The sequence below is a fragment of the Acinetobacter sp. OYA S30 genome (assembly GCF_033599315.1).
Lineage (GTDB): Bacteria > Pseudomonadota > Gammaproteobacteria > Pseudomonadales > Moraxellaceae > Acinetobacter > Acinetobacter baumannii.
In genome coordinates this window covers 1-57,671 of record NZ_JAWVAV010000004.1, presented here as the reverse complement: position 1 = coordinate 57,671, position 57,671 = coordinate 1, and the positions used below count along the sequence as shown (strand labels likewise).

At 39.6% G+C, this 57,671-nt stretch carries 57 protein-coding genes, 1 tRNA gene and 3 pseudogenes (1 of these 61 running past the window's edge); 38 read left to right on the top strand and 23 right to left on the bottom strand.

Features of this window, described 5'->3' with window-relative positions; all coding sequences use genetic code 11:
- Positions 1 to 88, top strand: the final stretch of a protein-coding gene (gene ssb, locus R5R67_RS03320; RefSeq protein ID WP_001215080.1) for a single-stranded DNA-binding protein. Its footprint begins 494 nt before the window's first position; only the last 88 of its 582 coding nucleotides appear in the window; the start codon falls outside the window, past its left edge; its stop codon occupies positions 86 to 88.
- A gap of 40 nt (positions 89 to 128) precedes the next feature.
- Here ssb and R5R67_RS03315 read toward each other — a convergent pair whose 3' ends face one another.
- The gene (locus tag R5R67_RS03315; RefSeq protein ID WP_000082714.1) at positions 129 to 452 is read right to left on the bottom strand and encodes an AzlD domain-containing protein; all 324 of its coding nucleotides are present in this window, start codon (positions 450 to 452) and stop codon (positions 129 to 131) included.
- Positions 449 to 1,144 carry an AzlC family ABC transporter permease gene (locus R5R67_RS03310; RefSeq protein WP_025465277.1) on the bottom strand — a complete coding sequence of 232 codons (696 nt, stop codon included), beginning with the start codon at positions 1,142 to 1,144 and terminating at the stop codon, positions 449 to 451. Before R5R67_RS03310 ends, R5R67_RS03315 begins: the two co-directional genes overlap by 4 nt.
- Positions 1,145 to 1,212: 68 nt before the next feature.
- On the opposite strand from R5R67_RS03310, the gene R5R67_RS03305 reads away from it, so the two are divergent.
- Both R5R67_RS03305 and R5R67_RS03300 read left to right on the top strand, forming a co-directional pair.
- The gene (locus R5R67_RS03305; protein ID WP_000081856.1) at positions 1,213 to 1,761 is read left to right on the top strand and encodes a helix-turn-helix domain-containing protein; all 549 of its coding nucleotides are present in this window, start codon (positions 1,213 to 1,215) and stop codon (positions 1,759 to 1,761) included.
- 305 nt (positions 1,762 to 2,066) lie between these two features.
- Positions 2,067 to 3,509 carry an amino acid permease gene (locus R5R67_RS03300; protein ID WP_000718865.1) on the top strand — a complete coding sequence of 481 codons (1,443 nt, stop codon included), beginning with the start codon at positions 2,067 to 2,069 and terminating at the stop codon, positions 3,507 to 3,509.
- Between the two features lie 64 nt (positions 3,510 to 3,573).
- Here the strand turns inward: R5R67_RS03300 and R5R67_RS03295 are convergent, their stop codons facing one another.
- Complete coding sequence (locus tag R5R67_RS03295) at positions 3,574 to 5,073, bottom strand: PLP-dependent aminotransferase family protein (protein ID WP_001257165.1); 1,500 nt, start codon at positions 5,071 to 5,073, stop codon at positions 3,574 to 3,576.
- Between the two features lie 156 nt (positions 5,074 to 5,229).
- On the opposite strand from R5R67_RS03295, the gene gabT reads away from it, so the two are divergent.
- Together gabT and R5R67_RS03285 are read left to right on the top strand one after the other, a co-directional pair.
- Positions 5,230 to 6,522 (top strand): 4-aminobutyrate--2-oxoglutarate transaminase, encoded by a 1,293-nt coding sequence (gene gabT / locus R5R67_RS03290; RefSeq protein WP_000380896.1) that lies wholly within the window; start codon positions 5,230 to 5,232, stop codon positions 6,520 to 6,522.
- On the top strand, positions 6,519 to 7,967 hold the full coding sequence (locus R5R67_RS03285; RefSeq protein WP_000615681.1) for an NAD-dependent succinate-semialdehyde dehydrogenase: 1,449 nt from the start codon (positions 6,519 to 6,521) through the stop codon (positions 7,965 to 7,967). Before gabT ends, R5R67_RS03285 begins: the two co-directional genes overlap by 4 nt.
- A gap of 103 nt (positions 7,968 to 8,070) precedes the next feature.
- On the opposite strand, the gene R5R67_RS03280 is transcribed toward R5R67_RS03285, so the two are convergent.
- Positions 8,071 to 9,045 carry a LysR substrate-binding domain-containing protein gene (locus R5R67_RS03280; RefSeq protein ID WP_000912183.1) on the bottom strand — a complete coding sequence of 325 codons (975 nt, stop codon included), beginning with the start codon at positions 9,043 to 9,045 and terminating at the stop codon, positions 8,071 to 8,073.
- A gap of 20 nt (positions 9,046 to 9,065) precedes the next feature.
- Complete coding sequence (gene ycaC, locus R5R67_RS03275; protein WP_000046156.1) at positions 9,066 to 9,692, bottom strand: isochorismate family cysteine hydrolase YcaC; 627 nt, start codon at positions 9,690 to 9,692, stop codon at positions 9,066 to 9,068.
- Between the two features lie 277 nt (positions 9,693 to 9,969).
- Between ycaC and R5R67_RS03270 the strand changes: the two genes are divergently transcribed.
- The 4 genes from R5R67_RS03270 (at position 9,970) to R5R67_RS03255 (ending at position 13,843) form a co-directional block, all read left to right on the top strand.
- Positions 9,970 to 10,842 carry a pirin family protein gene (locus R5R67_RS03270; RefSeq protein ID WP_000713962.1) on the top strand — a complete coding sequence of 291 codons (873 nt, stop codon included), beginning with the start codon at positions 9,970 to 9,972 and terminating at the stop codon, positions 10,840 to 10,842.
- 439 nt (positions 10,843 to 11,281) lie between these two features.
- Complete coding sequence (locus R5R67_RS03265; protein WP_000350211.1) at positions 11,282 to 12,580, top strand: FAD-dependent oxidoreductase; 1,299 nt, start codon at positions 11,282 to 11,284, stop codon at positions 12,578 to 12,580.
- Positions 12,581 to 12,584: 4 nt separating this feature from the next.
- On the top strand, positions 12,585 to 13,412 hold the full coding sequence (locus tag R5R67_RS03260) for an SAM-dependent methyltransferase (protein WP_000645074.1): 828 nt from the start codon (positions 12,585 to 12,587) through the stop codon (positions 13,410 to 13,412).
- An 8-nt stretch (positions 13,413 to 13,420) separates the two neighbouring features.
- Positions 13,421 to 13,843, top strand: coding sequence for a GFA family protein (locus tag R5R67_RS03255; RefSeq protein ID WP_000114350.1), 423 nt, complete (start codon positions 13,421 to 13,423; stop codon positions 13,841 to 13,843).
- 640 nt (positions 13,844 to 14,483) lie between these two features.
- Here R5R67_RS03255 and R5R67_RS03250 read toward each other — a convergent pair.
- Together R5R67_RS03250 and sxtP are read right to left on the bottom strand one after the other, a co-directional pair.
- Positions 14,484 to 14,559 (bottom strand) — tRNA-Thr (locus tag R5R67_RS03250).
- Positions 14,560 to 14,683: 124 nt separating this feature from the next.
- Positions 14,684 to 15,928 (bottom strand): multidrug efflux MFS transporter SxtP, encoded by a 1,245-nt coding sequence (gene sxtP, locus R5R67_RS03245; RefSeq protein ID WP_001089021.1) that lies wholly within the window; start codon positions 15,926 to 15,928, stop codon positions 14,684 to 14,686.
- Positions 15,929 to 16,065: 137 nt separating this feature from the next.
- Between sxtP and sxtR the strand changes: the two genes are divergently transcribed.
- Positions 16,066 to 16,986, top strand: a complete 921-nt coding sequence (gene sxtR / locus R5R67_RS03240) for a multidrug efflux pump transcriptional activator SxtR (RefSeq protein ID WP_000423180.1) — start codon at positions 16,066 to 16,068, stop codon at positions 16,984 to 16,986.
- Here sxtR and R5R67_RS03235 read toward each other — a convergent pair.
- The gene (locus tag R5R67_RS03235) at positions 16,983 to 17,870 is read right to left on the bottom strand and encodes a DMT family transporter (RefSeq protein WP_001061061.1); all 888 of its coding nucleotides are present in this window, start codon (positions 17,868 to 17,870) and stop codon (positions 16,983 to 16,985) included. The genes sxtR and R5R67_RS03235 overlap by 4 nt on opposite strands.
- Before the next feature lie 226 nt (positions 17,871 to 18,096).
- Here R5R67_RS03235 and R5R67_RS03230 point away from each other — a divergent pair, with 226 nt between their 5' ends.
- Together R5R67_RS03230 and R5R67_RS03225 are read left to right on the top strand one after the other, a co-directional pair.
- Entirely contained in the window at positions 18,097 to 18,840 is a 744-nt protein-coding gene (locus R5R67_RS03230) for a hypothetical protein (RefSeq protein ID WP_000597374.1), read from the top strand.
- 24 nt (positions 18,841 to 18,864) lie between these two features.
- Complete coding sequence (locus tag R5R67_RS03225) at positions 18,865 to 19,257, top strand: hypothetical protein (RefSeq protein ID WP_000789147.1); 393 nt, start codon at positions 18,865 to 18,867, stop codon at positions 19,255 to 19,257.
- A gap of 45 nt (positions 19,258 to 19,302) precedes the next feature.
- Here R5R67_RS03225 and R5R67_RS03220 read toward each other — a convergent pair whose 3' ends face one another.
- From R5R67_RS03220 to R5R67_RS03210, 3 genes are all read right to left on the bottom strand, one after another.
- The gene (locus R5R67_RS03220) at positions 19,303 to 20,304 is read right to left on the bottom strand and encodes an aldo/keto reductase (protein ID WP_000877483.1); all 1,002 of its coding nucleotides are present in this window, start codon (positions 20,302 to 20,304) and stop codon (positions 19,303 to 19,305) included.
- 111 nt (positions 20,305 to 20,415) lie between these two features.
- A complete protein-coding gene (locus R5R67_RS03215) occupies positions 20,416 to 21,318 on the bottom strand; it encodes a helix-turn-helix domain-containing protein (RefSeq protein ID WP_000447722.1) in 903 nt (300 codons plus the stop codon).
- A 123-nt stretch (positions 21,319 to 21,441) separates the two neighbouring features.
- A complete protein-coding gene (locus R5R67_RS03210) occupies positions 21,442 to 22,242 on the bottom strand; it encodes a GNAT family N-acetyltransferase (RefSeq protein WP_000584336.1) in 801 nt (266 codons plus the stop codon).
- 696 nt (positions 22,243 to 22,938) lie between these two features.
- Here R5R67_RS03210 and R5R67_RS03205 point away from each other — a divergent pair.
- A complete protein-coding gene (locus R5R67_RS03205; protein ID WP_000792704.1) occupies positions 22,939 to 23,490 on the top strand; it encodes a TetR/AcrR family transcriptional regulator in 552 nt (183 codons plus the stop codon).
- 78 nt (positions 23,491 to 23,568) lie between these two features.
- Positions 23,569 to 24,087: a hypothetical protein gene (locus R5R67_RS03200; protein WP_000712290.1), complete on the top strand. Its 519-nt coding sequence runs from the start codon at positions 23,569 to 23,571 to the stop codon at positions 24,085 to 24,087.
- Between the two features lie 60 nt (positions 24,088 to 24,147).
- On the opposite strand, the gene R5R67_RS03195 is transcribed toward R5R67_RS03200, so the two are convergent.
- Positions 24,148 to 24,483, bottom strand: coding sequence for a winged helix-turn-helix transcriptional regulator (locus R5R67_RS03195; RefSeq protein ID WP_000128772.1), 336 nt, complete (start codon positions 24,481 to 24,483; stop codon positions 24,148 to 24,150).
- A gap of 116 nt (positions 24,484 to 24,599) precedes the next feature.
- Between R5R67_RS03195 and R5R67_RS03190 the strand changes: the two genes are divergently transcribed.
- From R5R67_RS03190 to R5R67_RS03180, 3 genes and pseudogenes are all read left to right on the top strand, one after another.
- Positions 24,600 to 25,157 (top strand): NAD(P)H-dependent oxidoreductase, encoded by a 558-nt coding sequence (locus tag R5R67_RS03190; RefSeq protein WP_000753355.1) that lies wholly within the window; start codon positions 24,600 to 24,602, stop codon positions 25,155 to 25,157.
- 143 nt (positions 25,158 to 25,300) lie between these two features.
- A complete protein-coding gene (locus tag R5R67_RS03185) occupies positions 25,301 to 26,080 on the top strand; it encodes a hypothetical protein (protein WP_000215688.1) in 780 nt (259 codons plus the stop codon).
- A gap of 133 nt (positions 26,081 to 26,213) precedes the next feature.
- Positions 26,214 to 26,554, top strand: a pseudogene (locus R5R67_RS03180) (DHCW motif cupin fold protein).
- Between the two features lie 277 nt (positions 26,555 to 26,831).
- Here the strand turns inward: R5R67_RS03180 and R5R67_RS03175 are convergent.
- From R5R67_RS03175 to R5R67_RS03160, 4 genes are all read right to left on the bottom strand, one after another.
- The gene (locus tag R5R67_RS03175) at positions 26,832 to 28,082 is read right to left on the bottom strand and encodes a type II toxin-antitoxin system HipA family toxin (protein WP_086376055.1); all 1,251 of its coding nucleotides are present in this window, start codon (positions 28,080 to 28,082) and stop codon (positions 26,832 to 26,834) included.
- Positions 28,079 to 28,384 carry a hypothetical protein gene (locus R5R67_RS03170; RefSeq protein ID WP_046812872.1) on the bottom strand — a complete coding sequence of 102 codons (306 nt, stop codon included), beginning with the start codon at positions 28,382 to 28,384 and terminating at the stop codon, positions 28,079 to 28,081. The genes R5R67_RS03175 and R5R67_RS03170 overlap by 4 nt, the downstream gene beginning before the upstream one ends.
- A gap of 325 nt (positions 28,385 to 28,709) precedes the next feature.
- Positions 28,710 to 28,904, bottom strand: a complete 195-nt coding sequence (gene xseB / locus R5R67_RS03165) for an exodeoxyribonuclease VII small subunit (RefSeq protein ID WP_086376056.1) — start codon at positions 28,902 to 28,904, stop codon at positions 28,710 to 28,712.
- Positions 28,897 to 29,028 carry a hypothetical protein gene (locus R5R67_RS03160; protein WP_262443622.1) on the bottom strand — a complete coding sequence of 44 codons (132 nt, stop codon included), beginning with the start codon at positions 29,026 to 29,028 and terminating at the stop codon, positions 28,897 to 28,899. The genes xseB and R5R67_RS03160 overlap by 8 nt, the downstream gene beginning before the upstream one ends.
- Here R5R67_RS03160 and R5R67_RS03155 point away from each other — a divergent pair.
- A pseudogene (locus tag R5R67_RS03155) lies at positions 28,999 to 29,969 on the top strand (IS3-like element ISAba21 family transposase); the annotation flags it as partial. The gene R5R67_RS03160 and the pseudogene R5R67_RS03155 sit on opposite strands and share 30 nt — an antisense overlap.
- Positions 29,970 to 30,462: 493 nt before the next feature.
- Here the strand turns inward: R5R67_RS03155 and R5R67_RS03150 are convergent.
- The 6 genes and pseudogenes from R5R67_RS03150 to xseA all read right to left on the bottom strand — a co-directional run.
- Entirely contained in the window at positions 30,463 to 31,320 is an 858-nt protein-coding gene (locus R5R67_RS03150) for a LysR family transcriptional regulator (protein WP_009389225.1), read from the bottom strand.
- Entirely contained in the window at positions 31,317 to 32,324 is a 1,008-nt protein-coding gene (locus R5R67_RS03145; protein ID WP_004757466.1) for a phosphonate dehydrogenase, read from the bottom strand. The genes R5R67_RS03150 and R5R67_RS03145 overlap by 4 nt, the downstream gene beginning before the upstream one ends.
- A 41-nt stretch (positions 32,325 to 32,365) precedes the next feature.
- Positions 32,366 to 33,163, bottom strand: coding sequence for a phosphonate ABC transporter, permease protein PhnE (gene phnE / locus R5R67_RS03140; protein ID WP_004757464.1), 798 nt, complete (start codon positions 33,161 to 33,163; stop codon positions 32,366 to 32,368).
- Positions 33,164 to 33,181: 18 nt separating this feature from the next.
- Complete coding sequence (gene phnD, locus R5R67_RS03135) at positions 33,182 to 34,042, bottom strand: phosphate/phosphite/phosphonate ABC transporter substrate-binding protein (protein ID WP_262443588.1); 861 nt, start codon at positions 34,040 to 34,042, stop codon at positions 33,182 to 33,184.
- 67 nt (positions 34,043 to 34,109) lie between these two features.
- The gene (gene phnC / locus R5R67_RS03130; RefSeq protein WP_262443589.1) at positions 34,110 to 34,841 is read right to left on the bottom strand and encodes a phosphonate ABC transporter ATP-binding protein; all 732 of its coding nucleotides are present in this window, start codon (positions 34,839 to 34,841) and stop codon (positions 34,110 to 34,112) included.
- 342 nt (positions 34,842 to 35,183) lie between these two features.
- Positions 35,184 to 36,332: pseudogene (gene xseA / locus R5R67_RS03125) on the bottom strand (exodeoxyribonuclease VII large subunit); the annotation flags it as partial.
- Positions 36,333 to 36,703: 371 nt separating this feature from the next.
- Here xseA and R5R67_RS03120 point away from each other — a divergent pair.
- The 3 genes from R5R67_RS03120 to R5R67_RS03110 all read left to right on the top strand — a co-directional run bounded on the left by R5R67_RS03120 (position 36,704) and on the right by R5R67_RS03110 (position 41,439).
- Positions 36,704 to 39,118 carry a hypothetical protein gene (locus R5R67_RS03120; protein ID WP_262443590.1) on the top strand — a complete coding sequence of 805 codons (2,415 nt, stop codon included), beginning with the start codon at positions 36,704 to 36,706 and terminating at the stop codon, positions 39,116 to 39,118.
- 400 nt (positions 39,119 to 39,518) lie between these two features.
- Positions 39,519 to 40,448, top strand: coding sequence for an inovirus Gp2 family protein (locus tag R5R67_RS03115; protein WP_262443591.1), 930 nt, complete (start codon positions 39,519 to 39,521; stop codon positions 40,446 to 40,448).
- 61 nt (positions 40,449 to 40,509) lie between these two features.
- Positions 40,510 to 41,439 carry a hypothetical protein gene (locus tag R5R67_RS03110; protein WP_199964058.1) on the top strand — a complete coding sequence of 310 codons (930 nt, stop codon included), beginning with the start codon at positions 40,510 to 40,512 and terminating at the stop codon, positions 41,437 to 41,439.
- Between the two features lie 72 nt (positions 41,440 to 41,511).
- Here R5R67_RS03110 and R5R67_RS03105 read toward each other — a convergent pair whose 3' ends face one another.
- Complete coding sequence (locus R5R67_RS03105; protein WP_112987136.1) at positions 41,512 to 41,838, bottom strand: pyrimidine/purine nucleoside phosphorylase; 327 nt, start codon at positions 41,836 to 41,838, stop codon at positions 41,512 to 41,514.
- 617 nt (positions 41,839 to 42,455) lie between these two features.
- Here R5R67_RS03105 and R5R67_RS03100 point away from each other — a divergent pair.
- The 17 genes from R5R67_RS03100 to R5R67_RS03020 form a co-directional block, all read left to right on the top strand.
- Positions 42,456 to 43,568, top strand: a complete 1,113-nt coding sequence (locus tag R5R67_RS03100; RefSeq protein ID WP_262443592.1) for a hypothetical protein — start codon at positions 42,456 to 42,458, stop codon at positions 43,566 to 43,568.
- Complete coding sequence (locus R5R67_RS03095; RefSeq protein WP_262443593.1) at positions 43,561 to 43,905, top strand: hypothetical protein; 345 nt, start codon at positions 43,561 to 43,563, stop codon at positions 43,903 to 43,905. The genes R5R67_RS03100 and R5R67_RS03095 overlap by 8 nt, the downstream gene beginning before the upstream one ends.
- Before the next feature lie 104 nt (positions 43,906 to 44,009).
- Positions 44,010 to 44,531: a hypothetical protein gene (locus tag R5R67_RS03090; protein ID WP_199964061.1), complete on the top strand. Its 522-nt coding sequence runs from the start codon at positions 44,010 to 44,012 to the stop codon at positions 44,529 to 44,531.
- Between the two features lie 8 nt (positions 44,532 to 44,539).
- On the top strand, positions 44,540 to 44,713 hold the full coding sequence (locus R5R67_RS03085) for a hypothetical protein (protein ID WP_171293787.1): 174 nt from the start codon (positions 44,540 to 44,542) through the stop codon (positions 44,711 to 44,713).
- Between the two features lie 102 nt (positions 44,714 to 44,815).
- Entirely contained in the window at positions 44,816 to 45,463 is a 648-nt protein-coding gene (locus R5R67_RS03080; protein ID WP_199964062.1) for a hypothetical protein, read from the top strand.
- 36 nt (positions 45,464 to 45,499) lie between these two features.
- The gene (locus R5R67_RS03075; protein WP_372552443.1) at positions 45,500 to 45,856 is read left to right on the top strand and encodes a hypothetical protein; all 357 of its coding nucleotides are present in this window, start codon (positions 45,500 to 45,502) and stop codon (positions 45,854 to 45,856) included.
- A gap of 9 nt (positions 45,857 to 45,865) precedes the next feature.
- Positions 45,866 to 46,021 carry a hypothetical protein gene (locus R5R67_RS03070; protein ID WP_199964063.1) on the top strand — a complete coding sequence of 52 codons (156 nt, stop codon included), beginning with the start codon at positions 45,866 to 45,868 and terminating at the stop codon, positions 46,019 to 46,021.
- A 93-nt stretch (positions 46,022 to 46,114) separates the two neighbouring features.
- Positions 46,115 to 46,537: a hypothetical protein gene (locus R5R67_RS03065; RefSeq protein WP_199964064.1), complete on the top strand. Its 423-nt coding sequence runs from the start codon at positions 46,115 to 46,117 to the stop codon at positions 46,535 to 46,537.
- A gap of 44 nt (positions 46,538 to 46,581) precedes the next feature.
- Positions 46,582 to 47,649: a DUF932 domain-containing protein gene (locus R5R67_RS03060; RefSeq protein WP_199964065.1), complete on the top strand. Its 1,068-nt coding sequence runs from the start codon at positions 46,582 to 46,584 to the stop codon at positions 47,647 to 47,649.
- Positions 47,650 to 47,878: 229 nt separating this feature from the next.
- A complete protein-coding gene (locus R5R67_RS03055) occupies positions 47,879 to 49,018 on the top strand; it encodes a YqaJ viral recombinase family protein (protein ID WP_199964066.1) in 1,140 nt (379 codons plus the stop codon).
- A gap of 150 nt (positions 49,019 to 49,168) precedes the next feature.
- Positions 49,169 to 50,065, top strand: coding sequence for a hydrolase or metal-binding protein (locus R5R67_RS03050; RefSeq protein ID WP_318754754.1), 897 nt, complete (start codon positions 49,169 to 49,171; stop codon positions 50,063 to 50,065).
- 96 nt (positions 50,066 to 50,161) lie between these two features.
- Positions 50,162 to 50,392: a helix-turn-helix transcriptional regulator gene (locus tag R5R67_RS03045; protein ID WP_318754753.1), complete on the top strand. Its 231-nt coding sequence runs from the start codon at positions 50,162 to 50,164 to the stop codon at positions 50,390 to 50,392.
- A gap of 59 nt (positions 50,393 to 50,451) precedes the next feature.
- Positions 50,452 to 51,036, top strand: coding sequence for a class I SAM-dependent methyltransferase (locus tag R5R67_RS03040; RefSeq protein ID WP_318754752.1), 585 nt, complete (start codon positions 50,452 to 50,454; stop codon positions 51,034 to 51,036).
- A 7-nt stretch (positions 51,037 to 51,043) separates the two neighbouring features.
- Positions 51,044 to 52,063: an HNH endonuclease signature motif containing protein gene (locus tag R5R67_RS03035; RefSeq protein WP_318754751.1), complete on the top strand. Its 1,020-nt coding sequence runs from the start codon at positions 51,044 to 51,046 to the stop codon at positions 52,061 to 52,063.
- Between the two features lie 66 nt (positions 52,064 to 52,129).
- A complete protein-coding gene (locus R5R67_RS03030; RefSeq protein WP_318754750.1) occupies positions 52,130 to 55,345 on the top strand; it encodes a helicase-related protein in 3,216 nt (1,071 codons plus the stop codon).
- Positions 55,346 to 55,360: 15 nt separating this feature from the next.
- Positions 55,361 to 56,155: a DUF4391 domain-containing protein gene (locus R5R67_RS03025; RefSeq protein ID WP_318754749.1), complete on the top strand. Its 795-nt coding sequence runs from the start codon at positions 55,361 to 55,363 to the stop codon at positions 56,153 to 56,155.
- A 40-nt stretch (positions 56,156 to 56,195) separates the two neighbouring features.
- Positions 56,196 to 57,671: site-specific DNA-methyltransferase (locus R5R67_RS03020; RefSeq protein ID WP_318754748.1), on the top strand; the 1,476-nt coding region annotated here is incomplete at its 3' end.

Below are 57,671 nucleotides of genomic sequence, written 5' to 3'. Positions count from 1 at the left end.
TAGCCCACAAGGTGGTGGTTTCGCTCCTAAAGCGCCACAACAACCAGCATCTGCACCAGCTGATTTAGACGACGACTTACCGTTCTAATTAAAGTTTCAAAAAAGGCGAGTTTATCTCGCCTTTTTTATTATTCAATTCCAAGTAAACGTACCAGTGCTGTGCCAGCCGCTGCCAGACAAATCACCAATAAAAGCGGGGCTTTTTTCCAAACCAAGAAAAGTGCCAAACCCACCCCAAATATACGTGCGAAACCTGCGAAATGTTGGCCTTCAAAAAATGTAGTGGTCACAGCAATGGCACAGAGCAAAACGGTTGCGCCGTTTGAGAGTAAAACTTGGTATTTTTCAGAAAATGAAAACTTGGCACCTAAGTGGAAACCAGCAAAACGGATACTGTACGTACCCAGTGCGAGTAGAGCTATTCCTACAATAATCAGTAACTGTTGACTCATTTTTTTCTACCCCATATCAAGCCAAAAAGTGAAATCAGGATTGGAAGTCCTGCGGCTAAAAAGGGTGTGGTTATCAACGCTAAAGTTGATCCGGCAAATGCAGCTTTTCGAGTCACCTTATTCTTTAAAGCAGAAAAAGTAAGAGCAATTAAAATAGCTGGGAAAATCGCATCTAAGCCAAATGTTTTAGGGTCTGGAATAGCACTCCCAATAAAATAACCAGCAGTGACACCGAGTGGCCAACTGAGCATGATGCCTATACCACATAGCCAGTAAGCAGCCTTTTTGGTTTCGAAATCAGGCTGTGCCATACCAAACAGAACGCTTTCATCGTTCATGATATGAGACCCAAAATATTGAGAGAATTTGCCTCGAATCAGTTCATTGACCGCAATGCCAAAAGGTAGATGTCTTAAATTGACGAGTAGTCCTGCAATTGCAGCTGCAATCGGGCTACCACCTACCGCCAAGAATCCAACAAAAATAAATTCAGCAGTTCCCGCGAGCACAAATATGGACAGGCAAAGTGGGATCCAGAGTGCTAAGCCATAACTTGCGGCGAGTGAACCTAAGGACATACCAACGACACTCGTTGCTAGGCACACAAAGAAAATCGAGCGAGTAGTATCTTTACTAAGTTTTCTAATAAGAGCGTATGTAGTCATGGCATGATATAACGAACGATTTTCTATTATAATGAATAAGTCTGATTGTTTTGTCAAAACGAACGATCGTTTTTTTTATAGAACGGATAGAATGAATGTCTCAGCCAATTGAAATTATTGCCAAAGGTTTAACGCGTGAACGCCAAAGAGCAGGGCTTTCATTGGCAGAGGTTGCGCGCCGTGCAGGTGTTGCCAAATCTACACTTTCTCAATTAGAGGCAGGGCAAGGTAATCCAAGTATTGAAACCTTATGGGCACTTTGTGTTGCACTCAATATTCCATTTGCACGTCTGATGGAAGAACCGAGCAATCAAGTGCAAGTCATTCGCTGTGGCGATGGGCCAACGGTGAGTTCGGAGATTGCTAATTACAAAGCAATTTTGTTGGCGACCTGTCCACCCCATGCGCGCCGAGATGTGTATTTATTGATTGTTGAACCGGGCGAAGATCGACTTTCAGAACCACATCCAGTTGGTTCGGTAGAACATATTATTGTGGTTGAAGGGCGAGCTTTGGTGGGTTTAATTGATGAAGCGGTTGAGCTGGATGTTGGAGACTATATTTGTTATCCAGCCGATCAAAAACATATATTTAGAGCTTTGGAAACAGGCACAAAAGCGTTGTTAATCTCTGAACAAAACTAAAGAAATTCAATCTGATTAAAATAAAAACAAAAAGCCATTTACCAGCATCTTCTATAAAAAGGGCCAATTTTGCGTATAAATTTTGCAATTGGCTCTCTCTTTTATTACAAAAATGGCTCTCGTTTCTTGAGTGCCGAAACGACAAATTAAAGCCATTGGAAGTATGCATACGGAAGCGCCGGATAAGCTCAGTGAATTTTCTGTTTTAGGAATTGGGCAGAACGGCTAAATTTTTAGGGGATATTTTTTGGCTTCGGAGGATTTCCGAGACTAGCCGATATCCTCCATATATTAAGGAAAATGATATGGCAGCTCATCAAAATGGTTCTGAAGCCAATCACTCCCAAAGTTTAAAACATGGACTTAAATCACGCCACTTAACCATGATCTCGATTGCAGGGGTTATTGGTGGCTCTCTCTTTGTTGGCTCAGGCAGTATTATCTACAACACCGGCCCTGTAGTTTTTCTAACTTATGCTTTAGGTGGTCTACTCGTTTGGTTCATCATGCGTATGTTAGGCGAGATGGCCGTTTTAAATCCTGACAGTGGCTCTTTTTCAACTTATGCGGACCGTGCGATTGGCCGTTGGGCAGGGTTTTCAATTGGTTGGTTGTACTGGTGTACGCTGGCGATGCTCATGGGCTGGGAAGCTTATGTAGCAGGAAAAATTTTAAATAACTGGTTCCCGTTTATACCGATCTGGGTTTATATGACCGTTGTCATTGTCGCACTGGTTGTTGTCAATTTACAAAACGTCAAGAACTATGGTGAATTCGAGTTCTGGTTTGCGCTCATCAAAGTTATCGCGATTGTTGTTTTCCTTGTGATTGGTAGTTTAGCCATCATGCATTTGTGGCCTTGGGGCAATCCGGCTGCATCTGGTATAAGTAACTTAACCTCTCAAGGCTTTATGCCAAATGGCGGTTCATCAGTGATTACAGCCTTGCTTGGGGTGATGTTCGCCTATATTGGCGCTGAAATTGTTACTGTAGCAGCGGCAGAGTCTGCAAATCCATCTAAAGAAATTCGTAAGGCATCAAACTCGGTGGTTTGGCGTATTATTTTATTCTACGTTGGTTCAATGTTCGTTGCGGTATGTCTTATTCCTCACAACAATGAACTTTTGAAAGATTCGACTTGGGGTACTTATAGTGTAACTCTGTCTGCACTTGGTATTCCGGGCGCGCGCCATATCGTAAATTTTGTGGTTCTAACATCGGTATGTAGTTGCTTTAACTCAGCGCTTTACACGTGTTCACGGATGTTATTCTCGTTGTCTAAACGTGGTGATGCACCAAAAAGTTTTGGTTCTGTAAACAGTAAAAGCAGTCCTTGGGTGGGTGTGATTGTGTCATGCTTCTTCTCTGTAATTGCGGTAATTTTAACTGCAACAGAGAGTATGAATGTTTATGACTTCTTCATGCTAACAACAGGTGCAGCAACTCTATATGTGTACCTGACCATTGCTTATTCTCAGCTTCGTATGCGTAAAAAATTAGAAGCTGAAGGTGTGAAAATTGACTTTAAAATGTGGATGTTCCCTTACCTAACCTATGTGGTGATCTTTGCAATTATTGGTGCAATTCTTACCATGTTGATTGAAGGCACCTATTTTAAAGAGGTGATTTACACCACAGCATTGTTTGGCATTATTGTGTTCTTCGGTTTGTTGTCTGAAAAACTGGGTTGGGGTAAAGAGCGTAGAGCGACTCATTTAACTCATAGCCATGAAGAAAAGTTAGTTTAAATTTTTAAATAAAAAAGAGCCTCACTGTGAGGCTCTTTTTGTTTGTTTTAATACGAGAGAATAGTTAATTTAGCGTAGGTACACCTGCTTCACGTAAGCATTGGAGCAAGACACCAAAAGCCATCACCATATCTTTTTCATTTACACAGGCAAAGCCCATCAGCAGTCCACGTTCGGCATGTGCATGTGATTGCATGTAGTATTGTGAAAGTGGGCGAACTTTGACGCCACGTTCAAGTGCTGTGGCTGCAATGGCGACATCATCGCAAGAGTTCGGTAGTTTTAAAACCAGATGTAACCCTGCTGCTTCATCATATTCATGAATAAATTCGGGGCCAAGATAGCGTTGAATTAAGCTCACCAAGTAATCGCGGCGTTTACCATAGAGCAGGCGCATACGGCGAATATGCGCTTCATAATGGCCTTCACGAATAAATTCAGCGAGGGCTTTTTGCTCAAGCAAGTGCCCACCACGATAAAGTTCGGCCGCAACAATACGTAGCGGTGAAAATAACGGCTTAGGGACGACCAAATAGCCAATTCTTAAGGATGGATAAATAGTTTTACTAAACGTGCCCATATATAAAACAGGTGCGTTATTTTCTAAGCCTTGCAAAGATGGATAAGGCTGGCCCGAGAAACGGAACTCACTGTCATAGTCATCTTCTACAATCCAGCTATTGTGCTGACGTGCAATCTGAATCAATTGTCTGCGACGATCAAGGCTTAAATGTGAGCCAAGCGGATATTGATGTGATGGTGTGACAAAAATGAGTTTAGGCGGTACTGCCGGATTTTCTTCAGGAATAATGCCTTCAGCGTCGACAGGCATGGGCTGAATATCGAGGCCATTAATCCGTAATGTATTACGCATTCCCCAATAAGCGGGATCTTCAATCCAGACTTTATCTCCCATATCACTTAGTGCACGTGAGACTAAATCAATGGCTTGATGAATGCCTTCGGTAATAATAATCTGGTCCGCATCGCACTGGACTGAACGCGCAACACGTAAGTAATCTGCTAAAGCACTTCGAAGCTCTATGCATCCACCTGCGTTGCTATAAATTAGACGGTTAATGTCCGGTTCGCGGCTTAAGCGTGCTTGAATACGACTAAAAATATGATGTGGAAACCCGGTAACATCGGGTGCTCCCGGAACAAAGGCTCCCCATTGATGTGGCGAGGCTGCGGCATAGCCTAATAAGTTTGAGCCACGCTGTGAGAGGGCATAGGAACTTTGAATATTTGGGCTAGAAACTACTTTTTTCTTGTTTTGTGTATTTAAAAAACTCTCTGGCAACTTTTCGGCAACCCATGTGCCATGTCCTGTCCGTGCTTCTAAATAGCCTTCGGCCTGTAATTGTTCGTAGGCACTAAGTACCGTATTTCTCGAAACATGAATTTCACTGGCTAAATCGCGTGATGCAGGTAGACGAGTCTTCGGCTGGATCACTCCATCAATAATGGCACCACGCAGGCAACGGAAAAGGCGTTGATGTAGTTTCCCTTCAGTGTCCTGTTGGAGTCGTTGCAGCAAATGATCTCCAAGTAAACTACGCAATTGGCTCTCTCCTACAGTTAAAAAGTGGCTCTCGTCAGTTGCCATCAGACGAGCGAAATTACATGCATAGGCAGTCGTTGTAAAGCACCCTGAAAATTAAGCACAGGATGCAAAAAAACAAAGCTGCAACTGATGATGAAAATATGAGGGAATCAAATGGATACTCAACATTCTGCACTTAACGCACGTAAACAGCAAGCAACTCCACGTGGTGTAGGCGTGATGTGTCAGTGGTATGCTGAAAAAGCTGAAAATGCCACGATTTGGGACAAGGAAGGCAACCAATTTATCGATTTCGCTGGTGGTATTGCGGTTTTAAATACAGGCCATCGCCACCCTAAAGTAATTGCAGCGGTGACTGAACAACTTACTAAATTTACTCACACTGCGTATCAAGTTACGCCTTATGAAAGCTATGTGGCTTTAGCTGAACGTATTAATGAACGCGCACCAATTGCTGCTCCTGCGAAGGCAGCTTTTTTCACAACAGGTGCAGAAGCAGTTGAAAATGCAGTAAAGATTGCTCGTTGTTACACAGGTCGTCACGGTATTATCACGTTTGGTAATGGTTTCCACGGTCGCTCATTTATGACCATGGCAATGACAGGTAAAACTGCGCCTTACAAACGTGATTTCGGTGTAATGCCAGCGGGTGTGTTCCATGCACGTTACCCAGTACCTGCAAAAGGTATTTCAGTAGATGCGGCAATTGAAAGCGTTGAAGATATTTTCAGTGAAGATATTGCGCCACATGACGTAGCAGCAATTGTACTTGAGCCAGTACAAGGCGAAGGCGGTTTCAATGTGGTGCCAGCCGAGTTCTTAAAACGTTTACGCGCAATTTGTGACAAGCACGGTATTTTACTTGTCGCTGATGAAGTGCAATCAGGTTTTGCTCGTACTGGTAAGTTATTTGCGATGAACCATTATGAAACTAAAGCAGACCTCATCACGATGGCGAAAAGCTTGGGCGGCGGTTTCCCTATTTCGGGTGTTGTGGGCCGTGCAGAAGTCATGGATGCACCAAACCCGGGTGGTCTAGGCGGTACTTACGCAGGTAGCCCGATTGCGGTTGCAGCTGCGCATGCCGTGATTGACGCGATTGAAGAAGAAAACCTATGCGACCGTGCAAATGAATTAGGCGCTGAGTTAGTTGCTACGCTTAAAGATATTCAGCAAACAACTGGTGACGTCGTAACCGATATTCGTGCATTGGGTTCAATGGTTGCAGTAGAACTTGAGACTGCTGAACAAGCAAAAGTTGTACAAAACTATGCAATGGAAAACGGGTTGTTACTTCTTACTTGTGGTAAATACGGTAATGTAATTCGTTTCTTATATCCATTAACCATTCCTGCTGAGCAATTCCGTCAAGGTCTTGATATCTTGAAACAAGGTTTTGCGACACTAAAAGCAGGGAGTGCAAAAGCAATGGAGCAATCTGCATGATTCAAAATAATTTGCAGTATTTATTAAAACATCCTGATATTTCATTAGAAGCACCTGCATCAAATGACTATATCGAGGTGAATGATGCTGCTACGGGTGAAACTTTGGCATGGGTGAAAACCTATGACCGTGCAGGGGTTGAAGCCGCAATTAACCGTTCGGCAAAAGCGCAAGCTGCTTGGAAAAAGCAAACTGCCTTGGCGCGTGCTGATGTGTTATTGGCATGGTACAACCTCATGCTAGAGCACAAAGAAAATCTGGCACAGATTTTAACGGCTGAACAAGGTAAACCATTGGCAGAAGCACGTGGTGAAATTGGTTATGCAGCATCATTTATTCGCTGGTTTGCCGAGCAAGCGCGTCGTATTGATGGTGAAGTCTTAACACCTACCTTGCCAAACCAACGTCTGCTCGTGATTAAACAAGCGATTGGTGTTACAGCTGCAATTACGCCGTGGAACTTCCCGGCTGCCATGATTACGCGTAAAGCAGGTCCAGCCATTGCTGCGGGTTGTTCAATGTTGGTTAAACCGGCAGAACAAACGCCGTTAACCGCTTATGCGCTTGAAGTATTGGCGTTACAGGCAGGTTTACCAGCAGATGTTTTAATTAACATTAGTGGTGATGCAGTTGAAGTCGGTAAAACCCTATGCGAAAGCGATATTGTTCGTAAGTTAAGCTTTACTGGTTCAACGCAAGTTGGCCGTATCTTGATGCAACAATGTGCGCCAACTATTAAAAAGCTTTCGCTTGAACTGGGTGGTAACGCGCCTGTATTGGTATTTGATGATGCCAACCTTGAGCAAGCGGTTCAGGGCATTATGGCAAGTAAATATCGTAACAGCGGTCAAACCTGTGTGTGTGCTAACCGTATTTATGTTCAAGATGGCATTTACGATGCGTTGGCAGAGCGCTTGGTTGAAGCTGTGTCTAAGCTTAAAGTTGGCGATGGCCGTCAAGAAGGTTCAACTCAAGGGCCTTTAATTGATGAAGATGCGATTGCTAAAGTGCAGTCTCATATTGCTGATGCTACTGAGAAAGGTGCAACTGTTCGTATTGGTGGTCAACGCTCGGCACTTGGCGGTACATTCTTTGAACCAACAGTTTTAACTGGCGTAACGCAAGACATGAAAGTGTCTAAAGAAGAAACTTTTGGTCCACTTGCCCCATTGTTCCGCTTTAAAACTGAAGATGAAGCAGTGGCAATGGCGAACGATACCGAGTTCGGTTTAGCTGCTTATTTGTTTACTCAAAGCACAGCTCGTCAATGGCGAGTGGGTGAGGCACTTGAGTACGGTATGGTCGGCATTAACACGGGCGCGATTTCAAACGAAGTTGCTCCGTTTGGCGGCGTAAAACAGTCAGGTCTAGGTCGTGAAGGTTCAAAATTCGGCATCGAAGAATATGTCGAAATGAAATACCTCTGCGTAGACTTATCTGAGTAAGGGATAAAGCGAGTTCGCTTTGTTCTGAACGAAAACATGCAGTTATACTGCATGTGATGTTTCACAAAAAACCGGTCATGCCCATTCATGACCGGTTTTTTATTTAAGTCGGCAAATATCCTTCATGGCTTTCGGGTAAACGTCTGAGTTCTTCAATGAGGGTTTCAATGAGTTTTTCGACCACCAGACGTTGTCCTTTTCTAGACACATAAACCAGTTGTAGCATACCAATATTCGACTTCCAGTCAGGAAGAATATGAACCAGTGTTCCTTTACGAATTTCCGATTCAACGGTTAAAAAAGGAAGATCTGCAATACCTAAACCATCCATTACGGCATAGTAAACACCTGCCAAGTCATTACTTTTAATTCGTGGTTGATAAGGAACATCAACCGATTCACCATTACGTATATTGCATAAATGCCAAATATAATTTTGCTTTTGTGTGCCTAAGCTAATACTTGGAAAGTCCTGTAATTCGGAATAATGCTTAATGGTGCGACCTTGCAGTAATTCAGGCGAAGCCACCAGACAGTGATCGGTTTTAATCACATCACGAACAATCAAATTTGAATCTTCATTCGGTTCAAAATTGGTTCGAATCGCAAGGTCGATGTCATCATGCAAGATATCTACTCGACGGCTGGTTAGCTCAAGAGATATTTCAACTTTAGGGTAGGTTTTTAAAAACTGATTTAAAATTTTTCTAATTTGAAAATGCATCATTAAAGGTGGGCAGCTTACTTTTACCAAACCTTGAGGCTCACTTTTTTGCTTTAATAACACGTTCTCTGCACATTCAACTTGAGCAATGACTTTGCAGCATTCCTCGTAAAACTCTTGACCTAAATCGGTCACTTTAAAATGGCGGGTTGTTCTTTGAATCAGGCTGACATTAAATTTATTTTCAAGGTCAATAATGCGTCGGCTGAGCTTGGATTTACTAATATTTTCGGCCTCACTGGCAGCACTAAAGCCGCCGTGTTTCACGACCAAATAGAAATAATAAAAATCATCAAAAGAGCTTATCAATGTCCGTTCAACCCATTTAAATTCAAGATTAGAATGCTTAAGCATTCTAATCTTGGCAGTAGAACTTATTTTTGGCTAGTGTTGTGATTGTAACTTGAAATCAGGTTACGGTAGTCAGGGATATGATTTGAGAACAATGTACCCAAACCTTCAATATCATTACGCCAGTCACGGTGTAATTCACACGCCATACCGAACCAAGTCATCAGCTGCGCACCTGCTTTAGACATACGGTCCCAAGCTGCATCACGTGTTAATTCGTTGAAAGTACCAGAAGCATCAGTAATTACGAATACTTCAAAGCCTTCTGCCAAAGCAGATAGTGCAGGGAATGCCACACAAACTTCAGTTACAACACCTGCAATAATCAGTTGTTTTTTACCGGTTGCTTTAACCGCTTTTACGAAATCTTCATTGTCCCACGCATTGATTTGGCCTGGACGTGGAATAAAAGGCGCATCTGGGTGAATTTCTTTTAACTCAGGAACTAAAGGACCGTTTGGACCAGTTTCAAAACTGGTTGTTAAAATTGTTGGAAGATTGAAGTATTTTGCTGCATTTGCAACAGCAAGTACGTTGTTTTTAAATTTATCCGGATCGATATCTCGAACTAAAGAAAGTAAACCTGCTTGATGGTCAACTAAAAGAACCGCAGCATTATCCTTGTCTAAGCGTACATAATCTTGAGCCATTTTTTATGTCCTCATGTTATCAAATTGAATAATCAAAAATTATTGGGTAGGTCATCAGTGCCTAAAATCATGCTAGATGAGTTTGTTGTCGTAATTAAGTCTAAAAAATAGGATTAAGAATTTTAAAAATAGGACGATCTCTTAAACAAAACATCAAAATTTATGATTGTCTCATAAATGCAATAATGTGTTGCTAATCCTGATCTATAAACTGCAATTATTGAGGCGTAAAATCAATCTCAGTTCAAGAAAATCCTACATATATAGGAGAGATCAGATGAAGAAATTTCTTGGTGCATATCAAAATAACCACATGCATTGGGTTGGTGATGGTTTCCCTGTATATAACCTGTTCTCTTATGACCGTTTAGGCCAAACCCTAAGCCCATTTTTGTTACTGGATTATGCAGCGCCTTATAACTTCTCACCAACCACCGAACAACAAGGTGTAGGTTCACATCCTCACCGTGGCTTCGAAACAGTTACTATTGCCTATCAAGGTGAAGTGACTCATAAAGACTCAAGTGGTGGCGGCGGAACCATTAAAACCGGTGACGTGCAATGGATGACTGCGGGTGCAGGGGTGTTACATGAAGAGTTCCATTCTCCTGAATTTGCAGAGCATGGCGGTCTTTTTGAAATGGTGCAATTGTGGGTAAATTTACCTTCGCATTCAAAAATGACCCCTGGAAAATATCAAGCCATTGAAGCTAAAGATATTCCGGACATTGCACTAGACGAGCACGGTAGTCATTTGCGTGTGATCGCAGGTGAATATGCAGATGCAAAAGGTGCAGCAAGTACATTTAGTCCATTAAATGTATGGGACGGTAAATTGGTAAAAGGCCAAAAACATACCCTGTATGTACCTGAAGGGCATACTACCCTTGTTGTTGTGTTAGAAGGTGGGGTTGTGGTCAATGATACAAACCGTCTTGAAGGCAAAACCGTTGCGATTTTATCTCGTGAGGGCGTTGAGTTTAGCTTAAATGCTGAAGAAGACACTAAATTCTTGGTGTTGACTGGCCAACCACTGAATGAGCCAATCGAAGGTTATGGTCCATTTGTCATGAATACCAAAGCCGAGATTATGGAAGCGATTAACGATTTTAATCGTGGAAAATTCGGTTCAATCATGCAAAAAGGATAAATTGCTAAGCTTTACTTAATGATCTTTAAAAGCAAAGTAATAAAAAGCCCGCTATCAAGTGTGAATAGCGGGCTTTTTCGCTGTAAAGTTTCTGTTTTTATGATGAATATCATTATTGTGTCGGCATTGTTTTGTGTGATTTAGTTCTCATTATTATGCCACCATGATACCGTAAAAAATGATACTTGTAAAACGAATGATATAAATACAGTTAAATTATCTTATTTTATTTAAAAGAATTTTTTTAAATTTTTAAAAAATATAGATTTTTATACAGTCATCCTCTTTTGTAAAATTTTATGAAAAACTTTTGGGCTTATCTTTTAAAATTTTTCTATATAAATTGATGCAAAAAATAAAAATCTGGTAGTTTTTAATACGGTGTTTTTTTAGGGTATGAGTGATAATCAAAAAAATTCTCGAAAAATGGGACATCATTTTGGATATCGCAATTATTGGCAGTGGAATGGCAGGACTTGCAGCAGCAAGAATTCTGAAAGATGCAGGACATACAATCACGATATTTGAAGCACTTCCTGGCCGGGGAATGGACAGTCATAGCATTGAGTTCGATGGTGGGATTATTGATGCGCCATTGCGTGTTATGAACCCGCATCTATGGAAAAATACACTCAGCCTTGCTGCACACTTAGGCATTAAAACCTTTCCGGTTCGTACCTATATGTCTTGTAGCTGGTTATTTGAAGATCGTACTGAAACATGGTTAACCACATCTCGTAGCCGTATTGGTAATTTCCCAATTATCAATAACCGTAAAGGTATCCAGCAATATGGCTGGCGTCTGGTAAAAGGGATGCTGCAATTAAAAACTGCGATTCACCAGTTCTTTAAATCTAAAAATCAAGATATTACTCTCGCTGAATTTATTAATCAGAACGATATTGAAGAAGTATTCTGGCATGGTGTTGTTATGCCGGTGCTTTATACGATTTGTACATGTAACCCAAAAACAATTGGTGATTGGCCTGCGAAAAACCTTCTTGAGTTTTTGCGTCATTTAACTGATGGTGACATGTTGTTGCGTATGAAAGGTGGTACACCTGCATTTGTAGACAGCTTAATTAAAGGCATTGATATCCATAGCGGTTCGGCAATTAAAAAAGTTGAGCTACAAGGTGAAAAAGTACTGGTCGAAAATGAAAAAGGTGACCAAGGTACATTTGACCGCGTTATTGTGGCCACACCAACATCTAAACTTGAAGAGTTCTTAAACCCTGAACAGTTTGCAGAAGATATGAATCTGCTTAAACAGTTCCGCTTTGAACAAGGCGACTTGGTTATTCATACAGATGCAACAGTAATGCCACCACGCCGTAAAGACTGGTCAGTGCTGAGCTATATGATGGACCGTAAGTTTACTCGTCAGCAGTTTACAGTTTGGATGAATGCCGTTGAGCCATCACTGGTAGGTAAAAATCCTGTATTCCAAACTTGGCGTCCAGTAGTGGATATTGACCCTAAAAAAGTCATTTCAAAAGTGACCTTAACGCGTGCAGTTGTAGACTCGCAAACTATTGCTTTAAACAAAGAGCTACAACAACGTCACTTAGAACCAAACCGTAAAGTATTCTACTGTGGTTCATGGTCATGTGATGGTTTGCCAATTTTAGAGTCAGCAGTGACTTCTGCGATGCATATTGCTGAAATCTTGGATGCACCTTTACCATTCGTGGGATTAAAGCCTAAGGTCGAAGTTGCCCCTGAACTCGGTTACTAAAATTGTGAAAGCAAAAGTTCGAGCAGCTCTTTCTCGATTTATCCCTCATAAATATGCAATTGATGCATCAAGTTTGGGGGATAGTGAAGAGCTTGCTTGGACAAATTTGGGTTTTTGGAAAAATACCCGAACCTACCGTGAAGCTTGTCGCCAACTGGCTGATCATTTGGCACAAGCTGTCAATTTAAATTCAAAAGATTATCTCTTAGATTTAGGTTGTGGGCAGGGTGCAAGTTTATTGCACTGGTTACAGCACTATCATCCCAAAAGCCTGAGTGCAGTTGAACTACAAGCCTCATGTGTTAATAAAATTCAAAAATTTATTCCTGAAATAAGTCAGATTTTCTGTGGTTCATTTTTAAATTTAAAACAATTTGAATTTAAACAACGCTTCGATGTGGTGCTCTGTATTGATGCGGCTTATCACAGTCATTTAAATTCATTTCTGGATTCGGTTACTCCCATTTTAAATTCAAAAGGACGATTAGGTTTTCATTACTTGATGCGTGCCGACTCATGTCACAATATGACCATGCTAAAAGAACAAAAGCACCGTTACTTACTTAAAGCAGCCGATGTAAGTTGGGATGCTGTGCCAACCGAAGGCATACTGAAAACTACCTTGGAACAACAAGGTTTTACAGATATTAAAATCGAAGATTTGTCAGAACAGGTATTATTAGGTTTTTCACAGTATATTCAAAATCAACAAACACAAAGCCATAACCGAGGGTTGGCAAATTTTAAAATCCAAATGACTGCAAAGTTATGCCAACAACTCTATCAAAATGGATATGTACGTTATATTCAAATAACAGCAATAAAAAAATAGGGTGAGCCATGTCAGTTAAATATCAAGGATCATGTTTATGTGGAGCTGTGAGCTATCAAAGCGATGCAGAGCCACGTTATAGTTTTAATTGCCATTGTCGAGATTGCCAAAAGGCAACAGGTTCGGCCTATGCACCAATCGCTTTTTTTCATCAATCTGAATTGAAAATAAGTGGCGAACTTAAATATTTTGAGACATTAGGTTCTTCTGGTCGTCCCATTAAAAGAGCTTTTTGCCCGACTTGTGGTTCTCAACTTTTTGGCTTACCTGAACTTGTTCCTGAAATGATTTCAATACGCGCAGGCACTTTGGATGACCCAAGTCTCTATCACCCTAAAGCGGAAGTTTTTGTGAGCCACACCTATGCGTGGGACATGTTGAACCCAAACCTTAAACACTTTGAAAAAATGATAGAGAAGAGCAAGAAATAAGGCTCAATTAAAGAAGCCAAATATTGCCAAAGCACAGATTAAAGTAAGACTGCCAAGAGCTAAAAATAATATGGTTTTTCTAAATTTTAGCTGAGGCATTTTACTTATAAGGATAATAAGGCATGCAAGTATGATCACTAAAGATTGAAAAAGGTTTAAAGGTAGATTAGACATCTCGTTCCTTGTTGTTTTTAAATTTATTTTAGAAATAAAGTAATAAACTCATTATATCGTTTTCTTATTTAATTGAAGAACATAACTTCTTATAAATTCATATTTTTATTTCCATGATAGATAAATCAAGTTTTAAATTTAAAAGAACCATGTACGCTTTTTCCTACATCTATTCAGGAAATTGACGTCTTTCTATGACCTCATAAATTGCCTATGATGAACTCATCAGGAACAGGAAGTTCCAAAACGTAAAACAACAATAATAAGTTTAAACACCAGGACGTGAGGTATTACAGGATGTATGCCTAGTAACGAAATACGAAAAAAGCCCAACAGGATGTTGGGCTTTTTTCATTTCTTATTAACGAATTTCTTTACCACCTAAGGCGGCACAGTCAAAAGGTCTATTCCAAAACCTACAGACAACAAAAAACCCCATAAATCAAATATTCATGAGGTTTAATGATGGTGCCGGCACACGGATTCGAACTGTGGACCTACTGATTACAAGTCAGTTGCTCTACCAACTGAGCTATGCCGGCGATGTGGAGTGAATTTTACAGTTTCTTAAAAAAAATACAAGCCAAAAAATGAGCATTTAAATTTTTTCATATGATTTTTAAATGCTCATTGGGTTTAGCCTAAAAAAGTTAAGGTTTTACTACATTAATGCGCTTTGGCATGTGATGTATAAATCGCTAAAAATATTCCAATTAAAGACAAGAACACGGTTAAACCGACAATCGCACTCCAGCCACCGTGTAACCAGAACCAACCACCTGCCGAGCCGACAATACTTGAACCCATATAGTAAAACAGCAAGTAAAGCGAACTGGCATGAGCTTTAGCTTGTTTGCTTTCGGCACCCACAGAACTACTCGTAAGTGAGTGGGTAATAAAGAAGCCTGTGGTAATAAATGCGATGCCAATGATAATGCCGAAAAGAGAGCTGAGCAGGGTCATGAGACTACCCACGATCATCAAGGCAAAGCCACTCATCATCATGGTTTTTTTACCGAAGCGATCGGCTAAGCTACCTGCCAACGATGAAGACACCATACCAAAGCTATACGACAAGAAAATAAGGCTAATTTGTGTTTGACTCAGTGAATAAGGTGCACCGCTTAAGCGGAAGGTTGCATAGTTAAACAGGGTGACAAAAACACTGGTAAGCAAGAAACCAATGGCAAACAGGCGTAATAATTTAGTATTGCTTAAATGAGCACGCCACATTTGCATGTGAAAGCCTAAATTCAGCCCTTTTTTCTGCACAAAATTACGCGATGCGGGAAGTAATTTTAAAAATGCAATCGAGCAAATAAAACAGATTGCCCCAAGTAAGCCTAAGGCGGTGCGCCATGAAAAATATTCAACTAAAATACCCATACCGACACGGCCCATCATGCCACCAAAGGCTGTCCCTGCAATATATAAACCCATGGTTTTACCGAGGTGTTCAGGCGCAATTTCTTCGGCAATCCAAGCCATAGTCACTGCGGGTACGCCACCAAGCAGTAAACCTTCTAACGCGCGTGCTATGAGTAAACTGTGCCAGTTCGGTGTAAACATCGAGACAATATTTAAAATTGCGGCACACAGCATTGACGTAAAGATCACACCGCGACGGCTAATCGCTTGTGAAAAGGCACTCGATAGCACAATCGAAATGGCTAAAAAGGCAGTCGTTAATGACAGTGCCAAAGAGCTACTCGCAGGACTAATCTGAAAGCTTTGGCTAAATGCAGGTAAGAGTGGCTGTACACAATAAATCAGAGAGAAGCTAGCAAAACCTACGAGGAATAAAGCAAATCCTGCATGTTTATAAGCTTTAGTCCCTTTGTGAATCCACTCACGGGAAAGAACAGACGTTGCCTCAGTGTTTAAGGTACTGGGTGTAGATGAAGAGTTCATATCATGACCATGACAGAAAAAGAGCAGTGCCTAAAGGCATGCTGAATCGAGAAAATTCGATAAATTAAAATTAGCAATTTAAAAGGTATTTTTCTAATATATTTAATAATGGGACACGATATGTTTTATATATAACAATGGAACTCAGGCATATACGCTACTTTTTGACAGTAGCAGAAGAAAAAAACTTTACCAAAGCTGCGCAGCGTTTAAACATGAGTCAGCCGCCTTTAAGTATGCAAATACGAGACTTAGAAGAAGAGCTAGGTGCAGATTTATTTATTCGTTCGCCTCATGGGGTGGAGCTGACCGAAGCTGGGCTTGCCTTTTTAAATGCAATTCAGCCAGTACAGCAGCGTGTAGAAGATGCAGCAAACCTTGTTAAACAAGTGGCAAATGGCGAAGTGGGTCAATTACGGTTAGGCTTTACAGGTACTTCAATGTTGAACCCTTTAATTCCTAAATGCGTTCGCTATTTCCAGCAGCAATACCCGAAAGTAAATTTAAAGCTTGAAGAAGCCAATACCTTACTGCTCATCGATTTATTGCTTGAAGACCGTTTAGATGTCGCAATTATTCGTTCGCCACGCAATATGCCAGATAGCCTCATTCTACAAGAATTATTAGCTGAGCCGCTCATTGCTGCTTTACCTTCAGAGTCTTTTCAACTCGACGATGCATCACAAGAAATTGATTTAACTGCGCTGCGAGAACTTGATTTTATTGTCTCGCCCCCTTCAGTGAGTGCAGGGCTTTTTGATGCGATTAAACAGGCCTGCCATGAGCGTGGCTTTGAACCGAAAATTGGGCAAAACGCCCCGCAAATTGTGTCAATTTTATCGTTGGTGTCTGCAAACTTAGGGGTGTCTTTGGTTCCCGAGTCGACCAAACAATTGCAAATACAAGGTGTGGCCTATCGCTCTTTGAAAGCGCCTGTACCTACGGTGGGTTTAGGGCTTGCTTATAAAAAACATGCCCCTTCACAGATGGCGATTAACTTTGCCAGTGTGGTGCAAGTGGCTTGTCACCACGCCAACGAAATAAATGAAATCGGCTAATTTGATTTCGGCGCTCTGTTCATTAAAAAGATGCCTGAAATAATAAAAATCGCACCATATAAAAATGATAAAGTCGGCTGTTCATGAATGAAAACCCAAGCCATGAGCGCTGCAAAAATAGGTTCTGAAAGCTCGGTCACTTGTACCTTTGCGGCACTCATATAAGACAACGCTTTAGTGGTACAGAAAAAGCCGAGTATGGTTGGTAGAACAGCTAAACCAATCAAACCTAAAATGATGTCACTATTAAAAGTAATGCTATGCAAGTTTATTAAAAACGGAACTGCAAGATAAACACTACCAAACAGTAGTAAGTATTTAGTCAGAAACAGGCCGCCGTTTAATTTGAACTTTTTCACTAAAACCGAAAATAAGCCATAACCCGTACCGGCAATAGAAGCATTAATCAGCATTAAAAGGCTATTTTCACCTTTCCACGAAATAATGCTAATCCCAGCAACCGCCAATAATGTTCCAATAAGCGAATGAATATAGATGCTTTCTTTTAAAATGAACCTCCCAAAAAATAGGGCAGAGATGGCAGCCGAAGCCATGAGTACCACCACCACATTGGCCGCAGCACCATGGTTATAGGCAATGGTCTCAAAAAAGAATAGCGAGAAAATTCCTAAAAAAGCACATATGGCAATTTGAGCAAAAACGCTGAGTTTACTTGGCGTGTTGCTAATAAATGCAACCTTTTGGCTGTCAGGCACTTTAAATAAAAACATACTTAAAAAGAAAAAGGCGATAATGGTTTTTAAAAAGGCAATGTCTTGCGGGTTTAAACCACTGTGCATGAGTAATTTACTAATTACACCAATAGATGCATTTAAAGCTGCTGCACACAGTGCAAATAGGGTTCCAATAATTAAATTATTCACTCTTATAATTTTTCCTAATTTTTACGCATGCAGTCTACATTATTTTTTGGTTGAATATTCAATTAAAGTAACCAGTTAAGTTCAATATTTTCAAAAATTTATTTTGTATGGATTTAACTATTTTTATAAAAACATAAACTCTTCTAATAGACTTTTGTTTCAAATAATTGTGATTTATAGCGCCAGCTCATATTATATAATTAGTTAATTATTAAAGAATTTTAAAATGATTAAATCGATTATTTCAGGTTGCGCGGTTCTTACACTTTCAGCTTTAACGGTAACTCATGCAGAGTTTTCTTATGAACAAGAATTACAACAAGGCTGTAATAAAGTGAAGCAATACGCGAGCTTAGGTAAGAAATTCTACGACCAAAAACAATATAAAAAAGCGCTCGAAAACTTCCAAAACCAAGCCTCTTGGACTGCTTTTTGTAAGGCCAATGCAGACGAAACCACAGTTAAATTTACCGACCGAGATATTGAAGTTGCCAACAATAACGTGGGCTTAGCCTATGCCAAATTGGGTCGACCACTTTGGGCAAGAGCATGGTTTATGCTCGATGAAAAATCAAAGTCTAGTCAATTTAACCTTAAGCAGTTGCCTGCCCCTAAAGCGTCAAATGATCTGTCAGGTGAATACGTCCGTTACTCAGGTTTTGGTGAGTGGGATCACATCACGGTAAGTCGTAAACAGGGCCAATATGCCATTGGTTATTCGGGTGTTTATATGGGCTTACGAAGCTTAATTTACGGCCCAAATATGGGTGAGTTTGACACCAAAATGCCGACCAATGCCAAGCAAACCATTTATAAAGATCAGGACTGCCGTATTCAGCTCGATTTTAAATCTAACGCGAAATTAGGAAATTATATTCAGGTTAAACAAAGCGAAGGCGAGTCGGGTTGTGGCTTTGGACATAACGTTTATGCCGATGGAACGTATTTAAAAGTTGAGTCTGGAAAATAAGATTAAACATATAGGAACACAATAATGAAAAATATATTTGCACCTTTACTGCTTGTTTCTACAGTTATTTTTTCTGCTCACATTTATGCAGAGCCGACTAGTACCTGTAAGGAAGTGAAATTCCAAAAGGCTGATCAGGCTTGGAGTGGGCACTATTATTTACATGGTGTGATGGAAGTCGGTTCAGAGCTTTTACTTCAGCCAGACGGTAAGTTTCAATGGATGCTCGCTGTGGGTGCTTTAGACCAATATGCTGAAGGCACATGGTGGAAAAATGGAGACTGTATTGGCTTAAAACCAGAGGCTAAATTTAAAAAGGATTTAAGCATTTTCCCTGAGAGCCTAACGATTTCGGATAAATCCTTAGATGCGATCTGGCAGGGTGGGCGCCAGCAAGGCACATATAGCAAAGACTAAATAAAAAAGTCCGACACTGAGTCGGACTTTTTAATAGCTTATATTTTAGTGGTTGACCGCAGCAAGTTGCTGAGCGTTATAGCGTGCGCCCATGTTTGGATATCTCGCGATAATCGCTTCAATTTCTGCCAAATCTGCTGCTGTTAAATGAAGATCTACAGCGCCTGCATTTTCCACAAGTCGCTCGATTTTACGTGTACCCGGAATTGGAATAATGTCGTCACCTTGCGCAAAAATCCAAGCCAAAGCCAGTTGAGCTGCTGTCGCATTTTTGCTTTGAGCAAATTCGCTAAATGCCTGCGCTAAGCTTTGGTTATTTTTCCAGTTATCGCCCTGATAACGTGGTAAATGGCGACGGAAATCATTTTCATCTAGGTTATTTACATCAAGCGTATTGGTAATTAAACCACGCGATAAAGGTGAATACGGCACAAGGCTAATGCCTAACTCACGAATGGTTTGCAAATGGGTTTGCTCAAACTCACGGGTAAGTAACGAATATTCATGTTGAACCGCTGCAATCGGGTGAATCGCATGTGCTTTACGAATAGTTTCAGCCGACGCTTCACTCAGCCCTAAATAACGAACTTTACCTTGTTTGACCAAGTCTGCCATTGTGCCAATGGTATCTTCAACCGGAACATTTGGGTCTATGCGGTGTGCATAATACAAATCAATCACGTCTGTATTTAAGCGTCTTAAACTGTTTTCGACCGCGACTTTAATCCACTCAGGTGAGCCGTCGATATAAGACTCTAAAGAGTTTTTCGGGTTAAGGTTATCTTCTTTATAGCGGAAGCCAAATTTGGTCGCCAAGAACACTTTGTCACGATGTTTTTCTAAAACTTTTGAGAGCAAAACTTCATTTGCACCGTTGCCATACATGTCGGCAGTGTCCCAAAAGTTAATGCCGAGGTCTAAGGCCTTTTCTAGAGTTGCAATGCTTTGTGTGTCGTCTGAGGCACCATAGGCAAAGCTCATTCCCATGCAACCTAAACCAAGTGCTGATACTTTTTCGCCTGTTTGTCCTAAAGTTCTATATTTCATTTTTCACACTCTTTTTGCAAAATCACTTGAGTAGAAAAACTATAAAATGCTTTGGCTCAAACTGACGTATAACATTCAAACCAATAATTATAAAATTCAAACAATCTGTTTTTAGGCCACACAGTCTTCGCGGAACTTTTTAGGTGAAAACCCCGTATTTTTCTTAAAGAAGTTGGTGAAATACGCTGAATATTCAAAGCCTAAGCTATAGGCAATTTCGGAAATATTCCAACTGGTGTGTTGTAGCAGCGCTTTGGCTTCTTGAGTAATGCGCGAGCTAATATGCTCAGACGTGGTTTTACCTGTAGCTTCTTTTACAGCTCGATTTAAATGGTTCACATGCACAGACAGGCCATAGGCATAGTCATTTGCAGTTTTGAGTTTAAGCTGAAAATGGGGCGAGTCGATCGGGAACTGGCGCTCTAATAATTCAAAGAATAAGTGGCAAATCCGAACCGCAGCATTGCTATGTTTTTCAAACTGTTGGGTCGGTTGCATTTTCATGGCTTCATGCACAATCAGGTGCAAATAGTTTCTTAAAACGTTGTATTTATGAATATAGTCTGAATTTATTTCATTCATCATCTTTTTGAAAATAAATGAAATTTCTTCAACTTGTTGGTCATTTAAAAAATACAGCGGGTCGCCGTCGACTTTAAACAGCGGTGAGTCTTTTAAAAAACTTTGTCTCGATTCTTGGTTTACAAACTCTTCGGTAAATAGACAAAACCAGCCCGCTTGTTCAGGCGAATTAATTTCCCAAGCGTAGGGAACCATTGGGTTTGAAAACAGTAAAGCAGGGCGGTCTACCCGAATCCAGCGGTTGGCGTAGTGAGGTTCGCCTGTGCCTAAAACCAGTGAAATTTTATAATAGTCACGGCGGCTATAAGGGGTGAGAAACGAGCAGGCATCGCGTTGGAACACGTTAAAATGTCCAAATGAAGTGGATGGAACCGAGTAATCGCTATCTCTGGTTAAAGAAAAGCGGCGATAAAAATCATGTATGGTTTCCATGTTTTTGCCTGCGTGTATTATCAATTTATTTAAAGTTATAAAATTCAAACTTTATTTACTGTAGCTTTTATTTATAGCGTGATCAATCTGTTCATTTAAACAGGTTTGAAAATGAATAAATTTTTATAAATACTCTGGGTAAGCAATGTAAGAAGACTCTACACATTCGAAGCCCATTTGCCGATAAAGACTAACCGCTGGAGTGTTATCAACGTCGACAATTAAGTGGGCAATTCGTCCCGTTGCAACAATCCGATTAACTGCAAATTTTAAGACGCGTTCAGCAAAACCTTTTCGACGATAAGCAGGGAAGGTATATGTGCCACCAATAGAAACGAGTCGATCAGTTTCTATGCCTAAACGCACAATCGAAACGATCTGTTGATCTGCTTCAAGCACAATAATTTTTTGTTGTTGAATTAGAGATGCCCAGTCAGGTGTTTCATTTACTGAGCGCTCTTTATTGTATTGATGTTGATATTCATCAAGACGGGCAATATCCGAAAGTTCAGCCAAGCGCCCTTGAGCTTCAGAAAATTGGCGTGAGCAAATCATGATCCATTGATCATATTCTCTTAAAATGCGTCCTTTTTGTTTTATCTCGGCATGTAATAAGTCCCGCCCAATTGCGGTCGTTACGATCCGACGCGGTTGAAGCTGTAAAATTGATGTACACAGTAATGATCCAGATGATGCCTCTGATGGAACCCAGAAACAGGTGCCCCCAGCAAGAATAACTGCGACTCCTAGCAGTTGCTTGGCGTTTTGTGAGTCATACAAACGTAAGAGTTGCCACTCGGCATTGGTAGCTTGTGTATGATTAAGAAAAGCCATCGCCCCAATAGAATAATAAAACCGCTCTTCAAGCCACTGAAAGATAATTTGATATTCTTCTGAACTAGTGGGAGGTCCCTTTATTATCATTATTAATTACCTATTCAAATCATGCACTCAATCATAATTCACTATCCTACATTTTTATTATCATGACATCGTTAAATTTAAGTTGAAGGTCTTTTTAGCTTAAATATCTAATTGAATAAACAACAATAATTATTTAACCAATTTCTATTCAACCTTACATTGACACTCCAAAACGTGCGGATTATCCTTTGCCTGCTGGCCTACATTGCCAGTCGGTTTTAGCAGACCGTCGTACAGATTACATCAGATTTATTCCTTCTGAGGGAGAGATCTGCATGTATTCAACCCGTCTCCCTCACGTTGCGGTAGGGCGAGAGGGGGACACCTTCGGGTGTGCTGGTTCTGTACCCAGTCTGCTAACCCCCTTTCGTTCTGCCACCATCTTTTAGCAGAGATAGGCAGAATCCTTATTTGTACAGGAATCCGTCATATGCGTACTATTTCATCTCTCTCGTTGGCAACCTTCGCCAAAATCTTTGACTCTATACCCAACTGGTCTTTAAAACGGTTTAACCGACTCTAGGTTTTAAGCCATAGGTCATTACGACTAAAAAATCATAGCAACAATAAAACCCGAGATAGGCGAGCACACCATTTTTGTGCTGCTTTTGCACGCCTGTTTTTAGCGCTCAATTTAAGAGCGACGGCATTTCTATCTCTTTTATTTACAACAAAAAATTATTTTAAGCGATATACATGAAAAATTTAGAAGCTTCATTTAGAGCATTGCGAGTGCTCCACACGGCAAAGGATTTATTTAACCAATATGGGTTTCATAAGGTAGGGGTAGACCGAATTATTGCCGACTCCCAAATTCCCAAAGCCACCTTCTACAACTACTTCCATTCAAAAGAAAGACTCATTCAGATGAGCTTATCTTTTCAAACAGACGCTTTAAAAGAAGAGGTATTTTCTACGATCTATTCGTACCGTGAACTGATGGTGTTCGATAAACTCAAGAGAATTTTCTTTTTACATGCTGACTCAGACGGGCTTTATCGTTTGCCTTTTAAAGCAATTTTTGAAATAGAAAAACATTATCCTTCGGCTTATAAAGTGGTGGTTGATTATCGAAACTGGCTTATTCAGGAAATTCACAAACTACTTTTAACCGTAAAACCTGCCGCTACAGTTGAAGATGCGCATATGTTTTTGTTTGTGGTCGATGGAGCAATGGTGCAGCTTTTAAGCTCAAAGCAAACTGATGAAAGGGAATATTTGATTGATTATTTTTTAAGTCGGGTTTGAGGGGGGGAGGCCCGACGAGAGTTGGGCTTTTATAAAAAATATTATATTATATTTTTTTATATTTTGAGTTTAATGTAAATGAAAAAAGAATCTAGCCTATTTACAAAAGTTAATTTTATCGAGGTAATACGAACCATACCATGGAAAAATATAACCGCATTATCTGTTTTATTTTATATTGCCGCCATTTGGGATTTTTTTTATTCAGTCTTTACCGGTAAACCTAATAAGTTTAGTGAAGTAAATGGAGTCTTTAATACATTAATTAATCAAAATGAGTTTTTGATATGGATTTTTTTTATAGCTTTTATTATATATTTCTTTATAAGTATGTGGGCTAATTATAGAATTTTTAAGAAAAAAAAGATAAGTGCTTTTTATAGAAATTTGATTGAAGTATTTAATTATACAGGTTTTTTTATTATCGAAATTTTTTATCTAATAGCTATTTTCTGTTTTCATACAATTATCTTAACTCTTTTAACTTTTGAATTTAGATCAACATTAATTTTCTTTATGTTTTTTATATATTTCATAGTATTAGCATTGTTCATACATTGGGGGTATTCAAGCGTAAAAGTTAAAAACTTAGATTAAGATAAAGAAATTATTCCAAAATCTAATTTTTTGGAATAATTTTATTTTTACTGTCTAAAACTAAGAATTCATATTCCGCTCGCCCCATTGGCACATCATATCCAATAAAGGAATTAAAGACTGTCCTCTTTCAGAAAGACGATACTCAACTTTAGGCGGAATTTGAGGATATTCCTTACGAATAATAAGTTCATCTCTTTCTAACTCTTTAAGTGTATTGCTCAGCGTTCTAAATGAAATATTGCCAATACAGCGCTGCAACTCATTAAAACGCATAACGGTTTTTCCATACAGCCAATACATGATGATCATCTTATATTTGCCATTAATTAAAGAAAGGGTATAGCCAAAACCCGTTTCTTCTAATGGCGTATTTGATGGAAGGCAGTCAGTCATTTTTAAAATCTACACTATCTTTTGGTATAGTATATAACAAAAATTACCGTACTTATATTTAGGAAAGCATACTTCTATAATCGATTCATCTATTTTTCGATAAGAGTGTTTTTATAATGAAAAAGACATTAGTGATCGTTGCACATCCTCACATAGACCAGTCTGTAATTAATAAAAGATGGGTAGAGGAGTTAGAAAAATATCCCGACCAATTTACAGTTCACCAGATTTATCAAGCCTACCCAGATGGCGTAATTGATGTTGCCAAAGAACAAGCGCTTGTAGAAGAACACGAAAATTTAGTCTTTCAATTTCCAGTGTATTGGTTTAACTGTCCGCCACTTTTGAAACAATGGCTTGATGAAGTTTTGGCGTATGGTTGGGCTTATGGTTCAACAGGTGACAAGCTTAAAAATAAAAAATTTATGTTGGCGGTGTCTGCAGGTGCTCAAGAAAAAGTTTATTCAGAGCAAGGTGAATATAAGCTTTCGTTAGAGCAGATTTTTAGTTCTTTTGAACTTACTGCTTTATATATTGGGGCAGTCTATCAACCGCTTTATGCATTTTATGGTTTAGACACAAACCCTTCACCAGATGATGCTATTCCAACTCACCAAGAAATAGATAACAGTGCCGTTCAGTATGTTCAGAAGTTATTAGCGCTGTCTGAGTAATTTTTAAAAGAGAGACCTAAGCGTGAGAGTTTGGGTCTTTTATATAGAAGATTTTTTAAAAAATTACATTAAGGTTTTAAGTTAAATATACAGTTTATTTATGATATAAATGTTCGTTAAATATAGATTAAATTTAAAAAATTATGACCGTTTTTCGCATTAAAGAAAAAGAAAATTCCCTTATAACTGAAGATGCTCATGAATTAATATGCTACGCAACAATCAGTGAAATAAACTCATGGAATGATGTTGTTAACTTATATTCAGAAATTAAGCAGAAACATTTCCCTAAAAAAGTATTATTACTTTTAGAAGATATAGGACAGTGCGAATACACGTCTATGCATGCTTCAATGGGAGAGGGGCTTTATTTTGATACCACAGAATTCGTTGAAGATGACAGTGCAGCAAGTTGGGAAAATACTCGACCTTTAGAGCTTCAATACCATATTGAACAATTATTAAAGCCAGAAAATTATTTAAACTTTAATAACTTGCCAAAAAAACTTAACTATAGCGATGAAGATCAGGCAACTCTGCTACAGATCAATGCTGAACCAGAAAAAATTTTAGATGAAGTTATTCAAGTAAAGTTAGTCAATATTCAAACTGAAACTCAAAAATTTGCAGCATGCCTCAATGGTTACTTTACTTGTGATTTGAACCCTTTTGAGTCTTTTAGCTTGATTGAGCATTTAGATCAAAACTATGGCTTAGAGTATGTGGGTTTAGGGGCAAGCTTATTATTCTTTATTAAAACATCAAAATTTGATGCAAATAAAACTCCTCAATTGCTTAATGAGTTGAGCAACTTTTATCAATTCAATCAAACAACGCATAACCAGCTAGAACAACATTTATCTAATCATGAATATCTTATTTTGCCTTATGTAGAGTCATTAGAAGTTTTTGATCTGGATTAAGGCTGATTAGAGAAATCTAATGAGTTTCTTTCTTAGTTGGGCGTTGGCTTTAAGAGATAATATTTTTAAAGTGTTTGCAAAAACCAATTTTGTCTATAAGTTGAAAATACAATAATACGTCTTTGGGAAAACTATGAATATCGCGCCTTTTCCATTTCAAATTACAAACTGGGAAGAAATAGAAGTCACTGAATATAGCGGTGAAACTGGAAAAGCTTATTGGAAAACTCAATTTTTTGGTGAAGAAACAAATAAGATTAGAGTAAGGCTTGTCGAGTACTCTGCAAATTACTTAGCAGACCATTGGTGTGAAAAAGGGCACATATTATTTTGCCTAGAAGGCGAGTTGGAAAGTAGATTGAAGGATGGACGAACATTTACTTTAACTTCAGGCATGAGTTATCAAGCGGAGATAACTCCGAACCACACCAGTCTTATAGCTTGAATGGTGCGAAGTTACTTATCGTTGATTAAGTTGATTTTATTTAAGTTAAATAAAAAGACCTAAATCAAAACGATTAGGTCTTTTTTGAATTCTGGCGGTTGAGAGAGGGAATCACATTTTTTGATTAATATATTGATAATATTTAAATAAAATATAAATAGTCTTATTTGATCCCCCAATCGTCCCCCAGTTAGAAAAAGCTGAATTCAATGAAATGAATTTTCTCAATTGATTGGCAGAAAGATGACAGCAAACTTTCGTTGTCCTTCATAGTACATCAATTTCTATTCTATCTAAATACAACCATTATACGTTAAAAGCTTCCTGTTTGATTAGCTGTTCACTACGACTAATGCCCAACCGATTTGCAATGCCTTGCCATTTTTTTACCGCCAATAATACTTCATCATAAATCTGAGTCGCTTCCTCTTGAGATAAGCGGAAAAAATCAATCACCTCAAATGCCAAGTTGTAATCAAGTGCATTAGCTGTATCTGTAATATTAAGGTGTAAACCTTGGTTCCCTACAATAGGGTTAAGATCATATGCAGGTGATAACTTCCATCCTTTATCAGTTAATAAGAAGCCATGATTTCTTAAATGGTCATCTGTATTTGATATTGCAATATTAAAGATGATCCTGCGCCATAATTGAGCTAGATCATTTTTTGTTTGTGATCCGTTATTGGTTAGAAACTCGGCTATTTCAAGATAACTTGCCCCCTCTGAATGTTCTCCATCGTAGTACCCTAGTTGAGTCATGGCTGATGAGAAATGTATTCGCTCAGTTCCTTGGCGGTCAAATCGTTTGGTGAGAAAAGTATGATGTTCTGAAGAGAATCGGCGTATTTCACTTGGGAACATTTCTACTCCAGCTAATCGAGCCAACTCATAACAGATGAACTCCCAAGCCCCTACATCGAATGTATCTTTCTGATTAGGAAATTTGGCGATCCAGAGATGTCCTTGCTCATCAGTCACGCAAGCTTTAGGTCTAGCACCACCTAAAGAAGAACCAGGGGAAATTAATAATTTAAGCCAGTGATAATATTCTTCACTGTCAATGTTCTCATCTTTCTCAATTTGGATTGCGGCATATTCTAGTTCACGTAATGAAGTCATTGGAGGAGCTGCAAACTCGTCATTGTCATCTAAGAAATTATCAGACTCTGCTGTTTTAAAACGAATTCCTCCCATGCGAAAAGAATCATGCACGCCCAGTAAATAGTCCAATTCCGTGAGTCTGGCACTTGAACGTAAACCTTTGTAATGTTCTATTGCCGCATGGCGTTGCATCAGAATTCGTCCCCAACGGTCAGGGGCTGAGTCTAAGAAGCTACGAAAATTCTTATCTGGAAGGTCGTTATAAAGTTCACCACGATGAAGTGTTAAGAATGGATCAAGTTGAAGACGATATTCTGACTTCAAGAATGAGCGATCATAAGCAAAACTAAATACACCGCCACGACTTGTCTCAGCAAACATTAATTGCCCTGTAAGTAATGGTGAATCAATAGGTAACCAAGAAGCATAAACATCTACTATATTTCGGGTCATTTTGAACCTTCTAATAATTTAATATTTTGCAGTTTAATTCCCACTTCGTCATGGGCTGCTAATTTGGCAAAATTATCTTCCATACCTAACACTCCCATCACTTTGATATATGTACCGATTGCTACACTGGGATCTCCAGCAAAAACTTTATTTATAGTTTTATTATCAAATCCAGTACGGTCGCAGATCATTTGTTTAGTCCAACCACGACGCTTAACAGCGAGTAATAGATCTTCCCCGAAAGTGGTCAATGCCTTACGCTGTTTGGGGAACAAAATTTTATATAGATCTCTTTTCGGCATAAATCCTCCTGAAATAGGACTATATTCCTAGATTTTACATATAAATGGGAATATATTCCCATTTTTGTTGTGAGTCAACTGTTAATCTTCTAAGGTGGCTTGAACTAATTTTGGTACTCTTAAATGCCATTCTCTCCAGTCAAGGCTTGTCCTGACTGGAGTTGTTTTAATGCTGTTTCAAAGTCAAAGTCAAAGTCAAAGTCAAAGTCAAAGGCTGTTGTTATAGTGGCGTCATTCATGTTTTTAACAGTTTAAGGAAATGACACAGCTTTTTGAACACTACCCACTATTAAGTAATTTTGTTAGAACTAAATTTAATGTGGGATTATTCTTTAAAAGTATCATTCAGCGCTTTTTGCACAGCATCGACTCTTGTTTTACAAGCTTTATAGGCAGACATTGATTCTTCAACAATCTTCATAAGGTTATCAATATCTGGTTCATCTTGATCTTCTAACAACGTTGCATTTTTCTTTAGTAATTCATAACCTTCTTTAAAACTTAACTCTTTCTTAGTCATTGTTAGTCACCTTATTTACATCGGCATGAATAAAGCCATCTTGCATTTCAATTGAAACGGTTGCTCCGACTTGTTGAACAGAACGAATTGCTTTGTTATCGAAGAAAATAAAAAGCTCAAACAACAGCTCAAAACAGCTGAAATGGAACGTGAATTTCTAAAAAAGGCAGCAGCGTACTTTGCGAAAGAAAGTCAGTAAGGTACGCCTATATGAAACAGCAAAGATATTTATTCCCGATTAGCTTTATGGCTAGATTACTTCACGTTTCAGTGTCACGATTTTATGATTGGCTAAAACGAGGCATGAATAAAAGATTGGTTCAGCGAAATCAACAGACAATTTTGGTCAAAATAGCTCATGAGGAAACTAAACAAAGCTATGGCTATATTCGATTAACTAAGCATTTACAAGCGCAAGGTATCAAAATCAGTACGTATGCTGTACGTCAAATAAAAAAGCTCAACCAGCTGTATTGTAAGCGTCATAAGCGTTTCAAAAGAACTACGAAGAGTGATCATAATCGAGCGATCTACGCAAATTTACTAGAGCAACAGTTTTCAATGACTAAGCCCAATCTTGCATGGTCAAGCGATATTACATACATTTGGACTGCTGAAGGTTGGTTATACTTGGCAGCAGTAAAAGACCTGTACACGAAACAAGTGGTTGGCTATAGCTTAAATGAGCGTATGACCGCACAACTTGTTTGCAATGCACTGACTATGGCGATTCGTAATCAAAAACCAACGAAAGGCTTAATTATTCATTCGGACAGAGGCAGCCAATATTGCAGCCATGAATATCGAAAGATACTGGAAAAATGTGATTTTCAAGGTTCAATGAGCAAACGTGGGGACTGTTACGATAATGCACCGATTGAAAGTTTCTGGGGCATACTCAAGAATGAATTAGTGCATCATTGCAACTATAAAACCAGAGATGAAGCTAAAGCAGATATTACAAAATACATTGTGTTATTTTATAATCAGCGAAGAATTCAAAAGAGTTTGGATTTTAAAACGCCAAATCAAATAGCAGAGAACTTTTATCGGTTAGCTGCCTAGCATATCCCAAGTGAAAGTCTCCTGCTAATTCAGCACATATCAGGTTTGAATGACGCGGACATTGACCACAGTGATGATCAGGCGACCAAAGCAGGTTGGATACAGGCGAGTCTTGAGAAGATTAAGAGTACGCCTTTTGCGCTAGAGCCTAAGCACCTGACACACTAGATGTACCCGAAAAGGGGCTAGTGAGACTAACGGACACGTTAGCTGGTGGATATGCGATGCAATTGATCTAAATTAATTTCAAAGCACCAGAACCGGCTCAGTTGTGCCCAAAGCGGATGTTCGCAAAAAATAATCTTCTCTTGATACCGCAGATTAAAGTGGATGTTCGATATGGCCTTTTAAAGGTAGAAAACTTAGTATTTAGACGCCTACCTTCTAGAGAAATAACGCAAATGAATAAAATGCTACCATCAACTTAAAATCATGATATGTCACGGCAAACTTCACACTTTCTAACTGTTGGCATAAACAACATACCATCCATCTACTGAAGTAGAAATTTTTTGAAATGTGCCGATGGTGTATTTTCAAGCATATTGCTACGACAAATAACGTAAAGATTTTTGTAGGGGGTGATCCCTTCAATTTTAACGCTTCTTAGTCGACCACTCTCGCACTCATCGACCACAGACGAAGAGATCACCAATGAAATACCCAAGCCTGCCTGTACTGCCCGTTTAACCGCCTCTGTGCTTCCAAGCTGCATAGATACACCAATAGAATCTGCCACGCTTCCGAAAAAATGCTGTAACAGACGCCCTGTGCCGCTACTTGTTTCTCCCCCCAGCAATTTCTCTCCCTTCAGCCAATCTAATGGAATACTCGCCAATTTGGCCCACGGATGCTCCACCGGCACAATCACAGCTAGTTCTTCACTTCGCCAAACGCATGCATCAAATCCCTCTCGTTGATCCCACCATTCCATAATGGCCACATCGACTTCAAAGTTTTCCAGTTTTTTCACAATGGTAAGATTATCGCCAATGACTACATCAAAATTGCAAGTTGCTGTTTTCTTGAACCGCCTCAAGTGCGGTGGCAATACATAGATGCCGATATTCGAGCTCGCGCCTATTACAAGACGATTTGTGTCGAATAATGCGCACGCTCTGGATCCGGTGCGCACTAGGTTTTCCGCATAAGGCAAAAACACTTTGCCTTCCTCTGTGAGCGTACAACCTGCGTTGTTTCGCACAATCAGATTGACACTCAGCGACTCTTCTAGGCGCCTAACATGCTGAGTCACAGCTGACTGTGAGAGCCCTGTGTGCTTGGCTGCTTCACGAAAGCCACCCCGATTCACGACAGCCAGAAAAGTAACTACGCGTTCAAGATTGATCAATTAACGCCTTCCAAAATTGGATTATTGATAGCATCGGATGGCCTTTGGCCGGTCAGTGCCTGTAAGATATTATTGGCTGCTAGTTTCTCGATTTCGAAACGCACGTCGTCGACCGCAGACCCCAAATGTGGGGTGAAAAATGTTTGCGCTGTATTGGTCAGTAACTCCTGCGGAATAGCTGTTGGCCTATCAACACGGATCCACTCTTCCAATTCGAAAACATCTGCCGCATAACCCGCCAATTTTCCAGATTCAAGTGCTTCGGCAACAGCTAATTCATCGACAACTGAACCACGACACGCATTGATCAAGTAGCTTCCTGTGCGCATTGTGCCAATTGTTTCTGCATTCAATAAGTGCAAAGTTTGCGGCGTCATTGGCAGCATAGGTACAACAAAGTCACTGCTACTTAATAATTCATCGAGACTCACCTGTCGTGCATTCCAGGCCTTTTCCTGCTCTTGATTCAAGGCGATGTCATCGCAATAAAGCACCCGCATATCAAAACTCGATAAGCGCTTCGCAATCGCTCGCCCGACCGCACCCATACCGATGATTCCGAGTGTGCGTCCTGTTAAACCCGTTCCGTATAGTTCCGGTCTCCACCCGTTAAATCCGTGAGTTCGGATACGGCGATCCCCCTCGGCCAGATGGCGAGTCAGGCCAAGAAGCAATCCAATTGTCAGCTCCGCCGTTGGGATGGTCAGAAGGTCCGGCACGATGCTGAACCAAATACCACGGCGGGTACAAGCATCGACATCAAAGTTGTCATAGCCTTTGAGTGCTGCACCTACAATCTTCAATTTAGGGCAGGACGCAAGAAAATCATCATCGATACTGTCAGGCATGAATACCATCAGTGCGTCAGCATCCTTTGCTCTCTCCAGCAATTCTGCGCGCGACATAGTATCGCGGGTCATGTTGGGAACGACATCCGCAACAGATTGTAAATAATCGATAATTTCAGGATGAACCCAGTGGGTAAGAACTATTTTTTGTTTCATGTGGACCCTCATGTGTATACCGGATTTTTTATATGGGTTAGCTACTTGAACTTGCGACGCAAGAATGAACTGAATGTATCAACTAGCGTCACCATCCCAAGAATGACCAGCAATATCGCGGATACTTCTTGGTATTGCATAAGACGCAGCGATCCTATCAACTCGAAACCTATACCGCCGGCACCGACCATTCCCATCACCGTTGAGGCGCGAAAATTGTATTCCCACCGATAAATCGCGGTGTCGGCCATTTGCGGTAATACTTGCGGAAAAATGCCATGAAATATCACTTGTAGCGGGCTGCAACCTGCGGCCTGCGCAGCTTCAACTGGTGCTTGATCTGTATGCTCAATCGCTTCCGCAAAAAACTTAGCGATCATGCCGATTGAGTGCAGGCCTAATGCCAACACACCCGGCAGTGCACCAAAGCCGACAGCTGCCACGAAAACTATACCCATAATAAGCTCAGGAACAGATCTCAACACATTTAACAGAGCACGCGCAGCCTGATAGACCGCTGGATGTGGACTGGTATTGCGTGCAGCCAAAATACCCAAGGGCACGGACAAAAGCACAGCGATGGCGGTTCCAGCAATACTCATGGCTAAGGTATCGAGCACTGGCTTGACCCATGCTCTCCACTCACTAAAGTTGGGAGGGAACATCTCACCAATGAGACTAACAAGACTTGGCACGCCTTCGCCTAAACGCTCACCATCAAATAGACCAACGTAATACCAACATCCGACGACAATAGCTAAAATCAATATCACATACCTAACTACTCGATTCCAGCTTTGGCGCTGCTCTGACAATATGGCTTCGAAGTTCGTATTCATTGTAGAGACCTCAAAAAATTAGAACTTGGAAAAATCTAGCTTTAGCAAACTACCTAAATCACGCACGACATCGTAATCCTTATCTGTTACAGGCCCGAATCCTTCAGCCTTGAATGGTTTCAACACGTTCGGATCTTTCAAATCGAGGAAGGCAGCACGAATTTTTACTTTTAGCTCTGGTTTTAAGTTAGAGCGCATAGTCCATGGGTACTGAGGAAACGGTTTTGACTCCACTAAGACCTTCACTTTGTTTAGATCGATCAAGCCGCTCTGAACGAGCGATTTGAAAATGGGCTTGCTCAGACCACCGGCCTGCGCGTGTCCATTCTGAACTGCCATCGCCACTGCATCGTGAGAGCCTACGAAATGCTCCTTGTAATCCTTTTTGGCAAATAATCCTTTATCAGCAAGCATTGATTTGGGGATCAGGTGGCTGGATGTAGAGGCCTTGTCACCCCAGGCAACGGCTTTTTTCTTGATATCTGTGATGTTGTTGATGCCCGCCGCCTTATTCACAATTAGCACTGACTGATAAGTTGTTGTGCCTTTTTGTTGCATTGCTGCAAATGGTTCAATCTTACTTTTCTGTTTGGCCAATACATAAGACAAGGGCCCAAAATATGCAAGATCAATACGACCGAACCGCATTCCTTCAATCATTGATGAATAGTCAGTGGTAACAATAAGCTCAATCTTTTTGCCCAGAGCTTTTTCAAGATACATCTCTAGAGGCTTATTATTTTTAATGACGGTTGATGCATTTTCATCAGGCAAGAGAGCAACTTTTAATGTGCCGGGGTCAGGATTAGGTGCGGCATATGTGACACTACCTAAGAGGCTAAACGATATTAGAGCCAGTACAGCGAATAGCTTTTTCATGGTTATTTCTCCTCAGTTCTTAAGTTAAACAATGGTTATGAGTAATATTTGGAATGTTTGAATTCAATTACGCTTTTTGTTCATAGAGTTCAGTTACATGCGTTTGTGTCAGAGCCGCTGGTATTGCATCGAACACAACCTTGCCATGAGCCAGACCGACGATTCGGTCAGCATAGCGTTTAGCGAGATCGACTTGATGTAGGCTGACTACAGCGGTTATGCCGTCTTCTTTGCATATTTGGTGTAAGAGCGCCAAGACTTTGTTGGCGGATGCTGGATCAAGGCTTGCCACAGGCTCGTCTGCCAAAACAAGTGCCGGTCGCTGCGCTAATGCCCGAGCTATACCCACGCGTTGTTGCTGACCGCCACTTAACTCATCCACTCGTGAGAGTGCTTTGTGAAGTAGCCCAACGCGGTCAAGGCTGTGTAATCCAATAGATTGATCCTCCTTCGATAGAGGAAAAAGAGTACGAAGCGTCGAGTGATAACCTAGTCTACCCATTAGCACATTTTGCAAAACAGAAAGTCGACCAATTAATTGATGCTGCTGGAATATCATGCCAGTACGCCGACGATGCTCTTGCAATATTTTTTTGTCCAACAATGAACCTAACATTGTAATGTTTATATTGCCGCTAGTGGGTTTTTGCATCAGGTTAAGACAACGGAGCATTGTTGATTTGCCTGCACCAGAGGCACCGAGCAACACTGAAAACTCTCCCTGTTGAAACGTGAGTGAAGTTGGATGCAACGCAATCATTTGTCCGTACTGGACGGTAATATTTTGAAGTTGAATCATTGCTGCCAGACCCTCGTTGTTGTAATCAATCTTTATTTTTGATTACGAAATCAGATAATGAGGTGAGCATAACGACTCAATGTTACAGTTTTATTGCGAGCAATTAGCAATCGCACTCAAACGCTTGGCTATAAGACTTCCAATTGGTATGCAGTGAGGCGCCGGTAATTGGCGGAGCTAGCTGGGAGGGGTTTAGCAGGATTTTAAGGCACACCCTGGCGTCCGCTTCTGGCCGAACGCAGCTGGAAGGCTCAAAATAGGTCGAGACACATTAAAATTACGTCACTACTCATAAGTGGCGATTATGTAAAATCGTTTGCGTGGCTTTTAACCTACTACTAATCTAATAATCCCATATCCTTTAGCAAGAACATTCCTAGGGTTTTGTAGTAGGGTTTCTCTCATCAATGTGTCGATTTGAGTCGAAGCAAATTTAAGTTGTTGCTGAGAAAAATACTGCGTTGTTGACTTCATCAATTCAAGATTTTTTTGCGCTGTATTTATTTGATTCTGGGCATGGGTTTTGATGATATTCATCAACTGATCATTTTGACTTTGATAAGCTGAAATTTGATGTTGAGAGAGTAGTTTGATGGACTGAATAAAATCGATTGCCTCCTGAGATCGTTCTGAAATCAGATTACGTATTCCTGCAATCACTTTACTTGGGGTATCAAAAGATCGGTGTGCAATTTCATCTAAAATGGTTCGATCTTTCTCATGACCGATACCGACCCAAATGGGTACTTTTCGTTTGCAGAGTAAGGTAGCTAGATCATAGTCATTTAAATAAGCTAAATCATTGACTGCTCCACCACCACGGATAATAACGATGAGGTCGGGGGGGATTGTATGATTTTTTGCCCATTCGCGCAGACCTGAGCTTAAAGACTCCATAATGCTATTAGCAGCCGTATTACCTTGGAAGGTTGCAGTGTGATATATAAAGTGACAAACATTAGCTCTACTTAAGGCATCTGCATCTTTCTTGAAATCACCCAAACCAGCTGCATTTTCTGGTGCAATTACTAAGACATTATCAATGTCAAAAGGTATAGGAAGCGATTTATTTAGATTGATCAAGCCTTCAGTCGTTAAACGGGCCAGTATCTGCTGATAGCGCTTAGCAATATCGCCCAGCGTAAAGCTTGAGTCTATGTCTTCTATATTGACTGAAAAACCATATTGGGGATCAAAGCGAGCTTTGATTTTAATCAGTACATTTAGGTCTTTTGATAGCTCTATTCCACTTTCCCGCTCAAACTTGGATACGATTTTTGTGGCAGTGAATTTCCATATCGTTGCCTTACAGCTTGCAATTACCTTGTCCGTATTTTCAGCCTTTTCCGCCAATTCAAGATAGTAATGTCCACCTTTAATGTTTAAGTTCCGAATCTCAGCTTTTACCCATACAGGTTCTTCGAAGGTCATACGGATGACTTCTTGTACTGCTGTTAGGTACTCATTTAGAGAAAGTTGGGTGGTGGACATACTGCAAAATATTGGATGGAATATTCCTATAGTAGCAAAGATTAGAGCTTCTACAACTACGTAAATCGGTCAATATATTGGGTGGATTAACTGAAAATCATAGATGGATTTACAAAATTGCTGTGCATTAATTATTCTATATTCTCGCTTATTTATAAGTGAAAAGTAACGTAAATTAAAAAATACTATGTCACTACACATGGTCTTTTTTTTAACACTTGAGATGGTGCCATGTTCAAAATAATTTTCTTAAAGGAATTAAGTGGTTTCAATTTTGTACGTTTATTTTTGAATGCTAACTGGTCAAAACATGTTATTTTGAAAAAGTATGCTATTTGAACTGTGTTGAAAGATAAGTCTAAGGGGAGTTTATGCATTTAGGAGAAAATAATGCTGAAATTCAGCTAAAAATACAGAGGATACTCGATTTCTATTTTGTGCGTTTAATGAAAAATTACTCTAGTCATGAAGAGCAATTAGCATTAAATTATTTTAGATATTCTATTGCACTTTTAGAATTTTTAATCGTAGTTTATTCTCATGGAGGAAATCTAAATAAGTATAAAAAACTTGAATTATGGAATTTATTGCTAAAGCTTGGTCAACAAAATGGTTGGCAAACTTTGGGGGTGGGAGGGGGTATAGGCTTCGTTGATCGAATTAGACCTGAAAAAGATTCACCATTCTTTGTGTTTATAAGTTCGAAGAACTGTTATGAGTTTTTGCAAAATTTCTACAGAGAAATGCCAAATTTTCGTAGGTTCATGGTAGATCAATCAAATTGGGAGGTGAAAGATGCTGAACCTTCTATTGATGATTTAAATGGATTGGAGGCTAGGCTTAAGCCATATATAGAGAATTACAAATTTCCCCCACATCAACATTCGGAGATACAGGCTTCATTTTTTCAGGAATTTGAGAAGAGCTTTAAAACTAATATTCACTTGAAAATCGTGTGTGTGGATGTTGAATCAAGATCACTAATTCTATTAAATACAATAGGCGAAGCTAAACAATCTAGATTTGAATCTCAAGTTTTTGAGGAACATACTGAGTTGTCATTTTTTATTAGAAAGGCCGAGTATGCAGGAAAAGGTAAATTTAAAAATTTATACATTTTTGTATTCAATCAGCAAGCAAATTTAACTCCGAAATCATACTTTCAATCAATTGAACGTATTTGGTTCGAGACTGAGGGTAAAGGTTTTCTTGAGTCAATAACATTTCTCAATCCACTACTTACAAGCTTACAAATGAGTTCAGGCACCATAGAACAGAGCAACTCCTCCTATAAGTGCTTTGTTGGAGGGGTATTGAATTATATTTTTACAGTTGAAAATTATTTTTCCCTTACAATGGCATCTTCAAATAAAAATTATCTGATTTCTAAACTGGTAGACTTAGGGCCTAGGCTCTATAAAAACCCAAATGAGATAAAAAAGGAGCTAAGAAAGAAGCGAAGTCCGCGGAAAATCGAACACAGAACAGATTTTAATGAAAAAAATTATGAATGGGAAAAGTCTTTAAAGCTAACGAAACCTCTAATCAAACAACAAAAAGACATTAAACTTTTGTATAGTTTATTATCGGATAAGGATGATCCTGAAGAAAATGATTTACAGGAGTTTTTATATAAAATTGATTTGATGGTTCTATGTGCTTTTAAATGGAAAATTCCAGCTTTTGTTGTAAGTGATGGTTCATCCGCAGTGAAAAGTGGAACTGAAATAGGCAAAGTAATTGCTGATATAGATAAAGCCTATAAGCAAAAGCGAAGAGAGTTAATTCTAAATGCAGAATACTTAGGGGTTAGAGTTGGGCTCTTTGTCATAATATTTGAGTATTTGGGTATCGAAGCAACCACAACAGATATTATTTCGCCTGGACTAAACCGGTACTATTTTTACAATTCCTTAGTTGATGAAATAAATTTAATTTACTTAAAACCAATCAATGAATTAGTACCTTATCTGCGTAAGAGAATTGATGAAATAATCGCTAAGCGGTCAGCTTCTTTTGGAATGTTGGAACAAGATGAGTCTGAACCAGAATTTTTTAGTATTCTTCTAAAAAAACTCACAAGATTACTTGAGCAGAAAATAAATAGGCCTGCTAAATCTGATTTGACATTGAAAGATTGGTATAGCACTCAAATAAGATCTAGGCAGAATTCGTACGAAAATTTAGTACGTTATAGTCGTCAGTGCCGTAGTGATCAAACGAAAGATATTGTAGTTGATATTGAATTTACACTAAGCAATGATTCCGAGCTTGATATCAATTTCTTTCATGAGGTTTTAACGAAAGGGATAGATTTATTGTCTAGGACGGATTTTGCTAAAGAAGCCATCCGTGGTTATTGGGGAGGGTGGGAGTCTATATCATTTCAGAATCAGCAATGTAAGGCGCATGTGAGTCTTATGTTTTTTATGGATCAGCGTTATGTTGCAAGAAAAGAAGAGCTGCGTGATGAGTTGAATAAAGCCTTGGAAAAAGCCGTTACAAGCCCGTACAAAAATTGGGATAAATCGAACGAGCTAAAGTTTAACTTTAAAGAGTATTTATGGTTTCAAGCTTTTGGGGAAGAAGTGTTTTCTGACCCCGTCAGTGATCGTAAGAAAATAGAAAAAGAACTAGAAAGACGTTTACATCAGGCGTTTTATTTGGTGTTGCATCGAGATCTATACTGGTTGCCATCCGAATTGATCTTAAAGCAGCGTGTGATCAGAGGCCGTGAGGGCTATAAGCCAAGAAGGAAGTCATCTAAGCCAAAAGCTTTAAAATGATGAGTTGATCAATGTGAAGAGTTTATTTTTCCGCTTAACTCTCGTTTTTATTTTTTTGATTTGTCATCGATGCTCAGCATGTCTCAGAATTGTCTTTATACGGTGATGTGCAAACAACTACGGCAGCGTTGAAGTCGGTAAATAGTATTATTAATTAATTATGTATCTATTCTCTTATACCTTAATTACTTAGTAGACATCATACATACAACAACTCAACCACTAGGTGAGTTGTTGTTATAGACTTCAATCACAACTAAGTATTTAAAGCGATGATGAACAGGTGATCCCTAAGATCAAATGTGAATCTACTGATGATCAGAATTCTTATTGGTAAAGACTACAATAAAAAAATACTTCTACTGCTTGAGATATGACATACCTTGATTGGAACATATTCATGCGACTCTCTGACCACATTCATCAAGCTTCCGTATTATCCGATATACATCACTTCATTGAATGTAATCTTAACCACTATGTTGAACATGCTGTCTTCCTCGACTTACTTCAAGAACTGATTGTACGCTTCAAGCAGTACCATCAGGAATCACTTAGCTATGCTGCAACCATTGAGATATTTGTTCTACTGATGCAGGCTGTTGAGCAAATGCTGGATGGACGTATTTACGATGAAATAAGTACATTCGATGCACAGCAAGTGAATCAGTTACAAAAGTTGATCTTGAGTCAACGTGACAAGGTAAAGGAGCATTTGCAACGTTATAAAGAACAGCAACAACGTAATCGCGAATCAATTCAATCCTATATGCAAACCATCATCAACGATCATCACAAGCTGTTATTGGTTCGTGTTGATCTAAGTTATACAAAGGAGAAGCATGGTCAGATTGGTTTACAGGACTTTTATCAGCATATCCAAAAATTAAGACAATTGCTTAAAGACCAGCAGGGGTGTTTTACTGAGTTGAAAGGATATGTGCTTAAACTGGAGCAAGGGAGGGACAAAGGATTCCATGCTCATCTGCTATTCATCTATAACGGTTCAAAGCGTCAGAACGATACCTTTCTTGGACAAGCAGTGATTGATAAATGGCAAGAGATTGTTGGGGAAGGTGCAATAGGCAACAATTGTAATACCGTTAAATACAAGCAGCGTTATCTGCAAACGGGACGTCTCGCATTGGGTATGCTGCATCGTGACGATAAGCAAATGACTGACAATGTGATGCTTCTGTTGAATTACTTTGCCAATGAGGACAAATATGATCAAAGCTTATTGGTTAGCTATGCAAGAATGCGTTGTTTGAGTAAAGGGGAATATCAACCGCATGGGAGACAGTATCAATTGAAGTCTGAATGCAAGTGAGTCAGTAAAAAAATACATCGAGTGCCGTCTTATGAATGAATCACATAGGACGACTTTTGACATGAATTTCAAACAAGCTGAACTCTTCGTTGCTCCAAAATTAGAGCAGGATGTACATGATTTTTATATTGCACTTAAGCGTGCAACACTGGTTGATAGCGATTTAAGAAAGACTTGGCGACGCTCATTCCTCGAGTATTGTCAGGATTGGCATTATTTGCTGTTTTCACATCGAGAATTTAAATTTGGGTTTTGGGTGACCCAATTTAGCAACGCGTACTATGCATGTGTCGCGGAACAGGAAGAATTTCAGATTTGGCCTGAGAATGAGAAACAATGGGCTGACTTAGTGTCGAAGATACTCAATAAATTAGAAAAGTTATTTAAAAGCATTGGCTTTCAAGAAATGCTAAATAAGTGTAATGCGGCTTATGAGAAAAAGATCCAGAAATTGATGGACCAATACTCAAACATAAATCGACTGAGTGTGGATGCGCCTGATCTTAAATTCTATTTAACCATGCACCCGCATCCAACAGCACAAGAGCTGAGTCATATTCAAAGTTTTAGTCGAGCATTGAAGCAGTTTGAGCGACGACTCATGGATAAATCATGGTGTCGTGCACAAGTGCTGTACCGTTTTTATCAGATTTATCGTGATCCAGAACATCAACACTATGTGGTGCGCTACTACTTAACCTTCCAAAAAGCATTCTATGATGAAGAGACAAATTACTGTGCAAAGTTGAGGGAGATCTGGTCGGATGTCACAGATGGCATAGGGGTTTTACTGGAGCAAAAACAGTTTAAACCTGATGTTCAAGGCAATCGAACAGTACCCTCGTTTATGAATGATGATATGGAGTCCCCATTAGAAAACCTTGAAAGTTTAGATGTCAGAATGACTTCACTTAAAGAGCATGCAACCAATCTTTATGTGTGGGATCGTGGTATGGAGTCATTCAGTGGTCAGCTCATTCAACATAAATAGTTGAATTGAAACGCAGGGGTTAAGCCGCCATGAGGAGGCTTCCCTTATTTAAGCTAAATAATAAAAACAAGTTTAATGCGGTTCAAAGTGACATACATAATCTACAACGTCTTCAGACTGGATCGTAAATTCACTGTTGGGTGGAATAATAAAAGATTCGCCTGAGCTGTAAGTGGAAACTTCAGATTGATCTCCAATTTGAACTGCACATGTGCCTGAGATAATTTCAATCCGCTCTTCGAGATGAGTCTTAAAGGTGAGGGGATGTTCTGAAGGCAGAATGACACCGAGTGTCTTTTTGCTGCCGTCTTTTAAAATGAGCACATGGCTAATCGACGAACCATTAAAATGAATGTTGGCCTTTTTTTTAATTGAAACAAAGTTAAATTGTTCTGACACGATGAGTGATCTCAAAAAAATTATTGTCTTGTGTTTTGAGAATCATAATCAAACGAATGATCAAGACTCAAGTTAAAAATGATTCATCGATTGCTTAAGCAGATTTCACTATCAAATAGCTGAGAGAGATCATAGCGTTATCCAACTTACGATTTCCTGAGCAGCCATAACACCCGTTGCTTGACCGACGGGTAAGCAGCGATTATCCTTGGCGTGCTGGCCTACATTGCCAGTGGGTTTTGACAGACCCAGTTAAACAAAGACGAGATACGAAATTGATTTTTTGTGTGTCGTGTACCCGTTCGTCCCCCTTTCTTCTATGGTAGGGCGGAGGGGGGACGCGCTTGCGCGTGCTGGTTTCTTTGTTTACCAGTCTGTCAACCCTCTTTCGTCCTACCACCATCAATTGACAGTGATTTGGTAGGCTTTCTTGAAACAAAGGAGTCCGCTATGCATACTGACATTTATCTTTTGGCTTTGCCATTTCCAAATATATACCGATTGTGCTTTTTATTTCGATTGCCTTTGGCAAGACGATCTCACGGCTGTGCTTTGCCCGATTCCACTCAATAACGTTTAGATCTGATCTATAACGACGAATAATAAAAGGTGGTTCTATGGCACATGCCCCGATTTGGGTGGCGTGTCTGATGGTGCCTTTGTGCGTCACGGCATGCTCAAAAAAAGACAATCATGTTTATATCCCAGATGAAGCCGAGGCTTTATCTGAACGCATTCAAACTCAATCCAATCCTGTACCCGTGTTAGTAACGGCTGAACAGTTACAGCCCTTAGCCTCTAGTGATGCAGTCGATGACGGTCCATTAGAGAGCTTTCATCAACAGCTTACTGACAAACAACAACAAGCAGACTGGCAAACATTCCGTCAGCAACTCAAACTCAAACCTGATCAGATAGTTTGGTTGGGCAGTCAACGTAGACGCTTTAAAGAAGACTTCAATCCTGTTGATCTCAGACACACTGATGCCTATCCGCAAGCCAATCAGTTGATGATCAACTACTTTCGGCGTTTGAAATCTCCAAACTCGATTGAAGTACAAGGAGAACTTGAAACCACAGCAGACTATCAACAACGGCTTGATGCAGCACAGCAACAGCATCAACAACTGACGGGAAAACTGAAAGTCGATCTCAGTCATTTAGAACTGGCGTTGAATGTATTACATGCCCCCGTTTGTTTTAATGCCGATGATCAAGATGCCTATAACGCGATTGAATATGATGCAGACCATGAAACATTAAGCTTGCGCACCAGCATTCCCTATGTCACCGAAAAAGAGGTATTGGCGCAAGCCTATAATCCGAACTTTGATGGACAACAGGTCGAAGTACTGAAAGTAGAACTGCATTACCCATTGGCCCAAGCCAAAAGCAATTTGGATGATTTAAAACGAGGCACTTGTCTGGGTTATCTCTTACAACTCGATGCAGGGCAGCGTCTCACGGTCAAACAGCTCATCCTCTCCGCTTATTCCTCAGATACGGCCATTCCGCAACCTATTGTTTATCGTTTCCAACCGCAGCAGTTAGGTTATGACCTTTATCAAGAACAACAGGAAGTGACCCGACGTGAGGATGGCACACGCGACTACCATCCCAAGCCGCGACAGCTTTTACGCAGTACAGATATTCCGATTCCACAGCAGATTGATTACCGCTTTGGTTTAGCCAACACCTCCGTTGAGACACAAGGAGCATCTGATGAGTAAGCTATTTTTACAACTAAGCCGTCCTTTACTACTCAGCATCGCATTGATAATTGGACTGAGTGCTTGTGGCGAATCTCGTGAAGCCATTATTCCACCGACCGCCAATGATGCCTTACATGCCATGCGACAACAGGATGACAGCATCGTACAAGTCAAACTACAGCAATGCATCCGCAGTAATCCCTTTGAAGGGCAGCCAGGCAATGGCCCAGCTTATGACCAGTATGACTGTGAGGTCGTAGTGGAACGCTACGATGCGGTACTTGATCAAAGCATGACACAAGCACAATCCGTTCTGCTTAATTTAGGCAGTAGTGGTTGGCAGGCTGAGTATTAAGCAGCAGCCCACATTAAAAACGTAAATAAAAAATATTCAAATACACAACATCTAGATGAAGTAGGACGCTACCTACACCCTATCTAGTCTTCAGGATATTAACAATGACAGCACATCTACACGTTCAACAACAAACGCTTCAAACGAATTCAAGCTTTATTAATCCCTTAAAACAACTTCTCTGTACTGGCGCACTTTTAGGCGGTGCACTGTTGCTTGGACAAGCGACCCAAGCAGGCAGCTATCAAGAATACACCTATCCCTTACAACTGGTCGGCGTTGAGGGAGGAGTACAACTGCGCTGTACTTATGTTGGCTATGAACGTCAGCGAACTCGTCAGACATTTCTGATCAGTGCGTTACGCAATGAAGGCGGTTGTCCACGTAATACCTATTACAAACCAAGTCGGATGCAATTGATTATTGCCGAGACAGGGCAAACGGTATTTGTACGTTCTGAAGAAGTGCGTCAAGCCACCCGTCAAGACTATACGGGACAGCGGATGCAAGCCCCTGACAAACCTGCATCTGCCAAGATCAATCGTTGTCACATCATGGCGACCCAAGATGCGAATGGCAAAGTCACTCCTGGACCTGCCATAACTGATCCAAGTTGCAAGAAGTAGGTCAGACCATGAAAAAATTCTTTGGCTTTTATCTGATCGCGACCATTGTCTATGCCGCGATGTTGATGCAACGCACGGCTGAATTACAAGGCGGTTATGTCGGTGTCGATTACTTAAGTTGCCTGCTGTTCTTGATCAAAGGATTGATGTGGCCGTTGGCAATTGTACGTTGGCTTTTCTAGCACACACCTCAAACCTGATAGCAATCATTCTCCTTGATTCAAACAGGGAGAGTGAAGCTTTATTGAGATAAAGAGAAAGACCAAGACAAAAAGGATAAAAATATGAATAGAAATTCTACCGATTCAAGCTTGACGAAAACCCTACAACCGATGCATTGGGTATTGATTGTCTGCGGCATGATTGTGTTACTGACCGTAGCAGTGTTATATAACCAACAGCAACAACGTCAAACAGATTTAAAACTGGCACAACTCGCAGCGACACAATCCCAAGCATCTCATTCAAGCACAGCTACAACAACTGAACCATCCACATCCGCTGATTTAGACATGGGGGAAGATGGTATCTCCATGAGTACAGACTTCGTTGAAGCTGAATCCTCAACTTCAACGGGCAACGCCGAACGACAACAACTGAGCATGCAGGTTGATGGCGAATACCACGAAGATCAAACCTTGAGTTCTAATCCTTCTACTTATGGCTTAAAGCCGATACAAGCTGCTTCGGCAGATTTAAAAAGCATGCTGCCTGAGATTGATCAGATGTTGCGAAGCCACTTAATGGAGGAGTGGGGACGTGCTGATCGTGATCAAGTCCAAAAACGTGTAGAAGGCTGGAATCAGCAAGGTAATGAGCTGACTTATCGTGCAGCTTGGGATTCAGATCGTTATCAATGTACGTGGTATGTGGTGCGTTGGAATCTAACTAGTCAACAAGTACTGCAAGAAGGTTATCAACCGTGTTTTTAAGTTGACCCCAATATCAATCATGACAGGAATAAAATCATGAAGATGTTTCAAACCAAAATTACAACACGTTTAGCTTACTTGAGCTTTGCGGCATTCAGCCTATTGATCACGCATACTGCGATGGCAAAGACGGAACAGATTATTTTAAAACAGGACCTTGGCTTAGGTGAGGAGGCGATTATCTTCAATACCAAAAAGGGTGAAGTGATCTTGAACTACTATGCCTTACCTGAAAAAGTCGCGCAGCAAATTGATCAGTTTAAAAAGGGCCAGTGTCTCGAAATTCAGTCCAAACACGGTTTCTATAACGATACCGGTGATGGGCAATACATTCAAAGCATTCGCCCCTGTAAAACCAAATCAAGCTTAGCTCGACCGAAAGTTACCCAATAGACAACCGCCATGAACAAGCGCAGATTTATGCTGATCTGTTTATTGTGCTGTGTCTTCATTGCAACACTGCTTTGGCTAATCATGCAGCGTGATCAACATCCAGTATTACAAAAAACGCTACAGGTCTATGTCATCAAACTCTTACAACTGCTTGCCAAGCTTTAAATCCAACCCAACACAAACTCAAAAAAACCTGCCCATCGCGGCAGGTTTTTTTATGCCCGTTTATGACTGATGTTTTATCTCAGGAGATCCAATATGTCCAAAATTTGTTGTCCCATGTGTGGCAGTGATCAGGTTGAAATGATTGCACAACCGCAATTCCAACCACCACCGAACCCAACGCAATCAAACTTTCCTAAACCTCCGATGCATAGCTTGATGCATTACCTGGTCAACTATGCCGCGATGGGAGCCACAGGTGCCCGTATGTTGAAAGGACAAAAGCCAATGCTGCTCATTATTGGGGCGGTGATTGGCGGGGCGGTGGGATGTGCGGCTTGTCTACTCAATCATTTACAGGATGCCACACCGACTCAACCTCCGACACCATCCATTCCTGCTCAAGCTCGTGGGCAAACTTCGTATCAATGCTTGGAATGTGAATATTGCTTTGCTTTGGCTTTTCAATATGAGCCAGAGACTACTTATCCCATGCATCACAGCCGTCCTTTCGAATAATTGCAGTTTCACAATTTTATTTAATCTCAACAGGAGAATGCTTTATGGCACATTTAGTCGACAGTATGGCTTTTGTCGGTCAAACCCCTTGGCATGGGCTAGGTAATCAACTCACGCCCAATCAACCGATTGAAGTTTGGGCACAACAAGCGGGTATGGACTGGCGTATTGAAACGTCTGATGTTCGTTACATGGCACAGAACGTACGCGGACAAGACATCATTCTACCCTTTGAAGAACAACGGGTACTGTATCGCTCCGATACCCACGCACCTTTATCTGTGGTCAGTCAACGCTTCCAAGAAGTGCAACCGATGGAAATCTTAAATTTCTATCGAGACTTAAGCGAACAATCGGGATTTGAACTCGAAACCGCAGGGGTGCTGAAAGGCGGTAAGAAGTTCTGGGCATTGGCAAAAACTGGACAAAGCGCAGCCTTAAAAGGTAAAGATGTCAGTAATGGTTATATTCTTTTGGCGACCGCTTGTGATGGTACCTTGGCGACCACTGCACAATTCACCTCTATTCGTGTGGTGTGTAACAACACCTTAGCGATTGCACTGAAAGCCCATAACAACAGCTCAAGCAATACGGGCGTGGTCAAAGTTCCCCACAGTACTCGCTTTGATGCAGAGAAAGTCAAACATCAACTCGGCATTTCAGTGCGTGCATGGGATGAACACATGTATGAAATGAAGCAACTGAGTCAACGTAAAGTCACGCAACAAGAAGCGGCGGCTTACTTTGATGCGGTGTTTAACAACAGCAATCTGAGTGTGGCGGATCAAGAGGACAGTATCATTCAATACTATCGCAATGCAGCTTTGCCTAAACTTGGACAAACCAATACAACGCTAAAATCCGACATTAAAACTGAACCTAATGGCCGCGCCATGTCAAAAGTCATGACCATGTTCAACGGACATGGACGAGGTGCAGAACTCAGTTCAGCCAAAGACACAGCGTACGGTTTACTGTGCGCAATCACGGAATTCACTGACCACGAAAGACGAGCGATGAGTACCGATCATCGATTGGATTCAGCATGGTTTGGGGCGGGGGCTGCGATTAAACAACGGGGCTTGGAACAGGCTTTACGTATGTTGGCTTAACCTTAGCCCAACTACTATCAAACTCAACCATCATTTCCCTTACAACCTATCCCACCACAGTGACTCAAATTTCAGCTTCATTTAAGCTTTTACCATTAGCCTAAGCCAGTGGTTATACGATAGCCGCAGTGCAAGACCCTTCGCCACGCTCAGAGGTGGCTTTTTTTATGCCTGAAATTTAGCGGTTGCTGTGGTGACGATACTTTATTCAAAAAGGAATCGCGCCATTATGAATAGTCATCAACACATTCAAAACGCATTAAACCAACCCCCATTACAAGCCTACCCACCGAATATCAATCCATTCACTCAACAAGTGGAAGTGGGCACTCGAAGCAAACGTAATTCAGCTCAACATTCCCAAAATAAACAACCAAGAAAATCCAAAACACCCGCAGCCAAACGGCTTGCCAACACCAAGCAACTCAACTATCAACAATGGCTTGAAATCCGCAAACAAGGCATCGGCAGTAGTGATGCTGCAACCGCTTGCGGACTCAATCCCTATATGTCGATGTTAGAACTGTGGATGATCAAAACAGGTCGAATGCAACAGAACATCGAAGATGAAAGTGCAGGCTATGCACCGTTGTATTGGGGGAAACAGCTCGAACCATTAGTAGCTGAATACTACAGCATGCACACCAATAACAAAGTGCGTCGTGTCAATGCAGTATTACAACACCCTGATGAAGACAAGCACTTTATGTTGGCAAATTTGGATTATGCTGTAGTCGGTAGCGATGAAGTTCAGATTCTAGAATGTAAAACGGTTGGAGAATATGGTGCAAAGCTTTGGCGAGATGGTGTACCGCTGTATGTACTTTGCCAAGTCCAACATCAACTCGCTGTCACAGGCAAACAGGCAGCGCATATCTGTGCCTTGATCTGTGGACATGAAACCAAAATCTTTAAAGTGACCCGTAGTGAAACCGTGATCCAGCACATCATCAATGCGGAACGCCACTTCTGGCAATGTGTTGAGTCGGGTATTCCACCGATTGTCGATGCTTCTGATTCAGCAGCCAAAGCCTTACAACAACTTTATCCAGAACAAATCCCATTAACCGTAGAAGACCTGACTCAAAATGAACAAGCCAACTATCTCTTTAACCAACTGTTAGAAGAGCGACAAAGACTTGAACAACACCAACAGTATTTCGATGAACTCAAACATCAAATACAAATGCTGATGAAAGATGCCGAGCGCGCGGTATTTACAGGCGGTTCAGTGACATGGAAGAAGGCACAAGACGCCACCACCTTAAATAGTAAAGCGTTACTGAAACAATACCCTGAATATCTACAACAATTCCCACAAACCAAAGTAGGGACACGAAGATTTCAAATTTATCCGAATGGTGGATAGGGCAGCTACACATTCCAGCATTTATTTCCCAACAATGTATCAACCACCAAAACCACATCAAATAACCCGATCCCATATCTCAACAGATATGGGATTTTTTTATGCCCAAAATTTAAATATCACCTCAACACCTATATAGAGGACATCACCATGATTAAAGGTTTAGCAATTACTCCGCCTGTTCTTGGTCGTATCAGTATCGGCAAGATCGTGGAAAAGAACGGTAAACGTGTCCCTGAAAAGGATGATCAATTTACGATTACCAGTCAAATTCAAGGGAAAGACGGATGGGTCAAACATCCTTTAGATGAACAACTCCGAGCTAAAGCACCGAATCAAAAACTTAGAAGCATTCCAGTGAGGATGATCTTTAATGATCCTGAACTAAATTTAAGGGCAGAGTACAGCCTGTTTGATCGACAAACAGGACGATTAATCTGTTCAGGCAATGGAGAAACTTGCCAACGACTTGGACAAAATGGCATTGAAAAACATCCTTGTCCATCACCTGATTTATGTCCATTGGCACAAGGCGGACTATGTAAACCTTATGGCAGACTTTACGTCAACCTAGATGAATCCGATGAATTTGGCACCTTCATCTTTAGAACCACTGGCTTTAATAGTATTCGAACTCTGGCAGCGCGACTACGTTATTACAGTTCAGCTTCAGGTGATTTACTTTCATGTTTACCATTACAACTCACTCTTAGAGGCAAGAGCACCACGCAAAGCTACCGAACTCCGATCTATTACGTGGATTTGACTTTAAGGGAGGGTATCAACTTACAAGAAGCGATTAGCAATGCCAAGCAAATCAGTGAACAAAGCAAGGCAGCAGGGTTTTATCAGGAGGAATTAGATCAAGTAGCGCGGAAGGGCTATGGCAATGCCAGTTTTGAGGTGGGTGGTGAGGAGGGACTAGATATTGTTGAGGAGTTTTACTCAGATGAATCTGATCAGCAAGCCCAAGACACACCCAATCAAGTTGACCGTGTTCAGGATATCCAGAAAGGGTTGCAACAGTCGGTGCAGGCTTTGAATTAGACAGCATTGGACTAGACTGGATCAAGTAATTTTTTATTCAGGAGACCTATCATTTGAGCAATTACTGCTCGCATCAATGATTAGGAGTTAAACATCATGAATGCGTTTACAGGTCAAACTTTTCAGATGAACCAAATTATTAACATCAAGCATGTTGTTGAGTTTACTGCTCTAAGCCGATCAAAGATCTATGAGATGATTAATAAGAACTCGAAATATTACGATCCGACATTTCCTCAGCCTATACGGTTGACTGAAATGCGTATTGGTTGGTCAGCTTGGGAAATCCATCAGTGGATTGAAACTAAGCTTGAACAGCGAAAGTAAAGGGGGCTTTTGCTCCCTTATTTTTTTGATAGAATCGAAAAAAATTACTCATGATATAAATGAAACCAACTTTAGATTATTACGATATCAATGCATTGGGGTTTTTCAATTCTACATTTAAAGTAGATATGGAGAGTCTATATCAACCATTTCTACGCTATCTCCCTGACAATGCCTATATACTTGATTTAGGTTGTGGTTCAGGTAGGGATACCTTAGCTTTTAAGAATAAAGGTTATAAGGTTGCAGCAACAGATTATTCAAAAGAACTGGTTGATAAGGCAAGCCATTTGACTGGAATTGATGTACGCTTTGAGAGCTTCTATGAGTTGTCTGAACTAAATCAGTATGATGGAGTTTGGGCTTGTGCATCACTCTTACATTGTGAAAGAAAACGCTTGCCTGATGTACTGGAAAAAATATTAAAAGCATTAAAAGTGAATGGTATCTGCTATATGTCATTTAAATATGGTGCGGGAGATCGTTATAAGGATGGAAGACAATTTACGGATATGGACGAATCACAAACACAGAGCTTATTAAGAAAATTTGATAATATTTTACTGTTACAACAATGGATTACTATTGATAAGCGTCCCGATCATAATGAAGATTGGCTCAATATCTTATTTCAAAAAAATTGAATAAATAATGTCAGTATCTATACCTACACCACAGCAGCAACTCAAGTTTCTGAAACAGATTCAGCAAATTTTGCATTCAGGCAGTTTTTCTTCGACTTATAAATTTGCTTTATTGATGAGCCTTTCCCGCCTGGCGATTGAACAGGGAAAAGATACTGGAGAAAGCTTAATTTTAGACTATCTGGATATTGCAGAAAAATTTATAGATTTATACTGGAAGCAGACGCTTCCATTTCATTTTAATGAAAATGAACCGTTCCTATTACAACAGAATAATGGCAAGCAAGCAGGAATTATCAGTTTAATTAATAATGCTCAACAACGTTATAAATCTCTTGCTTTAGCCAGACGAGATCATGTGTACTGGCTGCAATTGAAAAAGAAAGCGGCTGATATTGTAAAGAAGATGCCTGTAAATTACCTACAAAATTTGAAAGGTCAGAATGTTGAGTTTTTATATCGTTTAGAAGATTCTCGAAAACAACTCATACTTTTGCCAAATGTAATGTATTGCTTACGTCAATTCAGTGAAATTATTGAAGAGTTATGCCAGAAAAAGTGGGTCGATTTTGTCAGGTTAAATAAAAGTAATTTATTGGTTCTAGATGGCTTGCCTGATTTGGCAACATTCATGTTTGAACCAAGCCGAAATCAACTTCGTCAAGTAGGGGAATTCTTGGTTGATTTACAGGCATGTACATGTTTCTACTGCCAAAAGCCAATTAAGCAAAATAGATGGGCTGTAGACCATTTCATACCTTGGGCGATGTACCCGGCAGATACAGGTCATAATTTTGTACTTGCAGATGAAAAATGCAATTCGGCTAAAAGAGATTTCTTGGCATCAGAAGAGTTTTTGTTACAGTGGCAAGAACGAAACCAGAACTTTGATTGCCTTATTACAGATGGGTTATCAAAGATGGGTTTTTTGACGAATATTGAACGTTCACATAGTGTTGCTAATTGGGCTTATGGACAGGCTAAAGAGAATGGGTATGTTCTCTGGGATCTTAAAATTGTTGTCTAAAGTGATAGTTTTTTCGAGCTACAAAATTATATAAATAGTTATTTAAAATAATTAAGAGGGTTAATTGTGATTTTAATTGATAATAAGACAGAAACGGTAAGTGAAAAGTTGAAAGAAATTGATAGTATAGATGCTACCTTATCGATGCAGTCAAGTAAATTCACGATCTATGCTTTTGATGCTTTAAGAAAAGAATTATCTGGTATTAAAAAGTCAAAAATCCTTATATCTCAGTCATTTGATGGTATACAACCATTGGTAGGTTGTGAAAAAGATACAGGCTTAATAAATCAGCTAGATCAAAAAAGAGTAGCTCTGAATTGTTTGGATTGGCTTAATGAGACTCATGTCGAGATGGCTGTCAATCAGCGTGCTGCTGAATCTAACAACATCATTTGTATCCAAAAAGGAGATGCTATATCTGCGATTTATGGAGATGCCTCTTTTAGTCCAGAAGGGTTGGGTGAAATAACTCCACTAAAACAGCAAATGATTACTTACACGGATGATGCTGTACTTGCTCATAGAGTTTTGGAATGGTTTAAAAATCTCTGGGATGATCAGGAAAATCTAATTCATATAAAAAAAGAAATTGTCCAAAGATTTGAAACGCTCATAGAGGATCAGCCTTTAGAGAGTATCTATTTACTGACATTATTTAATATTTTTAATAACTTTCTATGTGATCTTGATCAAGAAAAATTATTGAGAAGTAAGACTGGATTTAAACAGTCTATGGTTTGGAATAAGCTTTTTAAATTCCAAAAAGACGGGGTGGTTGGGGCTATTGAAAAGCTTGAAAAATTTAATGGTTGTATCATCGCTGATAGTGTAGGGCTTGGTAAAACATTCGAAGCTTTAGCTGTAATTAAGTATTATGAATTACGTAATGATCGCGTTTTGGTTTTATGTCCAAAAAAATTACGTGATAATTGGACGATGTATACCATCAACGATAAACGCAATATCCTAGCTGAAGATCGCTTCAATTATGACGTTTTAAACCATACAGATCTGACACGTACCCAAGGCTTTTCTAGTGAAATTAATTTAGAAACCTTGAATTGGGCGAACTATGATCTTGTAGTGATTGATGAATCACATAATTTTAGAAATACACCGACTAAAGTGACTGGCAATAGTCGATACGAAAAGTTATTAAATGAGGTACTGAGAGCTGGTGTTAAGACCAAAGTATTGATGTTATCAGCAACACCAGTAAATAACAGAATGAACGATTTGAAAAATCAAATTGCATTCATTACAGAAGGACGTGATGTTGCTTTTATAGACCAGGGCATTAAGAGTATAGAAAGGACTTTAATGCTGGCTCAGAAGCAGTTCAATCAATGGGTTAAACTACCAGTAGATGAGCGAACAACTGCAAACCTATTAGACAGTATGAGCTTTGATTACTTTAAACTCTTGGATATTGTCACGATTGCTCGCTCGAGAAAGCATATCGAAAAATATTATGGTGTTGAAGATATAGGTGAATTTCCTGAACGTTTAAAACCCAAAAATATTTATGCTGATTTAGACCTGAAAGCAGAATTTCCACCACTTAAAGAAGTGAATAAAACAATACGCCGACTGACTTTGGCAGGATACTCGCCACTGAAGTATGTTCGAAATGATAAAAAAGAGGAATATTCTCGTAAATATGATAAAGCTGTTGGAGGGGGTAAAGGCGTCTTTAAACAGATTGACCGTGAAGAAAGCTTAATTCATTTAATGCGCGTTAATTTATTGAAGCGTATGGAAAGCTCGATTCATTCGTTTACACTTACTGTTGCAAAGCTAGTCAATCAAGTCACAGGCCTTCTCGATAAAATAGAGAAACTAGAATATAGCGATATTGAAGCTTTAAATATTGAAGACATTCAAGATATAGAGTTTGAGTCCTCTGAGCTTGAACCTTATTTGATTGGTAACAAAACCAAAGTGCTTTTGCAAGATATGGATTTGATCCGCTTTAAGCAAGATTTGGCCGCAGATCAAATATTCTTAACCTCGATTCTGCAAATTGCACAGGAAATTGATATTTCAAGAGATGCTAAGCTTCAGAAGCTAAAACAGGAAATTCTATTTAAAGTCGAAAATCCAATTAATGGAGACAATAAAAAATTAATTGTATTTACCGCTTTTGCGGATACGGCTGAATATCTTTATAAAGAGTTATCATCTTGGGTGGTAAATACTTTAGGGATCCATAGTGCTCTCATTACTGGTAGCGGATCGAATAAAACAACATTAAAAGGATTAGGAACGGATCTTAATACATTACTTACAGCCTTTTCTCCAGTATCTAAAGAACGTAATAAAACAACTATTTCTGATGAGAATGAAATAGATTTACTGATCGCAACTGACTGTATTAGTGAGGGACAAAACTTACAAGATTGTGATACCTTGATTAACTATGATATTCACTGGAATCCAGTCAGAATTATCCAACGATTTGGACGTATTGATCGTTTAGGCTCTAAGAATGCACAAATACAATTAATTAATTTCTGGCCTAATATGGAATTAGATGAGTACATTAATCTTGAAGCTAAAGTTTCAGGACGCATGGTGTTATTAGATATTTCGGCAACGGGTGAAGAAAACGTTATCGATCCTAATAATATTCAAATGAATGATTTGGAATATAGAAAAAAACAGTTACAGCAACTTAAAGATGCCGTTATAGACTTAGAAGATATAGCAGGTGGGATTTCACTCACTGATTTAACTTTAAATGATTTCCGCTTAGATCTATCGAATTACCTTAATACACCGAATAATTTACAAAAGTTAGAGGCTATGCCTTTTGGGCTGTTTTCAGCTATCTCTATTCAACAATTTAAAGATAGTTATGATATTCCAAAAGGAATTATTTTCTGCCTGAAAAGCTTAAAAATGGGCAAAGATGCTCTGCAGATTAGTGATCACTATCCTTTGCATCCATATTTTTTAATACATGTTAGTTTTGATTTAGACGTTGTACATCAATATAACCAGCTCAAACAAATTTTAGATATTGTTAAATTAGCCTCTTTAGCTAAAGTTCAAGTCGATCAAACGGCTTACCAACAGGTCAATTTAATGACCAAACAGGGGCAGGATACGACTTTATTTAAAAAAATGTTAGTCAAAGCGATTGAGAGTATTGAGGGGAAAAGTGAAGAGAAGGGTATAGAAAGCCTCTTCCATAAGGGCGGTACTGTGTTGTCAATCTCAGGTAGTCAAAACCTAGAGGATTTCACAGTTGTTTCTTATTTGGTTATTACAGATTAAAACAGGGGATAAAAAATGAGTTTACTCGATGTTTTTTTGAATCAGTTAAATATCCCTGAGAAATGCAAAGTAGATAAAACAGTCTTTAAGAAACTGTTTGAGCAGGCAAATGATGGTCATAAAAATATTTTAGATGCAAAAGATAGAGAATGTTTAAAAAAAGACATATCTAAAATTACGTGGTTATATAGTTTTAAGCCGAGCACGATCAACATTCCTGCGTACCAAACTGAAATTCGCGAATATTTAGAAGTTGCGGTCTTACTGGTGAAACTAGAGGATAAAAAGAACATAGAACGGATTCAACAATTTTTTAATCGTTCCATTCCTTATCCATTGGTGATCTTATTTCACTTTGAAAATGGAGATGTGCAGTACCTAAGTTTTGGGGTAACGCATAAGCGTACTAATCAGTCCGATAAAGAAAAGTGGGTACTTGAAGAAAGTATCATTTCACCTTGGCTGAATTTAGCGCAATTGTCGGAAGTGGAGCAGAATTTTTTCGATAGTATGCAAGTATCTCAGTTATCATTCCAAAGCTTTTATCATTTTTATGATTCGATAAAAGCACGCCTAATTGCCTTACAATGTGCAGGATATAGTGGTTCTTTTGAGCTTTCATCACAAAATGATCATCTCTCCACAGAGAGTCGTATTAGTACTTTGAAAAATTTAATTGAATTGGAAAAAAGACAAGTAGAAATCTCCAATAAACTAAAGAAAGAAAAGCAACTAGGTCGTCAGGTTGAACTTAATGTGCAACTACATAAACTGAAAGATGAAATTCAGACGATTGTTCGTCGTATATAAATTTGAGTCATCCCCATTTTTAAATTTTGAAGTAATCGTTATGCAGAAAATAAGTCTTGAAGAAAACCAAAGTGAAAATTTGGTTCATCAAAATATTGAACATCTAAAGCAGATTTTTCCTGAAGTATTTTCCGAGGGGAGAGTCAATTTTGAAACTTTACGTCAATTACTTGGAGACGAGAAGGTTTTAGATGAAGGCGAAGAAAAATATGGCTTAAATTGGCATGGTAAGAAGAAAGCACGTCAATCTGCATTAACTCCTTCGCTTGGAACACTGTTGCCATGTTCTGAAGAAAGCATAAATTGGGATAAGACTCAAAATTTATTTATTGAAGGTGATAATTTAGAGGTCTTAAAGCTTCTGCAAAAGAGTTATACCAATAAGGTTAAGCTAATCTATATTGACCCTCCGTATAACACTGGGAGTGAATTCATTTACCCAGATAACTTTCAAGAAAATTTAGATACCTATCTTTTATATACAGGACAAAAAGATGAAGAAGGTAATATATTAACATCAGCTAAAGAGAAAGCAGGTCGTAAGCATTCCAATTGGTTAAATATGATGTATTCACGTCTTTTGTTAGCGAGATCTCTTTTAAAAGATGACGGTGTTTTAGTAATTTCTATTGATGAAAATGAGCATGTCAATTTAGTCAAAATAGCACAAGAAATTTTTGGAGAAGAAAATTATTGTGGAGAAATTGTTTGGAAGAATAGTAGTAAAAACGATCAAGACTATATTTCTATACAGCATGAATATTTTGTTTTTTTTACAAAAAATAAATCGGTAAATAAAGGCGAGTGGCTCGAGAAAAAAGAGGGTATTGATGAAATTTATAGAGCCTTTGAAAAATTCAAAAATGAGTTTGGTAATGATTGGAAAGCAATCCATCAAGCGGCTTTAGATTGGTATAAGACTTTTCCTGACTCTAATCCGATTGTTGATAGTAAGCATTACAGTTGGATGGATGAAAAAGGCGTTTATTTCCCTGACAATATTTCAGGGCCTAATGTTGGGCAATATGTATATGAAGTTGAACATCCTATAACTAAGAAGAATGTTAAAAAGCCTTCAAGAGGTTGGTTCTGTCCAAAATCTACAATGGATGAATTAATTGCAAGTGGAGGTGTGCATTTTGGTGTTGATGAAACAACAGTACCTTGTTTAAAAACGTACTTGAAAAATACAGAGATGAAAAGTCTAACAAGTTTACGTTTTAAAGATGGCCGTGTTGCATCTAAAAGATTAAGAGTTTTATTTGGAGAAAATATTTTTACTAATCCTAAAGATGAAGAACTGTTAGTAGATTTTTTTAAAGCATTAAATATAAATGCGGATGATATTGTTTTGGATTTCTTTGCGGGTTCTGGAACGACAGGACATGCTGTGATGCTCCATAATGTTCTTAATGCTCATCATGTTAAATATATTTTAGTGCAGTTGCCTGAAAGTTTGGAAGCTATGGCTAAAACTGCAACAGGCTTATCTAAAAAAATTATTCTTAATTCAATC

What these genes read in the sequence shown, in the direction of transcription:
- phnD (WP_262443588.1), bottom strand. Translation starts at nt 34,042, where the DNA reads ATGAAAAAGCTATTCGCTGTACTGGCTCTAATATCGTTTAGCCTCTTA.
- phnE (WP_004757464.1), bottom strand. Translation starts at nt 33,163, where the DNA reads ATGAATACGAACTTCGAAGCCATATTGTCAGAGCAGCGCCAAAGCTGG.
- R5R67_RS03185 (WP_000215688.1), top strand. Translation starts at nt 25,301, where the DNA reads ATGACCGTTTTTCGCATTAAAGAAAAAGAAAATTCCCTTATAACTGAA.
- R5R67_RS03095 (WP_262443593.1), top strand. Translation starts at nt 43,561, where the DNA reads ATGAGTAAGCTATTTTTACAACTAAGCCGTCCTTTACTACTCAGCATC.
- R5R67_RS03100 (WP_262443592.1), top strand. Translation starts at nt 42,456, where the DNA reads ATGGCACATGCCCCGATTTGGGTGGCGTGTCTGATGGTGCCTTTGTGC.
- R5R67_RS03060 (WP_199964065.1), top strand. Translation starts at nt 46,582, where the DNA reads ATGGCACATTTAGTCGACAGTATGGCTTTTGTCGGTCAAACCCCTTGG.
- R5R67_RS03215 (WP_000447722.1), bottom strand. Translation starts at nt 21,318, where the DNA reads ATGGAAACCATACATGATTTTTATCGCCGCTTTTCTTTAACCAGAGAT.
- R5R67_RS03205 (WP_000792704.1), top strand. Translation starts at nt 22,939, where the DNA reads ATGAAAAATTTAGAAGCTTCATTTAGAGCATTGCGAGTGCTCCACACG.
- R5R67_RS03230 (WP_000597374.1), top strand. Translation starts at nt 18,097, where the DNA reads ATGATTAAATCGATTATTTCAGGTTGCGCGGTTCTTACACTTTCAGCT.
- R5R67_RS03085 (WP_171293787.1), top strand. Translation starts at nt 44,540, where the DNA reads ATGAAAAAATTCTTTGGCTTTTATCTGATCGCGACCATTGTCTATGCC.
- sxtR (WP_000423180.1), top strand. Translation starts at nt 16,066, where the DNA reads ATGGAACTCAGGCATATACGCTACTTTTTGACAGTAGCAGAAGAAAAA.
- R5R67_RS03045 (WP_318754753.1), top strand. Translation starts at nt 50,162, where the DNA reads ATGAATGCGTTTACAGGTCAAACTTTTCAGATGAACCAAATTATTAAC.
- R5R67_RS03055 (WP_199964066.1), top strand. Translation starts at nt 47,879, where the DNA reads ATGAATAGTCATCAACACATTCAAAACGCATTAAACCAACCCCCATTA.
- R5R67_RS03145 (WP_004757466.1), bottom strand. Translation starts at nt 32,324, where the DNA reads ATGAAACAAAAAATAGTTCTTACCCACTGGGTTCATCCTGAAATTATC.
- R5R67_RS03110 (WP_199964058.1), top strand. Translation starts at nt 40,510, where the DNA reads ATGAATTTCAAACAAGCTGAACTCTTCGTTGCTCCAAAATTAGAGCAG.
- R5R67_RS03210 (WP_000584336.1), bottom strand. Translation starts at nt 22,242, where the DNA reads ATGATAATAAAGGGACCTCCCACTAGTTCAGAAGAATATCAAATTATC.
- R5R67_RS03090 (WP_199964061.1), top strand. Translation starts at nt 44,010, where the DNA reads ATGACAGCACATCTACACGTTCAACAACAAACGCTTCAAACGAATTCA.
- R5R67_RS03220 (WP_000877483.1), bottom strand. Translation starts at nt 20,304, where the DNA reads ATGAAATATAGAACTTTAGGACAAACAGGCGAAAAAGTATCAGCACTT.
- R5R67_RS03035 (WP_318754751.1), top strand. Translation starts at nt 51,044, where the DNA reads ATGTCAGTATCTATACCTACACCACAGCAGCAACTCAAGTTTCTGAAA.
- R5R67_RS03280 (WP_000912183.1), bottom strand. Translation starts at nt 9,045, where the DNA reads ATGCTTAAGCATTCTAATCTTGAATTTAAATGGGTTGAACGGACATTG.
- sxtP (WP_001089021.1), bottom strand. Translation starts at nt 15,928, where the DNA reads ATGAACTCTTCATCTACACCCAGTACCTTAAACACTGAGGCAACGTCT.
- R5R67_RS03225 (WP_000789147.1), top strand. Translation starts at nt 18,865, where the DNA reads ATGAAAAATATATTTGCACCTTTACTGCTTGTTTCTACAGTTATTTTT.
- R5R67_RS03075 (WP_372552443.1), top strand. Translation starts at nt 45,500, where the DNA reads ATGAAGATGTTTCAAACCAAAATTACAACACGTTTAGCTTACTTGAGC.
- R5R67_RS03300 (WP_000718865.1), top strand. Translation starts at nt 2,067, where the DNA reads ATGGCAGCTCATCAAAATGGTTCTGAAGCCAATCACTCCCAAAGTTTA.
- R5R67_RS03285 (WP_000615681.1), top strand. Translation starts at nt 6,519, where the DNA reads ATGATTCAAAATAATTTGCAGTATTTATTAAAACATCCTGATATTTCA.
- R5R67_RS03305 (WP_000081856.1), top strand. Translation starts at nt 1,213, where the DNA reads ATGTCTCAGCCAATTGAAATTATTGCCAAAGGTTTAACGCGTGAACGC.
- R5R67_RS03200 (WP_000712290.1), top strand. Translation starts at nt 23,569, where the DNA reads ATGAAAAAAGAATCTAGCCTATTTACAAAAGTTAATTTTATCGAGGTA.
- R5R67_RS03170 (WP_046812872.1), bottom strand. Translation starts at nt 28,384, where the DNA reads ATGCCGAAAAGAGATCTATATAAAATTTTGTTCCCCAAACAGCGTAAG.
- R5R67_RS03050 (WP_318754754.1), top strand. Translation starts at nt 49,169, where the DNA reads ATGATTAAAGGTTTAGCAATTACTCCGCCTGTTCTTGGTCGTATCAGT.
- R5R67_RS03315 (WP_000082714.1), bottom strand. Translation starts at nt 452, where the DNA reads ATGAGTCAACAGTTACTGATTATTGTAGGAATAGCTCTACTCGCACTG.
- R5R67_RS03040 (WP_318754752.1), top strand. Translation starts at nt 50,452, where the DNA reads ATGAAACCAACTTTAGATTATTACGATATCAATGCATTGGGGTTTTTC.
- xseB (WP_086376056.1), bottom strand. Translation starts at nt 28,904, where the DNA reads ATGACTAAGAAAGAGTTAAGTTTTAAAGAAGGTTATGAATTACTAAAG.
- R5R67_RS03175 (WP_086376055.1), bottom strand. Translation starts at nt 28,082, where the DNA reads ATGACCCGAAATATAGTAGATGTTTATGCTTCTTGGTTACCTATTGAT.
- R5R67_RS03080 (WP_199964062.1), top strand. Translation starts at nt 44,816, where the DNA reads ATGAATAGAAATTCTACCGATTCAAGCTTGACGAAAACCCTACAACCG.
- R5R67_RS03070 (WP_199964063.1), top strand. Translation starts at nt 45,866, where the DNA reads ATGAACAAGCGCAGATTTATGCTGATCTGTTTATTGTGCTGTGTCTTC.
- ycaC (WP_000046156.1), bottom strand. Translation starts at nt 9,692, where the DNA reads ATGGCTCAAGATTATGTACGCTTAGACAAGGATAATGCTGCGGTTCTT.
- gabT (WP_000380896.1), top strand. Translation starts at nt 5,230, where the DNA reads ATGGATACTCAACATTCTGCACTTAACGCACGTAAACAGCAAGCAACT.
- R5R67_RS03195 (WP_000128772.1), bottom strand. Translation starts at nt 24,483, where the DNA reads ATGACTGACTGCCTTCCATCAAATACGCCATTAGAAGAAACGGGTTTT.
- R5R67_RS03190 (WP_000753355.1), top strand. Translation starts at nt 24,600, where the DNA reads ATGAAAAAGACATTAGTGATCGTTGCACATCCTCACATAGACCAGTCT.
- R5R67_RS03025 (WP_318754749.1), top strand. Translation starts at nt 55,361, where the DNA reads ATGAGTTTACTCGATGTTTTTTTGAATCAGTTAAATATCCCTGAGAAA.
- R5R67_RS03115 (WP_262443591.1), top strand. Translation starts at nt 39,519, where the DNA reads ATGCGACTCTCTGACCACATTCATCAAGCTTCCGTATTATCCGATATA.
- R5R67_RS03065 (WP_199964064.1), top strand. Translation starts at nt 46,115, where the DNA reads ATGTCCAAAATTTGTTGTCCCATGTGTGGCAGTGATCAGGTTGAAATG.
- R5R67_RS03270 (WP_000713962.1), top strand. Translation starts at nt 9,970, where the DNA reads ATGAAGAAATTTCTTGGTGCATATCAAAATAACCACATGCATTGGGTT.
- R5R67_RS03120 (WP_262443590.1), top strand. Translation starts at nt 36,704, where the DNA reads ATGCATTTAGGAGAAAATAATGCTGAAATTCAGCTAAAAATACAGAGG.
- R5R67_RS03255 (WP_000114350.1), top strand. Translation starts at nt 13,421, where the DNA reads ATGTCAGTTAAATATCAAGGATCATGTTTATGTGGAGCTGTGAGCTAT.
- phnC (WP_262443589.1), bottom strand. Translation starts at nt 34,841, where the DNA reads ATGATTCAACTTCAAAATATTACCGTCCAGTACGGACAAATGATTGCG.